Here is a 57,120-nt window from a genome sequence, read left to right as displayed (position 1 = left end):
CGGTGAAATCCTTGGACCCCACCGTGACCTGCACACCGTCCAATTCCGGAACGGGCCGGATGCTGCCGGGACCCACCGGCAGCGGCACCGAACTGCCGGATTGCAGTCCGCAGGCCGCCACCAACGCCACACCCACCCCGAGGGCCAGCGCGCGCCACGCCCGGATCATTTCAGCCCCCTCGGCCCCAGGAACGCTTCGGCGAGCGCGCCGAGCCAGTCCACCAGCAGCGCCAGCGCCACCGCGAGCACCGCGCCGACCACCAGGGTGACGTTGTCGCGCAGCTTGTAGCCGGTGTCGATCAGAATGCCGAGGCCGCCCGCGCTCACCAGGAACGACAGCGTCGCGGTGCCGACCGCGAGCACCAGGGAGGTGCGCAGCCCGGCGAGGATGTAGGGCACCGCGAGCGGGAATTCGATGCGGCGCAACACGGTGACGGCCGACATGCCCTGGCCGCGCCCCGCATCGATGAGCGTCCGGTCCACCTGCTGATAGCCCAAGATGGTGTTGCGCAGCACCGGGAGCAACGAATAGAACGCGATCGGCGCCACGCCGATCCAGAAGCCGGTGGTGCGGGTGACCAGGTAGAACAGCACGATCAGGCCGATGGCCGGTGCGGCGGCGCCGATATTCGCGATACCGACGAAAAACGGTGTCAGACGGCGGAATCCCGGCCTGGTGAGCAAGGTTCCGAGCGGAACGGCCACCGCGACGACGATCAGCACGACCGTCCCGGTGATCCGGACATGCTGCCAGGTGACGGTCGCGACGTTGCCTGCGTTCAGGCTCGCCTGCTGGGTGACGGTGAGGTCGCGGGCGAACGCCCACATCAGCACGCCCGCGGTGAGCAGGAGGACGACCAGCGGCTGCACGACCAACCGGATGCGCTCGGCCCTGCGCTGGGCGGCGGGCGACGCGGCGGTGGTCATGCCGCGCCGTCCGTCGCGGCACGGCCTGCTCCGTGCTCGGCGCGCAAGGCCGACAGGTGGCCGACCAGGGTGTCGATGGTGATCAGCCCCGCGTACTCGCCGTGCGCACCGGTCACCACCGCGGTCGCGCTCTGATGGGTCAACAAGGCTTCCAGGGCGTCCTGAAGGGTCGATCTCAGCGACAACGTCTGCGGCACCGCCGTTCCGAGGTCGCGCAGCGAATCGGCATGGGCCAATTGGTCCGCCGACACCCAGCGGCGTGGCCTGCCCTGTGCGTCCAGCACCAGCGCCCACGGCCAGTCCCGGTCCGCGAGCGCCGCGCGCAACTCGCCGACGGGATCCTCTTCGGTGGCGGTGGGGCAGTCGCCGAGATCGACGTCCCCGACTCGGGTCAGGGTGAGCTGTTTGAGCGAGGCGTCCGCACCGACGAAACCGGCGACCGTCTCGTCCGCCGGATCGGCCAGGATGGCCGCGGGCGTGTCGTATTGCAGGATCCGGGAACGGTCGCCGAGCACGGCGATGCGGTCGCCGAGCTTGACCGCCTCGCTGAAATCGTGGGTGACGAAGACGATCGTCTTGCCGAGTTCGCCTTGCAGCCGCAGCAACTCGTCCTGCAGCAACCCCCGGGTGATCGGATCGACCGCGCCGAACGGCTCGTCCATCAGCAGCACGGGCGGGTCGGCCGCCAGCGCCCTCGCCACGCCGACGCGCTGCTGCTGGCCGCCGGACAGCTGGCGGGGATAGCGGTCGCGGAAGGTGCCGGGATCTAGACCGACCAACTCGAGCATCTCGTCCACCCGTTCCGCGACCCGCCGCCGGTTCCACCCGATCAGCCCGGGCACGGTCGCGACGTTCTTCGCGACGGTCAGGTGCGGGAACAGCCCGGCCTGCTGGATCGAATAGCCGATGCCGCGGCGCAACCGGTCGGGCTGGATCGTGGCCGCGTCGCGGCCGTCGATCGTGATGGTCCCGGAACTGGGCTCGATCAGCCGGTTGATCATCCGCATGGTGGTTGTCTTGCCGCAGCCGGACGGTCCGACCAGCACCACGATCTCACCGGCCGGCATGGTCAGCGAGACGCGATCCACGGCCGGATCGCGCTGACCCGGATAGTGTTTGGTCACCGCGTCCAGCACGATCTCGACGCCGGAGACGACGGATGCCGCGCGGCCGCCACTGGTTTCGGTTTCAGTCACGAATTCCCCTGGAGGTGGTGAGCCGTCCGATCAGGACGTAGATCCCGTCGAGGACGAGTGCGAGGACGACGACGAGGATCGTGCCGACCAGCGCCTGCGGCACCGCGTTCGGGCTGCCGAGGCGCGCGAGTCCGGAGAAGATCAGGTTCCCGAGCCCCGGACCCTTGGCGTACGCGGCGAGGGCGAGAATCCCCATGATCAGCTGGGTGCTCACCCGCATGCCGGCCAGGATCGCGGGCCAGGCCAGCGGCAGTTCGATCCGGGCGAGCACCCGCAGCCGGTTCATCCCGACGCCGCGGGCCGCGTCGGTCACGGCCGGGTCCACCGAGGCGAGTCCGATGATCGTGTTTCGCATGATCGGCAGCAGCGCATACACCACCAGCGCGGTGATCGTCGGCGCGACACCGAGGCCGAGCACCGGGATGAGCAAGCCGAGCAGCGCGAACGACGGAACGGTGAGCACCGCGCCCGCCAGCGCGGAGGCGACCGACGAGCCGAACGGACTGCGGTAGACCAGGATCGCGATCAGCACCGAGATCACCGTAGCCAGCAGCACGGATTGCACCACGGCCGAGACGTGCAGGTATGAGTCGACCAGCAACTGGTGCCGCCGGTGCACGATGAATGTCCACAGCGTGTCCAGGGCCGTACCTCCCCATCGGCTGGTCTCTCCGGAGACTAGCGTGGTTTTCCCGGTGCCGTCCATGATTTCGGCTCCGCCGGGCCGGGCTGTCCGCTCAGTCGCCGAACCCGGTGACGGCGCAGGGAACCATTCGGCGTCTTCGCGCGTCGAAATCCATAAGGCGGACAACAGCATCACACGGACGAAGCGGGGGAACCATGACTCGACAGCCGGGATCGCGATCGGGGCGGTGGATCGCGCTCGCGTTGGTGGTGCTCGGTGTGGCCGCCGCGGGCATCGCCGGTGGTCTGTGGTGGCAGAACCGAGCCGACCACCGTGCGATCGCGGGCGAGCGCCTCACCGAGTTCCCCGCGCTGGATCGTTCGGCGCTGGACGCCACCCAAGCCGGAATCGTCGCGGTCGCCGAGCGCGAGTTCGCCGATCCCGGCGCGGGCCCGAAATACGCGGAAGGAGCGCAGGAGGCGTGGTGCGCCGATTTCGTCAGCTGGGTGCTGCGCGAGGCCGGTGCGCCGCTGGCCAATCCGAATTCGGGCTCCTGGCGGATTCCCGGCGTCTACACCTTGCAGGAGTACTACGAGAGCGTCGGCCGGTTCGTCCCGGTCGGCTCGGGCTATCGCCCGCGGACCGGTGACGTGCTGCTGTACCGGGAGTCCAGTCCGTTCGGGCAGCACACCAACATCGTCCTGCGGACCGATGGCGGCCGGGTGACCACGATCGGCGGCAACGAGTACGGCGAGGTCCGGATCCACCGCTTCGTGCTGGACGACATAGCGGGGGTCGTCGGTTTCGGGCGATTGTGAAGATCACCCCATCTGGCGGGATTCGGCGGATATGCGGGTGAAACGGCGTGCCGGAAAGTCCTACGATGGAGGCGGCGGCGCCCGGCAGCGCCGCCGCCGGTCCCCGCCCTGCTTCCCCCTCATCGGCAGGACGGGGATCTCGGGCGCACAGCAGTGCGTTCCGGGGTGGGACGAGATCGGTCGCGTACCGTGTCGGGTGTCCATCGAGAGGTGAGGGTTGCGGAACTAGCGATGCATCCGACCGACGAACCGAGCAGTGCGCCCGGCTGGATCGATTACGCCGAGTTCGGCGAGCGTTTCGTCACGCACGCCGTGAACGCCGCTCGTATCGAGTCCGCCATCTCCGGCATGACGGGCCGCGGCATGACCATCGGCCCCGTCTCGATCGGCCCGGCCGGACTCGCAGGCTTCGTCGCCGAGGGAAAGGTCGGCGCCCCGCGCGTCCTGCGCAGCGGCCCGAAGGTGACCTTCGAGGTGACCGTCCCCGTATCGCTCACCTTGAAGGTGCTGCTCGGCGGCCGGAAACTGCGGCTGGAGGCCAGGGTGGAAATCGATCTGATCCTGCACGCCCGCACCGCCGAACCCGTGCTCATCGTCATCGACATCCCGCCGATCACCCAGCGCGACATCAGCTTCGTCCTACGCGCCCAAGCGGTGGACTCGGCGTGGGAATGGCTGCTCGACCCGATCGCGGGTGTGGTGCAGCGCGAGGTCGCCTCCAGGGTGAACGCCATGCTGGCCGATCCGCAGACCCGCCGGGGACTGGTGTTCGACGTCGAGGCCATGGTGGCGCGCGAGCGCTCGCCGCATCGGGACCGGCTCGCGTTCGACTGGATCGGCTACGACGAGTTCGGGCATCGGTTCTTCTCCCGCATCGTGACGCGGGAACGGGTATGTGACGTGGTGGAACGGCTGGCGGGCCGGCCGATCGAGGTCGGGCCGCTACGGACGGGCCCGCGGGCAGGCGCTGTCGTGACCGTCCGGGGGCAGGTGCGGATGCCGCGGCTGGCGGATCGGTCGGCAAATCCGGTCGCGTTCGACCTGACGTTGCCGGTGGGCCTGGACATCACGGTCGACGTGCTGAAAGCCAACCGCTATCGCGCCGACCTCGAGGTGCCGTTGGTGCTCACCGCCCGCGCCGCCGATCCCTTGCGTGTGGTGATCGACGTGCCGCCGCCGGACCCGGCCGACATCCGGATAGAGTTCACCGCCCACGGCGCCCGCGCCGCCGCCCTCGGCGCGCTCGCCGGGATAAAGAAGCAGGTCGTGGCCCAGGTGGCTGCGGTTGTCCGCAAAGAACTGGCCGACCCAGCGATGCGCACCATCGATGTCGCCGCGCGCATCGACGGCATCGTGTGAGCCGGCCGCGGCACTGAGCCCATGTGGCGAAAGTGAAATGTGATTCTCCTGGGTCTAGCGGTTCCAATGTGAATGTGGTGAAATGAGTTCACGTTCGAGGCTCCCGGCGCGCGGTGGTTTGGGGAAGGTGCGCCGGGCACGCTGCCATCCATGTCGGGTTGCGCGAAGGAGTCGACGATGCGTTCCAATTCGGTATCCCGGCGTGATCTGTTCGCCTACGCGGCCGCGGCGGCCGTGGTGGGCCTGAGCGCCGCGGCTCCCGCCTCCGCTCGGCCGGCGCTCGGCACTCTCATCGACTACGCCGGTGGTGTTCCCTCCGCCGCGGCGATTCGCGACGCGGGACATATCGGCGTGATCCGCTACGTGTCCGATCGCAGGCCCGGCGCCGAATGGATGGCGGGCAAACCCTTGCGATCAGCGGAGGTCGATGACCTCAAAGCGGCCGGTCTGCAGATCGTGTCCTGTTACCAGTTCGGCAAGGGGCCGACGGCGGACTGGCGCGGCGGGCTGGAAGCGGGCAAGCGGCACGCCGAGCGCGGGCTCGCGTTGCACCGCGCCGCCGGCGGCCCGGACAACGTACCGATCTACGCGTCCATCGACGACAACCCGTCTCCGGTCGACTTCGCCACCATGATCGCCCCGTACCTGCTGGGCTGGCAGTCCGTGCTCGGCCCGCAGAACACCGGCGTCTACGCGAACACCCCGACCATCGAACTGGCCAGTGCCGCAGGCTTGGGCTCCTGGTACTGGCAGCACAACTGGGGCACGCCCAAAGGTTTCGTGCACCCTGCCGCCAACCTGCACCAGTTCGAGATCGACAAGCAATCCATCGACGGGGTGGGGATCGATGTGAACAACGTGCTCACCCCCCAATATGGGCAGTGGTGAGAACGCGCCGCATCGCTATCCTCATCCTTTTCGGCGGGCCGACCGCTCGACGCTCTGTACAGCGGCCACGCCCGCTTGTCCCGGCTAACGCCCCAGCTGTATGACCTGAGAGGTCAGGAATGCGGCTCGGTGTCTATCGCGTTCGGCTACCCGGCGGCGCCACGAAGATGGCTCCCGGTGGCTGCCCGATGGACGCCTTTGGAGCGTGTTGCTAGGCCCAGCATGCCAGCGTCCCGGAACGGTGCACCCCGATGGTGAGATCGGTGCCTAACGGCCCGGCTCACCGCAACCACGTCTTTCGAGCGAAGCGAGACCGAGCAGCCGCGAACACGCCGCGACGCAGTCGCGGCCGAACAAACACAGCTGGAAAAACGAACACAGCTACGTCTGGCAGTGGCTGATCGGGGTGACGCGCAGGTCGGGCTCGTCGTCGGGGACCACCCGCAGGGAAGGGCGGCTGTCCGGGGCCTCGTGGTCGCCGAGCCACGAGAACAGCGACCACCTGGACAGGCCGGAGAACGCGGAACCGAGGCTGGCGAAAGAGAACGAGGAGATCGCCGACCCGAACGACCCTACCGATCCGATCGACAGCACCGATCCCACGCTGCCGATGGACAGGATCGAATAGGCCGAGCCGATCGAGAGGATCGACCCCTCCGAGCGGATCGACAGAATGGAACGGTGCGAGCGCCTGCTGCGGATCGAATGACCCGGCCGGCTCGACCAGTCCGTGGGTATCGCGCAATCGGTGGTCGCCATAGATAGCGGTCTACCACAGTCCCGCCCCCTCGTGTGGCGGTGCGGCAGATCCGTAGCGGTATTCGCGGAATTCCCGAAAACGACGAAGGCGGCGACCCCGATGGAGTCGCCGCCCTCGGCCGGAGGCTCAGCCTACGGTGAAGAATCCGAGCGTCGGCAGGAACGAGCAGGTCCGCGCCTCCGCGTCAGCGGCCTTGGTGGTCAGCGAGCCGGAGACCACCGCGACGACGCGGCCGCTGCCCGTGTCGGCGATCGCGGACAGCGTGGCGGGGCCGTCCGGGTTGATCTTGGCCTCGTCGGTCAGCGGCAGGACGCCGGACTGACGGGTGTCGAGGTTCAGCCACTGCACCGTCATCGGCGGATCCTGCACGGGCGTCGGCCCCTTGGTGCCGAGCGCGGTGAAGACGAAACCGGTCTGACCCGCCTGCGGGCCGGGCGGAGGCAGCGTGGCGGGGCCCGGCACGGCCAGGGCGGTGCCCACCGAGTCGGCGGACGGGCCGATGCAGCCCTTGCCGATGCTCGGGTACAGGAACTGGGCGATCACCGGGCCGTCCTGCGGCACCTCGGGGCCTCCGCCGCCGCTGCCGTCCAGGAAGGTGATGATCCGTTCGAGCGTGGACTTGATCTGCGGGGGAAGGTTCAAGGTGGCCAGCAGCCTGCGCGCCTGATCGAGGATGGCCGACTGCGGTCCCGCGATGCCCGCGGGGCTCGCGATATCAGCGGGGCCCGCGATGGCGCCGACGATGGCTGGGGCGAGCGCGGCCAGCGCGTCCACCGGAACACCTTCGGGAACCATGGGAACGCTGTTCGTAGCCGCCGCGTGGGCGGTGGCGGGGGCCGCGATTGCTGTCGTCGGCGCGGCGAGCGTGGCACTCGCCGCGATGACGAGTGCGGACAATGCGATCCGCGATCCTCGGGTGCGAAGCACTGGTCTGGCCGTCCTTACCTCGGGTACATCAGGGTTCGATTGCTAAAAGCCATCGTTTCCGGGGTCACTCTAGGGACATTGCGGCTATGTGTACAGCCGCGGGGTCCGGAAGCCGCCGTGGACGAACAGTGTCAGCAGAAGATACCGCGCCCTGATGTTACTGGTGTGAAAGTTGATGCAAATGTTATCGGTGGTTCGAGGGGGGAACCGACCGGATTCGAGCTGCGGTTAATCTAATCGGTGCCGTCCGCGCTGTCGCCAGAACATCCAAGTCCGGGCGTGCCGAACCGACGCACCGCACTCGAGCCGAAAGCCAGCGATTTGAATCGTCATCTCCGATGGGCCGTGTCGGTGCTCGGCCTGTCCGTGCTGGCCCGGCTGCTGTGGATGCTGCTGTCCCCGAACGGGATGAACCTCGTCGACCTGCACGTCTACGTCGGCGGATCGGCCGCGCTGCTGACCGATCATCTCTACGACTTCACGTATGCGGAGAAGACCCCGGACTTCCCGTTGCCGTTCACCTATCCGCCTTTCGCGGCAGTGGTCTTCTTCCCGTTGCACTATCTGCCGTTCACCCTGGTCGCCGTCGCTTGGTTGCTGGCCATCGCCGCGGCGCTGTACGCGGTGGTGCACATCAGTCTGGAACTGCTGTTCGGGGCGCAGCGCTTGCGCACGCCGCGCTGGCGGGCCGCCACCGTCGGCTGGACCGCGCTGGGGCTGTGGCTGGAGCCGGTGCGAACCACGATGGATTACGGCCAGGTCAATGTCTTCCTGGTGCTCGGCGGGATGCTGGCGGTGCGCAGTTCCCGGTGGTGGCTCTCCGGCGGACTGGTCGGGATAGTCGCGGGCATCAAGCTGACGCCCGCGATCACGGGGTTGTATTTCGTCGCGCGCAGGCGCTGGGCGACGGTGGTGTGGTCGGCCGTGGTCTTCGGTGCGACGGTCGGGCTGAGTTTCTTGATCGCACCGGCGGAAGCGCGCCAGTATTTCGGCACACTGCTCGGCGACGCCGACCGGATCGGCCCCGTGGGGTCGGTGTGGAACCAATCGCTGCGCGGCACGCTGAGCCGGATCCTCGGCTACGACGTGCAATCGGGCCCGTGGTGGATCGCGGCCGTGCTGGTGGTCGCGGCGCTGGCGTTCCTGGCTTGGCGCGCGCTCGGCCGGGACGACCGGCTCGGCACGTTGATCGTGGTGCAACTGTTCGGGCTGATGGTCTCGCCCATCTCGTGGTCGCATCACTGGGTGTGGCTGCTGCCGACGGTGCTGTGGCTGGTGTACGGGCCGCTGCGCCGGGCGCCCGGCGCGCGGATCATCGCCGGGTACTGGCTGGTGACCATGCTCGTCGGGGCGCCGTGGGTGCTGTCGTTCTTCCAGGATTCGATCTGGACCATCTCGCGCCCTGGCGTGCTGGCCTGGCTCGGCGCCGTCGACGCGCTCGGCGTCGTGGTGCTCTACCTCTGGGTGATCCGCTTCGGAACTCGCTACGCGCGCCCGGCCGCGGACGAAGGAACTCCCGTGCCGACCGAGGGCACCGCGCGCGCCGCATAGGTGTCGCTCGCCGTGCCCGGAAAGTCACCGCCCGTGTGGATCTTCGACCGCAGGTGCACTCAAATGCCGCAGATCCCATATTGTCGCGCCCAGCTCACCCCGACCAAGTCTTTCGAGTGAAGCGAGACCGAGCATCCGCCGTTCGCGGCCCGGCTCGCGTGCGCGTGGCCACCGCGTAGGCGACGAAGGCAGCGAGCGGATGGTCGGCCCAGCCGACAATCAGCCCCTACGAACCGCGTACGCCTGATCGCGGGCATTGACACCGACGTGCCCAGCGCACCGTAACCACAGGTTTCGAGCGAAGCGAGACCGAGCATCCGCCGTTCGCGGCCCGGCTCGCGTCCGAGTGACCGCCGTGTCCGCGACGAAGGAGCAAGCGGCGGTCACTCGGACGCGAGCCACAAGGGGCCGCGAACACGCAGCGCCGCAGGCGCTGCAAATTCAACACAGTCGATCTATTTCGTGTGCCAGCGCGACGTCCAAGGCGGTGAGGCCGCCCGCGGAGTGGGTGGACAAGCTGAAGGTGACCTTGCGCCAGCGGATATCGATGTCGGGATGATGGTTGGCCTCCTCCGCGACTTCGGCGACCCGGCGCACCAGCTCGATGCCCGCGGGGAAGGTGGCCGCTTCGACGGTGCGGATCAGGGCGTCCCCTGATCTGGACCACTCCGGCAATTCGGTGAGCGCTTCGGCGATTTCGGTATCGGAGAGCAGTGTCTGCTGCGCCATAACACTCCTTACTACTCGCCTCGGGCCGCCCCGGAAAGGGTGGCGGCGGGGGTCAGGCAGCGCGCGCCTGCTTGAGTGCCTTCTTCAGATCCTTGCCGGTCACACCGGCCGCTTCGCACTTCTTCATCCGCATGATGACCACGGGGCACTTCAGGCAGCGCGTCTTCTTCCGACAGCACTTCTTCTTCGGTTTCAGGCTCGAAACCTTCTTGGCTTTGACCTTGCCCACGGCGGTTAGCATACCCTTAGTACAAAGGCTGAAACGGTGCCACGAGTGGACTGCCGGTAGGGTGTAGTTCGCCGCGATGCCTGGTGAGTTTCGATTCTCCCCTGTTCTGCAGGGAGCCCGGCGCGTGCGTCAGGCCCCGGAGGCGGCAGCCTGCGTAACCACGGAGAGTCCGTGCGCGCCGGACACCGAGCACCGTCGGCTCCAACACCGAACAGCAGGAGGATTCAGGCGTGTCGTCTGCACGCGATTTTCGCAACGTCGCCATCGTGGCCCACGTCGACCACGGCAAGACGACCCTGGTCGACGCCATGCTGCGCCAGTCGGGCGCCTTCGCCGAGCGGGCCGAGCCCGTCGATCGCGTGATGGACTCCGGCGACCTGGAACGCGAGAAGGGCATCACCATTCTCGCCAAGAACACGGCGGTGCACCGGCACCACCCGGACGGCTCGGTCACCGTGATCAACGTCATCGACACCCCCGGCCACGCCGACTTCGGTGGCGAGGTCGAGCGCGGGCTGTCCATGGTGGACGGCGTGGTGCTGCTGGTGGACGCGTCCGAGGGGCCGCTGCCGCAGACCCGGTTCGTGCTGCGCAAGGCGCTGGCCGCGTCGCTGCCGGTGATCCTGGTCGTGAACAAGACCGACCGTCCCGACGCCCGCATCGAGGAAGTCGTCGAGGAGAGCCACGACCTGCTGCTCGACCTGGCCTCCGATCTGGACGACGCCGCCGCCGAGGCCGCCGAACTCGCGCTGGATCTTCCGGTGCTGTACGCCTCCGGGCGCGAAGGCAAGGCGTCCAAGGAGCGTCCGGACAACGGCAACGCTCCGGACGCGGAGAACCTGGACGCGCTGTTCGACGTGCTGCTCGAGCACATCCCCGCGCCGAAGGGCGATCCGTCCGCGCCGCTGCAGGCGCACGTCACCAACCTCGACGCCTCGGCGTTCCTCGGCCGCCTCGCGCTGGTGCGCATCCACAACGGCGAACTGCGCAAGGGGCAGAACGTCGCGTGGATGCACGCCGACGGCGTGAAGCAGGTGAAGATCACCGAACTGCTGCAGACCGTCGGCGTGGAGCGCAAGCCGGGTGAGCTGGCCGTCGCGGGCGACATCGTCGCCATCGCGGGCATCCCGGAGATCATGATCGGCGATACGCTCGCCGATATCGACAACCCGGTCGCCTTGCCGCGCATCACCGTCGACGAGCCCGCCATCTCGGTCACCATCGGCACCAACACCTCGCCGCTGGTCGGCCGGGTGCAGGGGCACAAGCTGACCGCCCGCATGGTGAAGGCGCGCCTGGACCAGGAACTGGTCGGCAACGTGTCGCTGCGCGTGCTGGACATCGGGCGCCCCGACGCCTGGGAGGTGCAGGGCCGCGGCGAGCTGGCGCTGGCCATCCTGGTGGAGACCATGCGCCGCGAGGGCTTCGAGCTGACCGTGGGCAAGCCGCAGGTGGTCACCAAGCAGGTCGACGGCAAGGTGCACGAGCCGTACGAGGAGCTGACCATCGACTGCCCGGAGGAGTACCTCGGCGCGATCACCCAGTTGCTGGCCGCGCGCAAGGGCAAGATGGTGCAGATGAGCAACCACGCCGCGGGCTGGGTGCGGATGGAGTTCATCGTTCCCTCGCGTGGCCTGATCGGCTTCCGCACCGACTTCCTCACCGAGACCCGAGGCACCGGCATCGCCAACGCCGTGTCGCACGGTTACGCGCCGTGGGCGGGCGAGATCCGGGCCAGGCACACCGGCTCGCTGGTTTCCGACCGGGCGGGCACGGTGACGCCGTTCGCCATGATCCAGCTCGCCGACCGCGGCCAGTTCTTCGTCGAGCCGGGCGCGGACACCTACGAGGGGCACGTCGTCGGCGTCAACCCGCGCGCGGAGGACCTGGACATCAACGTCACCCGCGAGAAGAAGCTGACCAACATGCGCAGCTCCACCGCCGACGTGATCGAGACCCTGGCCAAGCCGTTGCAGCTGGATCTCGAAGGCGCCATGGAGTTCTGCGCCGCCGACGAGTGCGTCGAGGTCACCCCGGAGGTGGTGCGGGTGCGCAAGGTGATCCTCGCGCAGAACGAGCGCGCACGGGAACTGTCGCGGCGCAAGGCACGCGACCGCGCCGCGCTGTAATCGCTTTCGCCGCAGGGTATTCGGTGTCGCGGCGAGTGGCACCGAATACCGGGCGGAACCGCAGGTCGCGGCCGTGCGCGCCCGTGGTGAGCCGCGGGCTTGCTTTCGATTCGTGCGCATCCGGATGCCGCCGGAATACATCGCGATCAGGAGGCGTCGCGGTGGCGATCGGAAGAATTACGTTGCCGTGATGTGTTGCGGTGAAGCGGGGTGCGGCGTCATCGAAAAGTTCCGGTTGCTCTGTGCATATTTTTGATCAGTTCGGTGTTCCGATGCGGAATCGGCGCCTGCGCACGAATTGGTTCCCGGATACGCTCGACCGGTCGGAAATATTCTGGAATTCTTTACCGCGGCTTGCATTGATGTCTTGCGCGGTTCGATCGAGATAAAAGGGTGGGCGCTTTGCTTATCGCGCCTCGTTCGTCCCGGGTAGTCTCCGCCGCGAGCTTTCTCCGCCGACGGACGACTAGCTGTGGTCGGACCAGGTAGAAGGCGTGGTCGTCCGCCGTACCCGCCGGATGGTGTGCCGGCGAATCGCGGTCGCCTTGTGTTCAGCGTGTCGGCGTGACTGTTCACTTCCAGCTCGAAGTCCATATCGCTCGACGTCGCACGAACGAGCCCGATGCGTATCGAATTGCCGAACCGCTTGCGCACCGGCACGGCCTGCTATTGCATCGGCAAGGTATGCCCGGAATTTGCCGGGGTTCCGGACGGTACGGACGATCCATGCCGACCCCGTGGCGCTGTTGTGTTTCCGCTCCGCGATATCCGCGCGACCGCGTTGTTTCCCTGCCCGGCACAGGAATCTGGGAACGGACTCGAGCGTGCGGTAGAGTTCCCGAGCGTGAAAGTGGGCGCAGGAAAACGCGCAGCGTGGCGCACGTTGTTGCCGGCCGTGGCAGTGCTGACGTTGATCAGCAGCTGTGCGGCGAATCCGCCGCCGCCCATCGAGAGCACCGACAGCCCGAAGACCACCCCGGTCAAACCCGCGGAGACGACCGTGGTCGTCGCGTTGGACACCATCGGCACCGCGTTCAACCCCCACCTGCGCTCGGACCAGTCCGCCGCGACCTCGGCGATCGCGTCGCTGGTGCTGCCGAGCCCGTTCCGGCCGGTGCTCGATCCGGCCCGGCCGGGGGCGACGGCCTGGGTGCCGGATTCGTCGTTGCTGGTCTCCGCCGAAGTCACCGCGCAGGAACCGTTCACGATCACCTACAAGCTGCGCAACGAAGCGTCCTGGTCGGACGGTGCGCCGATCGCGGCCGAGGACTTCCGCTACCTGTGGCAGGAGATGATCTCCGAGCCCGGGGTCGTCGACCCGGCGGGCTACCGGATGATCTCGGACGTCAATTCCTCTGCGGGCGGCAAGACGGTCACCGTCGTGATGACGCAGCCCTACCCGGGCTGGCGCGAGCTGTTCACCGATCTGCTGCCGTCGCATCTGCTCAAGGACGCCCCCGGCGGGTTCGCCAGGGGAATGAACGGTCAGGTCAACGGCGTCCGAGTGTCCGGAGGGCCGTTCGGCATCCGCTCGGCGGATCCCGGCCGCGACGAGATGCTGCTGGAACGCAACGACCGCTTCTGGGGCACACCGGCGATGCCGGGTCAGATCCTGCTGCGCCGCGGCGGCACGCCCGCGCAGCTGGCGGGCTCGCTGCGCACCGGCGACGTGCAGATGGCGCTGGTGCACGGGGGCGTGGCGACCCAGGCGCAACTGGGGGCGATCCCGTCGGTGCGGACCGCGATCATGCCGCAGTCCCGGGTGCTGCACATGGCGCTCAACGGGCGCAAGGGCGATCTGAGCGACCCCAGGGTCCGCTCGGGTGTGCTCGCCCTGCTGGATCCGGCCCTGCTGGCCACGGTCGGCGCGCAGACCGGCAATTGGGTGGAACCCGCTCGCGCGCAGGTGCTCGCCCCGTCCGATCCCGGATATGCCCCGACCGCTCCGCCGCGGCCGTCGGCGGAGGAGGCGTTCGCGCTGCTCGCCGCCGCGGGGTACGGCCGGGCGCCCGAGCCGCCGCCCGTCGCATCCCCGACCTCGCCCGCCCCGCAGCCGCGCACCGTCGGCAAGGACGGCAAGCCGCTGACCATCCGCATCGGCGCGGTCGATCGGGACGCCACCGCGCTGGCCGTGGCCAATACCGCCGCCGACCAGTTGCGCAGCGCGGGCATCGACGCGACGGTGCGCAGCGTCCCCGCCGACGAGCTGTACGGCAAGGAATTGCTGGAGGGCACGGTCGACGCGATCGTCGGCTGGGAGGTGGCCGGTTCCGATCCGGCGACCGTGCTGGCGTCCCGATACGGATGCCCGCCGCCCGCGCTGCCCGGCGTCACCGGCCCGGCGCAGGCCATCGCCGAGGCGGCGCAGCGAGCGCCGAGCAACCTGTCCGGCGTATGCGATCCGACCCTGCAACCCGCGATCGATGACGCGCTGCGGGGCGGCGACGTGGGACGGGTGCTCGCCGAAGCGGAGCCCAAGCTGTGGGCCATGGCGACGGTGCTGCCGATCGTGCAGGACAACGCCGTCGCCGCGTCCGGTCCCCGGCTGGACGGCGCCTCGCTCAGCGGCGCGATCCAGGTCGGCATCTTCGGCGACGCGTCCATGTGGCGCAGGATCCCGTGACCGCGGCGACCGGTGGGCTGCTGCTGGTCCACGCCCACCCGGACGACGAGTCCATCACCACCGGCGGCACGATCGCGCACTACCGCCGTCGCGGGGTGCCGGTCACGGTGGTGACCTGCACCCTCGGTGAGGAGGGCGAGGTGATCGGCGACGAGTGGGCGCTGCTCGTCGCGGACCACGCCGACCAGCTCGGCGGGTATCGCGTTCTCGAACTGACCCGCGCACTGGCTGCGCTGGACGCCGGGCCGCCGCAGTTCCTCGGAGGCGCGGGACGCTGGCGCGACTCCGGGATGGCGGGCACGCCCGCCGCGAACAAGCCACGCACGTTCGCGCGCTCCGGCGACGAGGCGGTACGGGCGCTCACGGACGTGGTGCTTCGCCTGCGACCCCGCGTGGTGGTCGGCTACGACCCGAACGGCGGCTACGGCCACCCGGACCACATCCGGGCGCACGAGATCACCGCGGCCGCGGTGCACGCCGCCGCAGGCGAGGGCTGGGACGTCCCGAAGTACTACTGGACGGTCACCGACGCCGACATGCTGCGTCTGCACACCGCCGCGCTGGCCAGGCGCACGGCCGCAGGCCTGCCGGGCGCGTTGCCGCCCGGATGGCGGCTGCCGGCCGAAGGGGAACTCGCGAGCGTGCCCAGCGACGCGGTGACCACCACGATCGACGTTTCCGAGGTGCTGGCGGCCAAGCGCTCCGCGCTGCGGGCGCACGCCACCCAGATCACCCTCGCGCCGTCGGGCCGGGAATTCGCCCTGTCGAACAACGTCGCTCAGCCGGTGCTTCCGGAGGAGCATTTCATTCTGGTGCGGGGCCGGCGCGGTCCGCTCGGGCCGGACGGGCGGGAGCACGATCTGTTCGCCGGACTCGAGTGACGAAATCAAGCGGTGCCGACGCGGGCGCCGTGCACGATTTCGGACATTTCACATAATTCGCCCGTCTGTTCCGGAACTTGTCCGGGCAGCGTGGTCCTGTACCCCCAGGGCTGGCAGTGGGCCGCATCGAAACGGCGGGTACCGTTCGGCGTGATCTCGCGACATCGAAACGGAGGATCCGTCGGTTCATGACAGCGCCCGGCGACAACGCCCACCTCGGCATCGAGGACCACGGGTACCACAAGAGTCTGAAGCCGCGGCAACTGCAGATGATCGCGATCGGCGGCGCCATCGGCACCGGCCTGTTCCTCGGCGCCGGTGGCAGACTGGCCAGTGCCGGACCGGGATTGTTCCTGGTCTACGGCGTGTGCGGGTTCTTCGCGTTCCTCATCCTGCGCGCGCTCGGCGAACTGGTTCTGCACCGGCCGTCGTCCGGGTCGTTCGTGTCCTACGCGCGCGAGTTCTTCGGTGAGAAGGCGGCGTTCGTCGCAGGCTGGATGTACTTCCTGAACTGGTCGATGACCGGCATCGCCGACACCACCGCGATCGCGCAGTACTTCCACTACTGGTCGGGGTTCTCCGCCGTTCCGCAGTGGCTGCTGGCGCTGGCCGCGCTGGTCATCGTGCTCGGCATCAACCTGGTGTCGGTGAAGTGGTTCGGTGAGATGGAGTTCTGGGCCGCGCTGGTGAAGGTGTTCGCGCTCAGCGCGTTCCTGATCGTCGGCACGATCTTCCTGCTCGGCCGCTTCACCGTGCAGGGCGCCGCGACCGGGCCCAGCGTCGTCACCGATCACGGCGGCCTGTTCCCGACCGGCGTCATGCCGTTGGTCGTGGTGGTGTCCGGTGTCGTGTTCGCCTACGCCGCCGTGGAACTGGTCGGCACCGCCGCGGGTGAGACGGAGCGCCCGGAGAAGATCATGCCCCGGGCGATCAATTCGGTGATCCTGCGGATCGCCGTCTTCTACGTCGGCTCGCTGATTCTGCTCGGGCTGTTGCTGCCCTACACGCACTACACCGCCGACGAGAGTCCGTTCGTCACCTTCTTCACCATGCTCGGCGTCCCCGGCATCGGCAGCGTGATGAATCTGGTGGTGCTGACCGCGGCGTTCTCCAGCCTGAACGCCGGTCTGTACTCGACCGGCCGCATCCTGCGCTCGATGTCGATGAACGGCAGCGCCCCGGGATTCACCGGGGTGATGGGCGGCAACGGCGTTCCCTATGGCGGCATCCTGCTCACCAGCCTGATCGCGCTGGTCGGCATCGCGCTCAACGGCCTCGTCCCGGATCAGGCGTTCGAGATCGTGCTCAACATGGCCTCGCTCGGCATCGTCGCCTCTTGGGCCACCATCGTGTTGTGCCAGTTGCAGTTGTGGCGCTGGTCGGTGCGCGGACGCGTCCAGCGGCCCGCGTTCCGCATGTTCGGCGCGCCGTACACCGGTCTGCTCACGCTGGTGTTCCTGTTCTTCGTCGTCGTGCTGACCGGTTTCGACTATCCGGTGGGGACCTGGACGGTCGCGACCATCGCCCTGATCGTCCCCGCGCTGATCGTCGGCTGGTTCGCCGCGCGTAAGCGGGTGCTGGCCATCGCCGCGGAGCGTGGCGGCTCCACCGGCGAATCCTGCGTGGTCGCCGCCGTGCCTGCCGACCAGGAGAATTGATCATGCGCCCGGTCGAGCCGGAATAGACTCGGCAGTATGTACAACTGGGAGGTCCAGAACGCGATCGCGGCGTTCGTCGACAGCATGCGGCCGCACTGGCAGGAGCAGCACGACCTGTATATGACGGTGCTGTACGCGTTCGCCGACATGCAGAGTCACCTGTTGACCCTCCTCGGCTACCCGCCGGTGCCGTGACGACCACGGTCGACGACCCCGCAGGCGATCGCGCTTCCGTGGCATCCGGCGCCACCCGACTCACCGTCGGCTTGCTCGGCCCGCTGATCCTCGTCGTACTGATCGTGGATGCCCTGCTCACTTTGGCGCTCGAGGTGCTGTATCTGCCGACCTATCTGGGCTCGGTCGCGTTCCCGGTCTCCGCCGTGCTGGCCGGAGTGGTGAACGTCCTGCTCGTCATGGGCGCGCGATCGGTCACGCGGCGTCCCGCGCTGCTCGGCCTTCCGGTCGTCGCCTGGGCATTCGGCTTCCTGGTGTGCGCCAGCGCCGGACCGGGCGGTGACGTTCTGCTCGGCAGTGATTGGCGGACGGCGCTGTTGCTGTTCGCCGGGCTGTTGCCGCCGCTGGCCTATCTCTATATCCAGGCGAACGCGCGCGTCTTCGGCCGAAGCTGACTCACGCGAGCCGGACCGCCAGGGTCGCGATCACGGCTTCGGTGCGAACGCGCAACGCGGCGGTGAGCACCGGTCCGCGCGGATTGTGCAGCGGCCGTTGCCACCAGTGCCTGGCTTCGACGTGCGCGAGCAGCACGGTGACGCCGAGCCCGGCGTCGGTCTGCTTGCGGACGTAGCCGACGAGGGTGGCCACCAGGCTGCGATGCGGGCACGGGAGCACCGCGAGCGGCACGCCCGGGTTCCACTGTTTCCACTGGGCGCTGAGCCGTTTGGTCGTGGCGGGATCGATGTCGGCGGCCACCGCGACGATCTCCCCCCGCATGCGCAAGGCGGCTTCCACGGCGCGATAGGTCACCTCGCTCATGGTGACCACCGGGACGACGACCAGTTCCTTCGCCTCCGGCGCGGGGCGCGGCTTCGGCGGGATCTCGCGCAGCCGCAGCTGGCCGGCGACCTCGCCGTAGTAGTTCTCGATCCGAAAGAAGAGGGTTACCAGCGCGGGAACGATGAGCAGCAGCAGCCACGCGCCCTCGGTGAACTTCTCCGCCAGCAGCACGACGCCCGCGACGGCGGTTAGCGTCGCGCCGAATCCGTTCAGCAGCGCGCGCGGCAACCACCCGCGCTCACGTGCGCGCCACCAGTGCAGCACCAGGCCGCTCTGGCTGATGGTGAACCCGATGAAGACGCCGATCGCGAAAACCGGTAGCAGCCGGTGGGTTTCGGCGTCGACCGCGAGCAGCACCAGCCCCGCGAGCAAGGCAAGGGCGCTGACACCGTATCGGAAGACCGGACGTTCGGACCGCAGCGCGAACAGCGACGGCGCCCTTCGGTCCTTGGCCAGCAGTGCGAGCAGGACCGGAAGCCCGCCGAAACTGGTGTTCGCCGCGAGCAACAGCACGGCGGTGACCGCCAGGTTGGCGAGGTAGAACAGCCAGCCGGTGCCGAACGCCCCTGCCGCCAGCTGGGCCAGGATGGTCACGTCCGGGCGCGGCGTCACGTGGTGCGCGCGGATCAGCACGGCCAGCCCGAGCAGCATCGCGCCGAGCAGGATGCCCAGCGCCACCTCGGTGTGCTGCGCGCGGCGCACGGCGGGGGTGCGGAATGCGGGCACGGCGTTGGCGATCGCCTCCACACCGGTCAGCGATGAGCATCCCGCCGCGAAGGCTTTGAGCAGCAGGACGATTCCGAGCGCCTCGACCGGCTCGATCGGGCCGGGGTCGCCGCCGATCAGCGCGACCGGCTCCGGCCGCAGCAGTCCTACGACGATGACGCCGCCGATGAGGAGGACGAACAGGATCGCGGGCCCCATCAGCACCCGCGCCGATTCCGCCACCCCGATCAGGTTGATCACGGTCAGCGCCGCGAGCCCGATCAGCGTCATCGGCAGCAGTTCGTCGGCCAGGGCGGGGAACGCGCTGGCCAAGCTGGCCGCGCCCGCGGCGAGGCTGACCGCGACGGTCAGCACGTAGTCCACGACCAGGCTCGCGGCCGCGAGCAGGGCGGCGGGCCTGCCGAGCTGTTTCTTGGCGACCGCGTACGCGCCGCCGCCGTCCGGGTGCACCGCGATCACCTGCCGATAGGAGAGCACCAGCACCAGCAACAGCGCGGCGATCGCGCAGGCCACCGGTAGCGTCCAGGAGACGGCCGCCGCTCCCGCCGCCATCAGCACCAGCACGATCGCCTCCGGCCCGTAGGCCACGCTGGACAACGCGTCCAGCGAGAGCGCGGCGAGCCCGCCCACCGCGGTCAGCCGGAACTTGTCCGCCCGCTGCATCTGCCGGAGCCTGCGGTCGGCGATCCGTGGCTCCGCATGGTGCGGCTCGGTCTTGGTCACCACGGCGTCCATTGAACTCTGCCGTCGATCGGCAACCGATCAGCGACACTTGCCGGGTGGCTTCAGCGCGCGCCGGACAGTCCCGGTGTGACGGCTTCGACGAGTTCCCACGCGCGGTCGGCGGGAAGGTCGACCACCGCGTAGCGTTTCTTGCCCGCGGCGGTGGCCGCGATGACGGTGGCGACTCCGGCGCGGCGTTGGAAGAAGGTCTGGCGCACGGTCCAGCCGATCACGCCGGGGGCCTCCAGGCAGTCGCGGTCGCGGTCGAGCGATCCGGCCCGCGTGATCAGCCAGGCGGGGTTGTCGGTGGTGCGGGGCAGCACCGCGTGCCCGAGGCCGCGGTAACGATCCTCGGCGAGGGCGAGCGCGAGCGGCAGCGCCAAGCCGGGCAGCAGCCACCACCACGGCGAATAGTGCTGCCCCGCAAGCGAGATGACGGCCAGCGCGGCGGCGATGAGCACGACCGGCGCGAGTGCGCGGGTATGTCTGCGTCGCCGGGCGGCCGCGCCGTGCGCGATCAGCGGGGCGCTGCCGGGCGCAGGGACGGTGTGCGCGTCCGCCGCGCCGGCACCGGTGGGCAGCGCGTCCGGACGGACGGGAATGTCGTTGTCGCGCAATTGTTCCGGGGCGAGCAGATGGCCGAGGGTGTGCTCAACGGCGCCGCGCGGGGACTGCGGAAGGATCCGCTGCCGGGGGTTCTCGCCGGTCATGATCGCCTCGAGCTCGGCGCCGCCCGCCAAGCGCAGCAGCAGCGGCTCGGACACCGTCGCTCCGCGCAACCGGGCCCGGTCGAGGGTGATCTGGCGGGTGGTGAACAAGCCGTGGCGCAGCTGCAAGGTCTTGCCGTCGTCTCGGACGCGCAGTCCGAAATACGTGGACAGGTAGTGCGCGCACGCGGCAGCGCTGACCACGACGACGATGACGCCGAGCAGCGCGACCCCGGCGAGCGCGAGGACGAGCACGCCGCCGTCTTCCACGTCGTGCACCGCGTCGGACCGGAAGACGATCTCACCGAGCCCGTATTGCAGCGCGAAGCCGACGATCGGCGCGATGATCGCGAAGCCGGTCAGCGACAGCGGGGCGTAGCGCACCCACGCCGGACGCCAGTGCCCGATCTCGCGCGCCCGGGTGCGCGCTGCGGTGAAACCGCCGGATTCGTTGTGCTGCGGCTGTTTTCGGGCCTCCTCCGCAGCGCCGCGGTCCGCCGTATGGGCGAGCAGCGTGGCGCGCAACGGCGGGACGACGCGGGCGTCCAGCGCGTCGAGCTTGAACTTCTCACCCGAATCCGCCTGCTGGCCGGTGCCGATCGCCAGCACCGCCAGCCCGAGGGCCCGGTGCAGCAGGTCGGCTTCGATGTCCACCGAGCGGATCCGCGACCGGGGCACCGACAGTTTCTTGCGTTCCAGCAGCCCGGTGCGCAGCTCGACGTGCGTCGGCCCGACCCGATACGTGGTGGTGAACCAGCGGGTCAGCGCGAACCCGACGATCAACGCGAGCGGGATGACGCTCCACACGTGGTTGCCGCTGCTGGTCCCGAGGATCACCGAACCGATCAGCACGGGGATGAACTTCACCACCTCGGTGATCGGGTGCACCAGCAGCATCCGCTTGTCCAGCCGCTGCCAGGGCTGCCCGGCGTCGGTCGCGTCGGCGCTCATGTCGCGTCTCCGCGGTGCTGGGCGGCGATCCGGGTCAGCCGCGTCACGGTCTGTTCGGCGACCGGCAGGTCCAGCGCGCTGATCTGCACCGCGCCTGCGGAGGACGCGGTGGTCACGGTGACCGTCGCCAGCCCGAGCAGGCGTTCGAGCGGTCCGCGTTCGGTGTCGACGGTCTGCACCCGCGAGATCGGCGCCACACGGCTTTCCTGGGTGAGCCAGCCGACCCGGGTGTACACGGCTTCGTCGGTGACCTCCCAGCGGTGCACCGCGTACCGCCACCACGGCGCGACACCGATGTTCAGCGCGGCGGGCACGAGCGCGACCAGGAAGAATCCGAGCTGCCACCCGCGATGCGCGGAGTCGAGCACCGCCCACACCAGCAGGGCCGCGAACGGGATCACCCACGCGATGGCGGCCTGCACGGTCCACAGGAGCTTCGCCTTCGGACTGGGGCGCCAGGCCGGATCGGCCATGATCGTGCGCGGCTGCGACATGCTGCCAATAGTTGCACGAAGACAGGGTCGCTGTCGCAGTCGACGATGGGCGGCTCATGCTGACACCGCCGCCCGCGCAGGTGGGTGGCCGGGTGCTTCCCCTTGCTGGACGACATCGACTGCGCGCCAACCCGATCGAGCATGACTCCGTCGTCGGTTCGCGGCGCGACAGGAGACCGCGTCGTCCGGGCGGGATCGGCTCCCACCGTCGCGGACCGAGCGCGGGGCGGCGGCACGGAATAGCCTCGGCTACCGCGCAGTTGTCAACGCTCGACGGCGCTCCGCGTCCCCGCGTGGGCTCCGTGGCGAGCGGAGCCGTGGCCGGCCCGCTTCGCCGCAACCAGCACTGGAGGGAGACAGTTCCGGATGTGTAGCGCATGATCGAGGGCGTGACCGACCTACCGAACCCGAGCGTCCCATCCGCGCCGCCCAGTCCTTCGGCCATGCGCCGGGCGCTGCGCAGGGCCCGCGACGGTGTCACGTTGAACGTGGACGAGGCCGCCGTGCTGCTGCACGCCACCGGCGACGACCTGGCCGATCTCTGCCGCAGCGCCGCGCGGGTGCGCGACGCCGGGCTGGCCTCAGCCGGGCGTCCGAAGACGATCAGCTATTCCCGCAACGTCTTCATCCCGCTGACCCGGCTGTGCCGGGACAAGTGCCATTACTGCACCTTCGTGACGGTGCCCGGCAAGTTGCGCGCCGAGGGCAAAGGCATGTTCCTCGAGCCCGACGAGGTGCTCGACATCGCCCGCAAGGGCGCGGCACTGGGGTGCAAAGAGGCGCTGTTCACGCTGGGCGACCGGCCCGAGGACCGCTGGCCGGAGGCCGCGCAGTGGCTGGACGAGCGCGGATACGACTCCACGCTGGACTACCTGCGCGCCGTGTCGATCATGGTGCTGGAAGAGACCGGCCTGCTGCCGCACCTGAACCCGGGCGTGATGTCGTGGGAGGAGATCGCGCGGCTCAAGCCGGTGGCGCAGTCCATGGGCATGATGCTGGAGACCACCTCGACGCGGCTGTTCACCGAGAAGGGCAACTGCCATTACGGCAGCCCCGACAAGGACCCGGCCGTGCGGCTGCGGGCCATCACCGACGCCGGACGGCTCTCGGTGCCCTACACCACCGGCATCCTGGTCGGCATCGGTGAGACGATGGCGGAGCGGGCCGAGTCGATCATGGCGATTCGCAAGCAGCACAAGGCTTTCGGGCACATCCAGGAAGTCATCGTGCAGAACTTCCGCGCCAAGGACGACACCGCCATGCGGGACGTGCCGGACGCGGGCCTGGAGGAATTCCTCGCCACCATCGCCGTCACCCGCATCCTGCTCGGGCCGGACGTGCCGGTGCAGGCGCCGCCCAACCTGGTCTCGCACGCCGAGTGCCGCGCGCTGATCCATGCGGGCATCGACGACTGGGGCGGCGTCTCGCCGGTGACGCCCGACCACGTGAACCCCGAGCGGCCGTGGCCGAACCTGGACACTTTGCGGGAGATCACGGAGGCGGCGGGCTATCAGTTGGTCGAGCGGACCTCCGCGCACCCGAAGTACGTGCGCGCGGGCAACCCGTGGGTCGATCCGCGAATCGGCGCGCACGTCGCCGCGCTCACCGACCCCGCCACAGGGCTGGCGAATCCGGACGCGATCCCGGTCGGCCTGCCTTGGCAGGAGCCGGACGAGTCCTGGGAGTCGGCCGGACGCGTCGACCTCAACACCGCCATCGACACCGAGGGCCGCAACACCGAGGCCCGCAGCGATGCCGCGCTCGGGCAGGACATCGTCGGCGCCTTCGGTGACTGGGACACCATTCGCGAACAGGCTCGCGACCTCGCCGTCGCCCCCGCGCAGCGGCTGGACTCCGACGTGCTCGCCGCGCTGCGCGCCGCCGAACGCGATCCGGCCGGGCTCAGCGACGCCGAGTACCTCGCGCTGGCCACGGCCGACGGCGCGGAACTGGACGCGGTCGCCGCGCTGGCCGATCAGCTGCGCCGCGACACCGTTGGCGACGATGTCACCTACGTGGTGAACCGGAACATCAACTTCACCAACATCTGCTACACCGGGTGCCGGTTCTGCGCGTTCGCCCAGCGCAAGGGCGACGCGGACGCGTTCACCCTGAGCACGGAAGAGGTCGCCGACCGGGCCTGGGAGGCGCATGTCGACGGCGCCACCGAAGTCTGCATGCAGGGCGGCATCGACCCCGACCTGCCGGTCACCGGGTACGCGGACCTGGTGCGGGCGGTCAAGCAGCGGGTGCCGTCGATGCATGTGCACGCGTTCAGCCCGATGGAGATCGTGAACGGCGCCTCGCGCGGCGGTCAGAGCGTGCGGGACTGGCTGGTCGCGCTGAAGGAGGCGGGGCTGGACACCATCCCCGGCACCGCCGCGGAGATCCTGGACGACGAGGTGCGCTGGGTGCTCACCAAGGGCAAACTGCCCACCTCGGCGTGGATCGACGTGATCACCACGGCGCACCGGGTCGGCATCCGGTCCAGTTCGACCATGATGTACGGCCACGTGGACAACCCGAAGCACTGGGTCGGGCACCTGCGGGTGCTGCGCGGCATCCAGGACGAGACCGGCGGTTTCACCGAATTCGTGCTGCTGCCGTTCGTGCATCAGAGCGCGCCGCTGTATCTGGCCGGCGCCGCGCGGCCGGGGCCGACCAACCGGGACAACCGCGCCGCGCACGCCCTGGCCAGGATCATGCTGCACGGCCGGATCCACAACATCCAGACCAGCTGGGTCAAGCTCGGCATCACCGGCACCCGGGTGATGCTCAACAGCGGAGCCAACGATCTGGGCGGCACGTTGATGGAGGAGACGATCTCCCGGATGGCGGGCTCGCAGCACGGCTCGGCCAAGACGGTCGCCGAGCTGGTGGAGATCGCCTCCGGCATCGGACGGCCGGCCCGAGAGCGGACGACGACCTATGGCGTCCCGAAGCACAGGGGATCGTCCGTCTCCCCGGGGCTGCAGGCGGTACTGGTCGACTGATACGCCGATCGCTTCGGGTTCCGGCGACAACAAGAGGTTCCAGCTCGAGGGTGCGGGCGGCCGGGACCGGCGCAATTCCGGCCCCGCCGCCGCGCGCTCCGGCGCTACCTCCCGCAACGTGGTCCCCGGCGCGCACGGCGGGTGGCGGAGTCCGAATCGTGCCTCGCGTCGGCGTGCGCCGGGCCCGAAGTTAGGGCAGGCTGACCAGTAGTAACGTGGGGTGCCGGGATAGGGTTTCGCCGGGCGGACTATCCCGCAGGCGAGGACAGACTAGGAGAGCGGCAGTGCCGTACATCATCGCTGAACCGTGCGTTGACGTGAAGGACAAGGCATGCATCGAGGAATGCCCCGTGGACTGCATCTACGAGGGCGGTCGCATGCTGTACATCCATCCCGACGAGTGCGTGGACTGTGGTGCATGTGAGCCGGTGTGCCCGGTGGAGGCGATCTTCTACGAAGACGACACCCCGGACCAGTGGAGCGGATACGTGAACGCCAACGTCGATTTCTTCGACGAGCTGGGCTCGCCCGGCGGCGCGACCAAGGTCGGCAAGGTCGACTACGACCCGCCGTTCATCAAGGAACTGCCCCCGATGGCGAGTGAGTGAGATCTGACGTGTCACCGCGTGGCCGGGTCAGCAGTCTGCTGCCCGATTTTCCCTGGGACACCATCGCTTCGGTGAAGGCTCGGGCGGCCGCCCACCCCGGCGGGATCGTCGATCTGTCCGTCGGCACTCCGGTCGACCCGGTCGACCCGCTGATCCGGACGGCGCTGAACTCCGTCGCCGCGGTCCCCGGTTACCCGACCACGCACGGCACCCCCGAGCTCCGCGCGGCCGCGGTCGACGCGCTGAAGCGGCGCTACGGGATCACCGGACTGGAGCCGGCGGCCGTGCTGCCCGCGATCGGCACCAAAGAGCTGATCGCGGGGCTGCCCCGGCTGCTGGGACTCGGCGCGGGCGACTTGGTCGTCATCCCCGAGGTCGCCTATCCCACCTACGAGGTCGGCGCGCTGCTGGCGGGTGCGCAGGTGCTGCGCGCGGACGGACTCACCCGGCTCGGTCCGCAGACGCCCGCGCTGATCTACGTGAACTCGCCGTCCAATCCCACCGGCCGGGTGCTCGGCGTCGACCATCTGCGCAAGGTGGTCGCCTTCGCCAGGGAGCGCGATGTCATCGTCGCCTCCGACGAGTGCTACCTGGGCCTGACCTGGGAAGGGCGCGGCGTCTCCTTGCTCGACCCCGAGGTGTGCGACGGCGACCACACCAACCTGCTGGCCGTGCATTCGCTGTCCAAGACCTCCAATCTGGCCAGCTACCGCGCCGGATTCGTGACCGGCGACTCGGAGCTGATCGCGGAACTGCTCGAAGTGCGCAAGCACGCGGGCATGATGGTGCCGTTCCCGATCCAGGCCGCGATGACCGCCGCGCTCAGCGACGACGCGCACGAGGCGCGCCAGCGGGAGCGCTACCGCGCCCGCCGCGAAGTGTTGCGCACAGCGCTGGAGGCCGCGGGTTTCCGGATCGATCACTCCGAGGCGGGCCTGTATCTGTGGTCGACGCGCGGCGAGCCGTGCCGGACCACGCTGGAATGGCTCGCCGATCGAGGCATCCTCGCCGCTCCCGGCGACTTCTACGGCCCCGGCGCGAGCGAGCACGTGCGGATCGCGCTGACCGCGACCGACGAGCGGATCACGGCGGCGGCCGAACGGCTGGCCGCGGGCTGACGCCGGCATCGCCCGGCTCCGGCGAGCGCAGCAAACGCTCAGGGGTCTGGTCGCCGCACCACCTTGTGCAGCGGCGTGTCGGCGTCCGCGTCGGCTCTGTCCGGCGAGCTAGCCTGAGGTATGGACGCTGTCACGGTTGTCCCTACGCCCGCCAATGAACCGGTGCACTCCTACGCGCCCGGAAGTCCGGAACGGGAGCTACTGCTCGGCAAGCTCGCCGAGCTGTCCGCCGAGTCCGTCGACGTGCCGCTGGTGATCGGCGGCAAGCATCGGCCCGGTCTCGGCGAACGGCACGATATCGTCGCCCCGCACCGGCATCGGCACGTGCTGGGGACCTACACCCAGACGACGCATTCGGAAGCGCACGCGGCCATCGACGCCGCGACGGCCGCCGCCCCGGGCTGGCGAGCGCTGCCGTTCGAGGAGCGCGCCGCGGTGCTGCTGCGCGCCGCGGACCTGCTGGCCGGGCCGTGGCGGGAGACGATCGCGGCGGCCACCATGCTCGGGCAATCGAAATCCGCCCAGCAGGCCGAGATCGACGCGCCGTGTGAACTGGTCGACTTCTGGCGGTTCAACGTCGCGTTCGCGCGCGAGATCCTGGAGCAGCAGCCCCGCTCCAGCGCCGGGGTGTGGAACCGGATGGACTATCGGCCGCTGGAAGGATTCGTCTACGCCATCACGCCGTTCAACTTCACCGCCATCGCCGGGAATCTGCCGACCGCGCCGGCGCTGATGGGCAACACGGTGGTGTGGAAGCCCTCGCCGACGCAGACGTTGTCGGCCTTCCACACGATGCGGCTGCTGGAGGCGGCGGGCCTGCCGCCCGGCGTGATCAACATGGTCACCGGTGACGGGGCGCAACTGTCGGAGGTGGCCTTGGCCGATCCGCGGCTGGCCGGTATCCATTTCACCGGCTCCACCAAGACGTTCCAGTATCTCTGGCAGCAGGTCGGCGCGAATATCGGTCGCTATCACGGCTATCCGCGCCTGGTGGGGGAGACCGGAGGCAAGGACTTCATCGTCGCGCACTCCTCGGCAGACCCCGGCGCGCTGCGCACCGCTCTGATTCGGGGCGCCTACGAATACCAGGGCCAGAAATGCTCGGCGGCCTCGCGGGCCTACATCGCGCGGTCGGTCTGGCGCGCGATGGGCGATGAGTTCTTGCACGACGCCGACGGGCTCACCTACGGCGACGTGGCGGATCTGTCGAATTTCGGTGGGGCGCTGATCGATCGGCGCGCCTACGACAAGAACGTGGCGGCCGTCCGGCGCGCCGCCGACGCGGGCGTCGCCATCCCGGTCGGTGGAACCTACGACGACAGCGAAGGCTGGTTCGTGCGGCCGACGGTTTTCCTGACCGACAACCCGCGCGACGAATCGTTCGCCACCGAGTACTTCGGGCCGATCCTCTCGGTGTACGTCTACGACGACACCCAGCCCGGCGCCTACAGCGCGATACTCGCCGAAGTCGAGTCGGCGGCGCCCTACGCGCTGACCGGCGCGGTGTTCGCGCAGGACCGGTACGCGATCGAACAGGCCGACGCCGCATTGCGTTTCGCGGCGGGCAACTTCTACGTCAACGACAAGCCGACGGGCGCGGTGGTGGGGCAGCAGCCGTTCGGCGGAGCACGCGCCTCCGGCACCGACGACAAGGCGGGCTCGCCGTTGAACCTGCTGCGCTGGGTAGCGCCGCGGACGATCAAGGAGACGTTCGTGCCGCCCGTCGACTTCCGCTATCCGCACATGGACAGGTGATCAGACCAGCGGCTTTCCCTGTCGCAGGCGCCTGCGCAGGTCGAACAGATAGGCGTTGAGCGGGAACATGCGCGCCGCGCGCGGCAGCCGTCCGTGCACGGCTCCGATGACCCGCAGCAGCCGGTCCAGCCGCCGCTGGTCGCGGTCGGTCCAGGTCATGCCCATCTCGTTGCGCAGGTGCTGCGGAAGCAGGCCGGTGACGACGAAACGCTGCAACCCGGCGAAGCCCACCTGCACCGGTCGCGGCATCATCTTCAGGTCGATCAGGCCGTTGAAGTAGTCCCGCAGCTCCGGCTCGATGCCGCGCAGTTTCAGGTTCTCCTCCCAGTACCGCTGGAACTCGGCGCGATTCGCCGGCCACATCTCCGGCCGCATCTGGAGGGTGGTGCCCAGGCGCGCGGCGTAGGCGTAGAAGGCGTCGGCGGCCGCGTCGTCCATCGGGCCGTGCATCCGGGTGTAGAGGTCATCGATGCCCCAGTACAGGCACGCCGCGACCCACAGCTGGAGATTCGGGTCGAAGGCGTTGTATTTGACCGGGCTCGCGGCGGTGGAGCGCACCGACCGGTGCGACACGTTGACGGCCTCGCGGTAGGCGTCGCGTTCCTCGTCCGACCCGAGCAGCGCCACGGCGATGTAGGTCAGGGTGGTGCGCAGCCGCTTGATCGGATGCAGGGTGACCTTGCCGCTGTCGACGGTGCTCTCCAGGACGCCCCGGCCGACCGGGCGCAGGCTCAGCTGCATGATGACGTTGGCGGCGCCGCCGAGGAAGGCGGCGATGCCGTCCACGTACTGCGCGGCCGTCTCTGGGGTGAGGGTCTGGCTCGGATCCGGTTCCTGCTCGGCGGTGCGCAGCGGCGCGGTCATCGTCGACCTCGTCTTTCGTGTCCGCCCGATCCCAGCGGATCGGTCGATGAGAAGATTATGCCCTAACCATCTCATCGACTCGGAAGCCTGTCAATCGCCGCGAGGCGGTGGTGACGGTGTGCGATGCTGAAAGTGTCATCGTGTCGCCGTTGCGGATAGGGTTGAGGTATGGCCAGGCTGACCAGACTGCTGCCGTTGGTGCGCAGCGCTGCCCCCGAGGATCGCAACCAGGCGCGGGTGCTCGACGCGGCGCTGCTGGCGTTCCTCGACTTCGGCATCAAGCGGACCAGCATGGTGGAAGTGGCCCGTCGCGGCGGCCTGTCCCTGGCCACGCTCTACCGCCGCTTCGCGAGCAAGTCCGATCTGATCAGGGCCGTCGGGCTGCGGCAGACGCGCGAGTTCATCGAGGAGGTCGACGCCGCGCTCCAGCGTCAGGTCGACCGGGACGCCGGCGCGGAGGAACAGATCGTCGAACTGTTCGCCGCGTTCATCAACGGCCTGCGCGGCAATCAGCTGATCCACCGGCTGCTGGCCACCGAACCCGAACTCGTGCTGCCCTACCTCACCACCCAGGGGGCGCCGGTCATCGAACTCGGCCGGGATTACGTCGCGGAGTTCGTCACGCGTTTGCAGCGCGAAGGCAAGCTGCCCGACTACGATCCGGCGCCGTTGGCCGAGATGATCGCGCGCACCGCGCTGTCACTGGCGCTCACGCCGCAGACCGTCATCCCGCTCGGCGACGACGCGGCGATCCGGCAGTTCGCGCGCGATCACGTGGTGGTGTCCTTCCGCGTGCGCTGACTCAGCGGTGCTGCGGCAGGCCGAACAGCATGGCTCCGAGCGCGGCCATGACGTCCGCGGTCTGCTCGGCCGCGGTGCCGCGGGTGTGCGCGGTCACCGCGAAACCCGGACCGAAGGACGTCGAGGCGACCTCCGGCTCACCCAGATCCGACCAGCCCCACTTGGTGCCCTGGACGAACGGCCACCGGGCGGTGCCCCAGTCCTGTTCGGTGCCGTCTTGCGCCGTCGATCCGGCGGCGGCCATCCATTCGAAGATCGGCGATCCTGGATCGGTGCGCAGTTTCACGGCCAGGAAGTCGGACACATTCGCGACGCTGGTCGCCCCAGCGCCCCAGCCGGGGCCGGGCACGGTCTCGGTGAGTCCGTATTCGGCGGCGACGGCCGCGATGGCCTGGGGATACTTGGCCTCCATCGCGGTCGCGGCTCCGTCATCGGAGTAGCGGATCATTCGCTCACCTAGCGCACGGTCTTCGGGTGAGCCGTCGCCGTGGCGCAGGGCGTAGTCGGTGAGGAAGAGTTTGGCCAGCGACAGGCTCGAACGGGACTCGTGCTCGTTCGGTGTACCCCAGCCGATGCCGATCGCGGTGCGCACGGAGATCGCCGTGCGCGGCGGCACTGCGGCGACCTCGGTTTCGGCCGAGTCCTCCGCACCGGCGACCGGTGCGGACAGCGCCAGGAACGCGAAGGCGATCAGCCCGGTCAACGTCGTTCGGTAGCCCATCGTCTCCTCCTGGCCGGTGGCGCCGGATCGCGTCGCGGGCGCGATCAGCAGTACGAGATGCGATTGCCCAGTGATAACTGTGGTGAAACGACGGACGGTTCAGACCAGCCGGAGCCCGAGGCGGCGCCGGATGCGCATATCCAGCAGATAGGCGTTGAGCGGGAACATGCGGACCGGTCGCGGAAGCCGGGACTGGGTGGCCCCGACAGTGCGCAGGATGTGACCGAGTACGCGCTCGTCGCGGTCGGTCCAGGTCATCCCCATCTCGTCGCGCAGATGCTGAGGCAGCAAGCCGGTCACGAAGAAGCGGTGCAGGCGGCCGAGGGCCACCTGTGCGAGCCGGGGCAGCATGCGCAGGTCGATGAGGTCGTCGAAGTAGGCCCGGACCGTCGGGTCGATGCTGGTCTCGGCGAGATGCGCGGCCCAATACTCGGCGAAGGCGCGGCGGTCGGCGGGCCACATCGCCTCGGGCATCTGGAGAGTGGTGCCGAGCCGGGCGCCGAGACGGTGGAACGCGTCGGCGGTCGCCTGGTCCATCGGCCCGTGCATGCGCTCGTACAGATCCTGCGCTCCCCAGTGCAGGCAGGCCGCGACCCACAGTTGCAGCGTGGGATCGAAGGCGTTGTAGCGCACCGGACTCGCGTCGGTGGAGTGCACCGGACGATGCGAGACGTCGACCGCCTCGCGGTAGGCGGCGCGTTCCTCGTCGGTCCCGAGCGTCGCCACGGCGAGGTAGGTCAGCGTGGTGCGCAGCCGTTTGATCGGATGCAGCATCACATTCCCGCTGTCGACAGTGCTCTCCACGACGCCGTAGCCGACCGGAGGGTTGCTCAGCTGCATGACGACGTTCGCGACGCCGCCGAACAGGCCCGCCACGCCGTCGATGTATTGCCCGATGTCGAAGGAATCCGGCGGTTCGGGACGATGCGTCGCGGGAAGTGGCCTGGTCATCGTCGACCTCGCAGTGCTGAGAAAGCTGTACGACAACGTTCTCACCACGTCAGCGTGAGTGTCAACCGTCACGTTCGACGTCGGTTCAGGCGGGATGCCGCGACGCCGGCGTGCATTCGGCGAAGTAGCGTGAGCGAATGCCGTTCGGTCCGCCGCTGCTCAGCTCCCTGAACCCGCTCGCCGTCGCAGGCGGAGCGGACATCCCCGACGCCGTCACCATCGACGGGACCACCCTCTCACGCAGTGATCTGCTCGGCGCGGCCACATCGGTGGCCGAGCGCGTCGCGCGCGCGGAACGGGTGGCGGTGCTGGCCGAACCGACCGTGCAGACCGTGCTCGCGGTGGTGGGTTGCCTCATCGCGGGCGTCACGGTGGTGCCGGTGCCCCCGGACTCGGGAACCGCCGAGCGGGCGCACATCCTCGCCGATTCGGGTGCTCAGGCGTGGTTGGGGAAAGCGCCCGATGGCGCCGAGCTGCCCGTGGTGCCGGTGCGGCGGCACGCCAGGTCCTGGCACACCTATCCCGAACCCGATGCGGGCGCCACGGCTTTCGTCCTCTACACATCGGGGACCACCGGGCTGCCCAAAGGGGTGATACTCAGCCGCGGCGCGATCGCCGCTGGTCTGGACGCCCTCGCCGAAGCATGGGCGTGGACCGCGAACGACACGCTGGTGCACGGGCTTCCGTTGTTCCATGTGCACGGGTTGATCCTCGGCCTGCTCGGACCGCTGCGGGTGGGCAGCCCGCTGATCCACACCGGCAAGCCGACGCCGCAGGCGTACGCGGCGGCCGAGGGTTCGCTGTATTTCGGGGTGCCCACCGTGTGGTCGCGCGTGGTGGAGGATCCCGACGCGGCGAAGCGATTGGCCGGCGCGCGGCTGCTGGTCTCCGGTAGCGCGCCGCTGCCGGTGCCGGTGTTCGAGCGGCTGCGCGAGCTGACCGGGCACGCGCCGGTCGAGCGCTACGGCATGAGCGAAACCATGATCACGCTGTCCACCCGGGCCGACGGTGAGCGCAGGCCGGGCTGGGTCGGCACGCCGGTGCGCGGCGTGCGCACCAGGATCAGGGACGAGTCCGGGTCTCCGGTGCCGCACGACGGCGAGAGCATCGGCGGTCTGGAAGTCTCCGGGCCCATGCTGTTCGACGGCTACCTCAACCGCCCGGAGGCGACCGCGCAGAGCTGGACCGAGGACGGCTGGTTCCGGACCGGCGACGTCGCCGCCATCGACCCGGATGGCTTTCATCGCATCGTCGGCCGGGAATCGGTGGATTTGATCAAGTCCGGCGGTTACCGGGTCGGCGCGGGCGAGGTGGAGACGGTGCTGCTCGGCCATCCCTCGGTGGCGGAGGCCGCGGTGGTCGGCCTGCCCGACGACGACCTCGGCCAGCGCATCACCGCGTTCGTCGTGCTGCGCGACGCCGCGACCGAACGCGAGCTGATCGACCATGTGGCCGGGGAACTTTCGGTGCACAAACGCCCGCGTGAGATCCGCGTGGTCGACGCGCTGCCGCGCAATGCCATGGGAAAGGTGCAGAAGAAGCAGCTGGGCTGACCGCGAACGATTGACCTCGAGCTAGGTAGAGGTTCTACGGTCGGCGCATGACTGCGACCCTGACTCCCGAACAGATCGAATACCTGAGCACCCAGCGGCTGGGCCGCCTGGCCACCGTCCGCCCCGACGGCTCCCCGCAGAACAACCCGGTCGGCTTCCGCTACAACGCCGACCTCGGCACCATCGACATCGCGGGCTGGAACATGGGCGCCTCGTGGAAGTTCCGCAACCTCGCCACCAACGACCGCGTCGCGTTCGTCGTCGACGACGTGGCGTCGGTCCAACCATGGCGAGTCCGCTGCCTCGAGATCCGCGGCACCGCCGAACCCCTCACCGACGTCGACCCCTACATCCCCGGCGTCTCCCGCGAAATGATCCGCATCCACCCGCACCGGATCATCGCCTTCGGCCTCCCGGCCCAGGCTCCCGCCTGATGAGAGCTTCGTGAGTGGCACACGGTTGCGAGAAGACCTCTCCACCATGTGCCACTCGCGGAAGTGGTTCAGTCGTTGGCGTGGAGGTCGGCGTTGAGTTCGATGCCGGTGCCCTTGCGGGGGACCACTTCGACGGCGCCGGTGGTGGAGTTGCGGCGGAACAGGAGGTTGTCGCGGCCGGCCAGTTCGGCGGCCTTGATCAGGGTGCCGTCGGGGGTGGTGACCTTGGTGCCCGCGGTGAGGTAGAGGCCCGCCTCCACGACGCAGTCGTTGCCGAGGGGGATGCCGAGGCCGGAGTTCGCGCCGAGCAGGGACCGTTCGCCGATGGAGATGACCGTGGTCCCGCCGCCGGACAGGGTGCCCATGGTGGACGCGCCGCCGCCGATGTCGGAGCCGTCGCCGACCACGACGCCTGCGGAGATGCGGCCCTCGACCATGGACGCGCCGAGGGTGCCCGCGTTGAAGTTCACGAAGCCCTCGTGCATGACAGTGGTGCCGGAGGCCAGGTGCGCGCCGAGGCGGACCCGGTCGGCGTCGCCGATGCGGACGCCGGAAGGCAGCACGTAGTCGACCATGCGCGGGAACTTGTCCACGCTGTACACCGTGACCGGCCCGCGGGCGCGCAGCTTCGCGCGGGTGGCCTCGAAGCCATCGACCGCCGCAGGGCCGTGGTTGGTCCACACCACGTTGGTCAGCAGGCCGAACTGGCCGTCCAAGCTCACCTCGTGCGGCTTGACCAGGCGGTGCGAGAGCAGGTGCAGGCGCAGGTAGACGTCGTGCGCGTCGACCGGGGCCGCGGACAGGTCGGCGATCGTGGTGCGCACCGCGATCACGTCCACCCCGCGCGCGTCGTCGAAGCCGAGCAGCGCCGCGTACTCGGCGGGCGCCTCGTCCAGCCGCTTGGTGCCGGTCTCGGCGAACTCGCCCAGCTGCGGGTTCGGGTACCACGTGTCCAGCACGGTCCCGTCCGCGGTCACGTTGGCGATACCGATGGCTGCTGCTCCCTGGATACTCACGGCCTAGAGGTTACCGACCCGTGCCGGGCAATGGTGCGGCTGCTCCGGCGACCCCGATCACCAGGCTCGATACACGTCCGGCTGCCGGACCGGTGGGCCGAGTGTCCTGGTGGGGACCTGCTGCTGCGCACGTGTCGGTCCGCCCACCGGGCCGCGCCGTCCGCGTAGCGGCAGATTCCGACCATGCCGCTGATATATCGCCGACCCGGTGGTTGCCGACGTCGTCCGCGCGGACGGCTATCCCGGGCGAGGGGCGGCACACCGGCCGGTACCGGCGGCCGTGGTGGGGGACCGGTCGTAGGGTGAAGCGCGTGACCATCGACCTGCATGCCGACCCGATCACCTTGACCGCCGCGCTCGTAGACATCCCGAGCGTCTCGCGCGACGAGGCGGCCGTCACCGATGTGGTGGAGCGCGCGCTGCGGGAGCAGACCACGGGGTTCGAGATCCTCCGGCACGGGAACGTGGTGCTGGCGCGCACCCATCGCGGGCTGCCCACCCGGGTGATCCTGGCCGGGCACCTGGACACCGTGCCGATCGCCGACAACGTGCCAGGCCGGTTCGCGGTGAACGAGGCGGGCGAGCGAGTCCTCTACGGCTGCGGCTCGGTGGACATGAAATCCGGCGACGCGGTCTTCCTGCACCTGGCCGCCACCGTCGCCGACCCGGTACACGACCTGACCCTGATCTTCTACGACGGCGAGGAGATCGCCGCCGAGTTCAACGGCCTGGGCCACATCGAACGCGACCTGCCCGAGTGGCTCACCGGCGACCTCGCCGTGCTCGGCGAACCGTCCGGCGGCTGGATCGAGGCCGGTTGCCAGGGCGCGATGCGTATCGGGCTGCGCACCTCCGGCGTGCGCGCGCACGCGGCGCGGGCCTGGCTGGGCGACAACGCGATTCATCGGCTGGCTCCGATACTGGGGCGGCTGGCCGACTACCGCGCCAGGGAAGTGGACATCGACGGCTGCGTCTATCGCGAGGGCCTGTCCGCGGTGCGGGTCGAGGCCGGAGTAGCGGGCAACGTCGTGCCGGATGCCGCCGAGCTGGAGGTCAACTTCCGTTTCGCGCCCGACCGCACCATCGACCAAGCCGTCGAGCACGTGCGCGAGGTCTTCGCCGGGCTCGAGCTGTCCTTCGAGGTGATCGACGCGGCGCCGGGCGCGCTGCCGGGGCTGACGGCCACGGCCGCCAAGGACCTCATCGCCTCGGTGCAGCGCCACGGCGGTGGCGGTGTGCGCGCGAAGTACGGCTGGACCGACGTCTCGCGTTTCGCGGCCCGCGGCATCCCCGCCGTCAACTTCGGCCCCGGCGATCCCAACCTCGCGCACAAGCGCGACGAGCACGTGCCGGTCGACCAGATCACCGCCGTCACCGCGATGCTGCGCAGCTACCTGAGCGGCACACCGGACTGACCCGCTGCGGCGTCGTTCGTGGTTGGCGCCCCCGCACTCCGACGCGGCTCGGACCGGTGTCCGTCGCGTGGCACCGACGACACCCCCGAGATCGCGCGCGACCGCGCGGCACGGTCACCGCAACCGGTGATCAGCGCAATGACATGCGCACCGAGCGATGAGATTGCGACCGCGTCTCACCCCGCCTGCGTCCGGCTGAACATCGGACGACTTCTCCCGTCCAGCCCGGGAGACCCCCTTGCCGGGCGGTAGCGTGGAACGCATGTCCACCGACGCCGCGGACCGTGAGGTCACCAACAAACCGAAGTCGACACCGAAGTTCCGCGGGCCGATCATGTTCCGCCGCGACCGGGCCGACGGTGTCAGCACCGCCGACCGGAACTTGCTGGACAAGCGCGGCGATACGGACTGGGTGCACACCGATCCCTGGCGGGTGCTGCGTATCCAAGCCGAGTTCGTCGAGGGCTTCGGCGCTCTCGCCGAGGTCCCCCGAGCGGTGACCGTCTTCGGCTCCGCGCGCACCTCCGCCGACCATCCGGAGTACCAGGCCGGGCTGGCCATCGGCGCCGCGCTGGCGCGTGCGGGTTTCGCGGTGATCACCGGCGGCGGTCCCGGCGCGATGGAGGCCGCCAACCGCGGCGCCTGCGAGGCGGGCGGCTACTCGATCGGCCTCGGCATCGAGCTGCCGTTCGAGCAGAGCCTCAACGACTGGGTCGATCTGGGCATCAATTTCCGGTACTTCTTCGTCCGCAAGACGATGTTCGTGAAGTACTCGCAGGCGTTCATCTGCCTGCCCGGCGGCTTCGGCACGCTCGACGAGTTGTTCGAGGCGCTGACGCTGGTGCAGACCCACAAGATCACCCGGTTCCCGATCATCCTGTTCGGCACCAGGTATTGGTCCGGGCTGGTCGATTGGTTGCGCGATTCGCTGGGCGGCTCAGGCAAGATCTCCCCGGGCGACCTCGGACTGCTGCACGTGACCGACAGCGTCGACGAGGTCGTGGACATCATTCAGGCCGCCGCGATAGCAGGCGGCGCCGAGGACGCGATCGGGACGGAGGATCAGTGGTGAGCGAGCGGCCTTTCGCCGTCTGTGTCTATTGCTCGGCGAGCACGACCGACCAGGACCACCTGTCGCTTGCCGCCCGGGTGGGCACCGAGATCGCCCGGCGCGGTTGGCAATTGGTGTCCGGTGGCGGGCACGTCTCGATGATGGGCGCGGTCGCCACCGCGGCGCGCGCCGGCGGGGCGAACACGATCGGCGTGATCCCCAAGCACCTGGTGCATCGTGAGGTCGCCGATGTCGACGCCGACGAACTCGTCGTCACCGACACCATGCGCCAGCGCAAGCAGGTGATGGAGGACCGCGCCGACGCCTTCCTCACCCTGCCCGGCGGGATCGGCACGCTGGAGGAGTTCTTCGAGACCTGGACCGGCGGCTATCTGGGACAGCACGGGAAACCCGTTGTTGTGCTTAATCCCAATGGATTCTTCGACGGTTTGTTCTCCTGGCTGGACGAGCTGTACGAGCGGAAGTTCGTGCCCCAGACAGCACTGTCCCGGATTACCGTGGTGACCGATCTCCCGTCCGCCTTCGCGGCGCTGGAGGCGCGCCTACCCCGTGAGGAGAACTGAAGACGTGAGCACCGCTGCCCGCTCGACGGTGAGTTTGGCCGACCTCGCCCGGCATCTCCCCGCGATGGCCATGGACGCGCCTGGCATGCTGCGCAACGCGCTCAACATGCTCGTGACACCGGATTCCAAGTCGTCGGTGGGCCTGTACTTCCAGCGCAACGCCCACCGGCATCCCGACCGCCCGTTCCTGCGGTTCGAGGGCGCGGTCTACACCTACGGCGCGGCCAACGCGGAGGTCAACCGGTATGCGAGCGTGCTCGCTGCGCGAGGGGTGCGGCGCGGCGACGTGGTGGGCGTGCTGATGACCAACCGGCCGGAGACGCTGTTCGTCGTGCTGGCCACGGTCAAGCTCGGGGCCACCGTGGGACTGCTCAACCATCACCAGCGTGACCAGGTGCTGGCGCACAGCATCGGCCTGCTCGACAGCGTGCTGAACGTGGTCGGCGCGGAATGTGCCGATGCGATCGACTCGCTGCCCGAACCGCCCGCCAACGTCCTCGCGGCCGACGAACTCCGCGCGGCCGCCCGCGACGCCGACGACGGCGACCCGCCGAGCTGTGCGGAAGTCACCGCGCGCGAGCGGGCGTTCCTCATCTTCACCTCCGGTACCACCGGACTGCCGAAGGCCAGCGTGATGACCCATCTGCGCTGGACCAAGAGCATGGCCGGACTGGGTGGCCTCGGTATCCGCCTGCACGGCAACGACACCATGTACTGCTGCCTGCCGCTGTACCACAACAACGCCCTCACCGTCGCGTTGTCCGCGGTGCTCGCCTCCGGCGGCACGTTCGCGCTCGGCCGGAGTTTCTCCGCGTCCCGGTTCTGGGACGAGGTGATCCGCGAACAGGCCACGGCGTTCATCTACATCGGCGAGCTGTGCCGCTACCTGGTCAATCAGCCCGCCAAGCCGACCGACCGGCAGCATTCGATCCGGCTCGCCGTCGGCAACGGATTGCGTCCGGAATTGTGGGACGAGTTCAAGTCCCGGTTCGGCATCGACCGCATCGTGGAGTTCTACGGCGCCAGCGAGGCGAACATCGCCTTCGTCAACGCCTTCGGCGTGGACCGAACGGCGGGTTTCGGCCCGCTGCCGTATGCGGTCGTCGAATACGACGAGGAGACCGGAAAGCCCAAGCGCGACAAGAAGGGCCGCCTGCGCCGTGTCGGCGCCGGTGGCGTCGGCCTGCTGCTGGCGAAGGTGACCGACCGCTCCCCGTTCGACGGTTACACCGACAAGGACGCCTCCGAGGCCAAGCTGGTGCGCGACGGCTTCGAAGCGGGGGACGTCTGGTTCGACACCGGCGATCTGGTGCGCGACCAGGGCTGGCACCACATCGCGTTCGTGGACCGGCTCGGCGACACGTTCCGCTGGAAGGGGGAGAACGTGGCGACCACCGAGGTGGAGGGCGCGCTGAGCAAGGCGGAGTCGATCGAGCAGGCGGTGGTCTACGGCGTGGACATCCCCGGCGCCGACGGTAAGGCGGGCATGGCCGCGGTGACGCTGCGGCCCGGCGCCGAATTCGACGGCGCGGCGGTGGCGAAGCTGGCCTACGAGCGATTGCCCGGGTATGCCGTTCCGCTGTTCGTCCGGATCGTGCACGAGCTGGAGCAGACCTCGACGTTCAAGAGCCGCAAGGTAGAACTGCGCAAGCAGGGCTACGCCGATGACCCCGACAGCACGCTGTACGTCCTCGCTGGCCGCACCGAGGGCTACATCCCCGCCTACGCCGATTACGCCGCCGATGTAGCGGCGGGGCGCGTCCCGAAGAGCTGACGGTCACCCGCGGAAACAGCCTGGTGGCGGTGGTCGCCACCGCGGTGCCGCAGGACTGCGCGCTGATCTTGTGGCACTCGACTGGTACGGTCTGGGAATTAGGAGACGACCGGTTTCGCGAACACTTGGTCACCCGTCGGGTACCCCCGGACCCGCCGCACGACTCGACCGCGATCCTGTTTCCTGATTTGTACGGCCTGATTCGCGGAGAGGCGGGACAGCGACATGTTCAGCTCGACCGCGGCGCCGCTTCCCACGCTGTGCGGACGGCCGGTGGCGACGGATCGAGCGCTGGTGATGGCGATCGTGAACCGCACCCCGGACTCGTTCTACGACCGCGGCGCCACCTTCACCGACGCGGCGGCCATGGATGCCGTGGCACGCGCGGTGGACGAGGGCGCCGACCTCGTCGACATCGGCGGAGTGAAAGCCGGGCCGGGTGATTCGGTGGACGCCGCCGAGGAAACGCGCCGGGTGGTGCCGTTCGTGGCGGCCATCCGCGCGAAGTACCCCGAGCTGCTGATCAGCGTCGACACCTGGCGCGCCGAGGTGGCGGCGGCCGCGGTGGGCGAGGGAGCGGACCTGATCAACGACACCTGGGCCGGTGCCGATCCCGACCTGATTCCGGTGGCCGCCGCGCACGGCGCGGGTGTGGTGTGCAGTCATACCGGTGGCGCGGTGCCGCGCACCAGGCCGCACCGGGTGCGCTACGCCGACGTGGTGGGCGAGGTCACCGACACGGTGGTGCGGGCCGCGGAGAACGCGCTCGCGGCGGGGGTGCGCCGGGATTCGATCCTGATCGATCCGACGCACGATTTCGGCAAGAACACCTACCACGGTCTCGAACTGTTGCGCCGAGTCGACGTTCTTGTAAAAACCGGATGGCCAGTCTTGATGGCGCTGAGCAACAAGGATTTCATCGGGGAGACTCTAGGTGTCGGTCTTTCCGAACGGCTGGAGGGCACATTGGCGGCGACAGCGTGGTCGGCGGCGGCAGGCGCCAGAGTCTTTCGTGTCCACGAAGTCGCCGCGACCCGGCGGGTCGTGGACATGATCGCCGCTATCCAGGGCATCCGGCCCCCCGCACGAACCTTGCGAGGTCTGGCATGACATTTCAACACCGTGAGCCCGCTTGGGCGACGACCAATACCTGGGACACCCCGAACTGGCGCGTGGACGAGCTCGTCTGCGCGAAGGCCGGGCGCACCGTGTCGGTGGTGCTGCCCGCGCTGAACGAAGAACGCACCGTGGCCGACGTGGTGGCCAGCATCCGGCCGCTGCTCGGCACGCTGGTGGACGAGCTGATCGTGCTCGACTCCGGTTCGACCGACGCCACCGCAGAGCGGGCCCGCGCCGCGGGCGCCGAGGTGATCAGCCGCGAGCAGGCGGTGCCGGAGCTGGAGCCGGTCGCGGGCAAGGGCGAGGTGCTGTGGCGCTCCCTGGCGGTGACCAGCGGCGATCTGATCGCCTTCGTCGACTCCGACCTCATCGATCCCGATCCCGCCTTCGTGCCGAAACTGCTCGGCCCGCTGCTCACGGTCGATGACCTGCACCTGGCCAAGGCGTATTACCGCAGGCCGTTGCGGCAGGGCGGCGCGGTGGACGCGCACGGCGGCGGCCGCGTCACCGAGCTGGTCGCCCGGCCCCTGCTCGCGGCGCTGCGACCGGAGCTCTCGCAGGTATTGCAGCCGCTCGGCGGTGAATACGCGGGCACGCGCGAACTGCTCACCTCGGTGCCGTTCGCACCGGGCTACGGGGTGGAGATCGGGCTGCTGCTCGACACTTACGACCGGCTGGGCATGTCCGCGATCGGCCAGGTCAACCTCGGTGTGCGCACGCATCGCAACCGGCCGCTGGCCGACCTGGGCGTGATGAGCCGCCAGATCCTCGGCACCGTGCTCGGTCGCAGCGGCATCCAGGACTCCGGCGCCGCGCTGACCCAGTTCCCGCTGATCGGGGACGAGTTCACCGCGCATCGCACCGAGGTCTCCCTGCTGGACCGGCCGCCGATGAACACCCTCCGGCCCGCCTGCGCCGCGGCCTGACTCGTTCTCACGCCGTACGTGGGTGCGGTCAGACCCCTTCCGCATGCGGATCGCGCATGTATCCGGCCTCGATCAGGGTGCGGAAGGCCGCGTACTTGTAGACGCACGCGGCGGGTTCACAGATCCGGTGGCGCTGCATGATCTCGTGAGCTTCCGCCACGGTCAACGGCTCGACCAGTGCTCGCTGCGGCCTGCCGATCGGACAGGTCGGCAAGGCGGGGACGGGCAGTTGTTCCGCGATCGCGTGCTCGGCGACGCCGACCCGGCGCCTTCGAGTCGCCGGTCCGTGCAGCAACACAATGGTGGCGACCAGGCTCGCTGCGCCGACGAGCGAGCAGAGGACGGCGATCTGGGTGGCGGTCACGGCGCATTCTCCTCTCGGTGGGGCGGGCCGGGCAGAACGTGGCGGGGCCGAAGCGCAACGCACCGTCACCTACATGCAGTTAACTTGTAGCAAATCAAGTGTGGGCCGAGCGGGCTCGCCATGCAAGTGGAATCGGGAGGCGCGGGGGGCCGGTCTCGGCTCTGTCGCGGGTATGCCCGTCGGCTGGCGGACCAATCCGCCGCGTGGGCGCAACTTTGGCGATGGTCGGCGTTCTCCGCAGCTGAAGCGGGGTGAAGTCGCTGTCACCGGCTTCGCTTAGCCGGGGGGTGAGCAGATGTCCGAGTGTTGCGGGCGCGGAAACGGCCCGTCCGGGAGGTGGGCTGGCCGCGGTGCGTCGGGCTTGGTGTGATCGTCGCATCTTCCGCAGCGCCGCGCGTACGGTTAACCTCAGGCTACTTGTCGTGGCGAAGGTGATCCGGCAGCAGCACCTGGTCCGCCGCTTCGCCGTGGGCCGGATCCGCGGTCGCGTCGCGGGGTTCATCAGCGGCAGGCGATTGCTCGCGTTCCTCGAGCCCGGCATCGGCCGACTCGGCGTCGGCCGACTCGGCGTCGGCGGATCGCGGTTCGTCGGATCGCGGTTCGTCGTCCACCGGGCCCTCCGTCTCGGGCGGCATGGCCGACTGCTCCCGCTCGAGCCGGGCCTGGAGATCGGCGACGGTGACGCGCGCCTTCGACCCGGCCGGCCGCAGCAGCACGCTGATGATCAGGCCGACCATGCCCACCGCCAGGACGGCCCCGCCGATCAGCAATAGCGGATTCACGATTTCCTCCTAGCCGGACGCTCACATGTCCGTTTCGCGGAGAGTGGTTATCGTCCAGCTATTCAATCATCCGTGTATAAACTCGGTGGGGGCAGGGCTGGTGACCGGCGCCACATCGAGTAGGTCGGGCTTGTGGAGGCTGTCAGAGTTGCATCTGCCAGGTAGCGAACGGGTGCGCTGCGTTTGTTGGTGGATTGGGGACTTCGACCGTTGGTGCGGTCCTGCGCTCGCATGCGGTGACCAGATATTTGCTGAAAGTTATTGCGTCAGTGGGTCGGACACGCGCGGGAAATCTCGACACGCGGACTCGGTCTCTTCCACTTGCCGATAACGAGATCGAACATCCGGCGGTCGGTGCAAGGGGACGCGAGATGCGGCGCCGCAGCGTCCGGCCGGACGGGAACGTCGATTGTTCGGCTGGCGCACCCGTGCTCCGCGCGAAGCCGAGCCGATCGCGGATCGGCGGGTTTCCGCCCGGGTCGCGGCTCAGCGGCGCAGACCCGTTGCGGGCGATCTGTTCTCCGGATCGTGGCGGTAGACCGGCGTGAGCAGTTCGGCCTCCAGCGGTTCGCCGGTGGCGCGGTCGAAACGGCAGGCGATCAGCACCGAGAACAGGTGGTTGCCCGCCCGCTCGTGCAGGGTGGCCAGCCGGGTGGCGAGCAGCCGGATCGCGCCGAGCGAACCGGGCGGATGCATGCCATCGATCATGAGCACGCTGCCCCGCCCATCGGGCCTGGGAAGCCTGCCCAGGTAGGCGATGTCGTGCGGTTCGGGTCCACCCGGCCGGTACACCCGCCGCGCCGCCCGATCCTCGATGCCCCGGCGCGCGTCGCCCATTCTGGCCACCGCGCGGCGCAATCGCGGGTCGGCGGCGACCAACTGACGCAGACTCGGGGAAAGCTCCGGCCCGCCCAGCACGATCAGGCCGTCGCGCCGCAGGTCGATCGGACGGCCCGGTAGGAAATGCTCGACCGCCACGTTGAACCCGAGTTCGCGTAGCAGCTCGGCCAACCGTTGCGGCGCCGCGGGATCCGGCGCGCCGATCACCCGCCCGGCCCGCACCTCGGGGACGAGCACGGTGAGCGAACCGTGCCCGAAGAACAGCCCTTCCGGCGCGGGCCCCTGCGTACTCACCTGGTGGATGCGGGCCCGGGAAAGTCCGGCCGCCGCACCGATTCTGGCGAACGTCCAGCCTTCGGCATGGAGCTCCCGGATCACGGCACGCCGAATCCTGGTCAGTTCGTTGATGGTCTGCTGGGCCGCCGCCACCCCGTCGGTGGCCGCCTTCAGTCGCTCGACCTTGTCCTCGATCGCGAACACGCGCGCCACGTCATCGGCCGACATGTGCGAAGTCTAGACAGCTGAACAGCTCAATGCGTCTAGTCTGCTTGACGACTCAGGTGGCGTCGGTGTCGATCGGGGGACGCTCGTTGCGCTCCAGAGGCTTATCCAACTTGGGCATCGGATAGTCCGGCATCCCGCTGTTCGTGCTGTAGAGGTCCTTGGGATCGGGCAGCGCGCTGTCGAAATCCCGGAACAGTGAATCGTCGCCGTTGAGAAGATGTTTGGTCACCATCGCCCGCGGCGTCATACCGCGCAGCTGATTCAGGTCGGCCAGCGGCTTGCGCAGATCCTCGAACTCCGGCCCCAGCTCCTCTTTCAGTTGCGAGGTGGCGCCGCTCGCGTAATCGCGCACCTGCCGCAAGCTGCGCGTGGTCCAGCGCACGGCGCCGGGCAAACGCTCCGGGCCGAGAATCACGAGGGCGGCGACGAGCAGGATGACCATCTCGCTCCAGCCGATGTTGCTGAACACGTATCCAGGCTACCTGGCCAGCTCGGCAGGCCGTCCATTGATAGCCGACCGGGAAATGAACGGTGGGTGTTGTTCGGGCTTTTCCAGGCCCCGCAAACACCCACCGCGCACACCAGACAATGATCTATGTGGGGTAGATCACAATCTTGCCGTTGTGTATTCCGCCGTAGCAGTACTCCACGCCGTCCGTCGCCACCGCGGTATGTCCCCCACCGGGGCGGCAGTCGAACCAGTCGACGTACGTGTCGTTCGTGGTAGCGCCGGCCGAGGCTCCGGAAAGCCCCATGGTGGTGACCGCCGCCATAGTGGATCCGAGAACGAAAATGGCGAGATGACGCATTGAACCCCCCATGCTGCTCGATTTCGACAGCGTGACTCTATCCGATGCGGTTTTACGGGATCCAGCGAAAATCAGGGGGTTCGGCGATATTCGCTGCCGCGGCGAACGGCTAGTCGGATTCCAGGGTCACCGGGACGTCGACACGGCGGCCTTCGCGGATGAGCTGGACCACCACGGTCTGTCCGATCTTGTTGGACTGTTCGGCCACCGTGAACTCATCGGAACTGGTGACCTCCCGATCGCCGACCCGCACGATGACATCGCCTTCCACGATGCCCGCCCGCGCGGCCGGACCGTTCGGTGAGACGTCGGCCACGGCGGCTCCGCTCATGACGTCGTTGGCGACCGTCTTGCTGCGAGCGGACAGGCCCATGGTCGGGTGGTGCACCACGCCGTCGCGGATCAAGGTCTGCGCGACCTCGGTCATCTTGTCCACCGGGATCGCGAAGCCGAGGCCGACCGAGCCGCCGGTCTCGCTGCGGATGGCGGTGTTGATGCCGATGACCCGGCCGTCCATGTCCACCAGCGCGCCACCGGAGTTACCCGGGTTGATCGACGCGTCGGTCTGCACGGCGTCGATCACGGCCTTCGTGTCGCTGCCCTCGCCCTCCAGCTTCACGGGCCGGTGCAGCGCGCTGACGATGCCCGAGGTCACCGTCTTGCTCAGGCCGAGCGGCGAACCGATGGCCAGCACATCGTCGCCGACCTGGACGTTGCCGGACTTGCCGAGCTGGGCGACGGTGAGATTCTTCACATCGACCTTCAGCACGGCCAGGTCCGTCTTCGGGTCGCGGCCGACGATCTGGGCGGGCACCCGGGTGCCGTCGGAGAACTGCACCTGGATCGCGGAGCGGTTGGTCTTGTCCTGCGCGGCCATCGAAACGACGTGGTTGTTGGTGACCACGTAGCCGCCGCCGTCGATCACCACGCCGGAACCGGTGGCGCCGTTCTCGCCGACGGTCACCCGGATGGACACGACCGACGGCAGCACGGCGTTGGCGACCTGGGCGATCAGCCCGTGCGGACGGTTGCCGTCGCCGCCCTGCTCGAGCGTCACCTTGCGCGAGGTGAGGGTCGATGCGGTGTCCGCGGTCAGGCGCCCGACCAGCCCGCCGAGCAGGCCGATGACGAGCGCGACCAGGGCGAGCAGCGCCAGCGCCTTCGGCGCGACCCTGGAGCCGAACAGCACTTCGCGGGCGCTGAGCTTCTCGGCCCGCGGCAGCGCCTCCGGCTTCGGCGTCGGCACCGCGGGAGCGCCGAGGCGCGCGACGGCCTCCGGATCACGCCACGGATCGGCCGGTCCCGCGACGGGAGCCTGGCCACCGGCCGCGTCGGGATCGCGCTGCAGGAGTTCGGTGGAGCCTTCGGGGCGGCCGAAGGCCTCGGCCAGCACCGCGTCGGGCGGCCGGTTCTGCGGTTCGGGACCCGACTGCGGCGCGGGCCCCGCCTTGCGCAGCGGCAGTGGATCGGCGAACGAACCGGACAGGCCGGACGGTCTGCGGAAGGCCCGCGCGGTGTGCGTGTCGACATGGGGCCGGTAGACCGGGCGCGGACCGAGCACGGGTGCGTCCGGCGGACGGAGATTCCCGCGGTTGGCCGCCGAATCCGAGGTATCGGCCGATCCGGAATTCGTCGATTCGGTGGTCACTCGGGAAACTCTACTTGCGCCACCATGTGGTCCACCGGGTCGCGGTGAACGAATCGGTCAGAAAACCGAAAACCGCGTCGTTGCGCCCGGACTGACCGGATGCCGAGGACGGCGTGCGGCCACTGGACGCGCCGCCTGGCAGCTCCGCGAGGGGGATCCTGGTCAAGCTGTCGTGCAGCCCGGTCGGGATCGCGACCTGACCCGCGTGCCGCAGCGCGATGCGCGCCTGCTGCTGGGCGTCGACCTCCGCCGCGCACTCCGGACACAGCGAGAGGTGCTGAGCGGCGCGCAGGTAGGCGTTCATCCGCAACTCACCGTCCACGTACGCCGCGATCGCCTCACTCGCCAGATGCTCGGTGGGGCGAAAACGGGGCGGACGACGACCGGACGTGCTGAAGTCGCCACTCATTCGGTGCTCACCCTTCCAACCGACATCGACCGATGTTCGGGCGATGCCGGCTTCCGACGAATCACCCTATGTTCGCTTCAGCGGCGAACCGCTGCTCACTTCCATTATGCGCAAGGTAGTCGCGCAGGGCCTGGCGTCCACGGTGGATCCGACTGCGCACGGTGCCCAGTTTCACGCCGAGCGTAGCGCCGATCTCCTCGTAGGACAGCCCCTCGATGTCACACAGGACCACCGCGGCGCGGAACTCCGGCGCGAGCGAATCCAGGGCCGATTGCAGGTCGGGATCCAGTCGGGCGTCGTGGTAGGCCTGCTCCGGCCCGGGGCCGTCGGCGGGCACCCGGTCGTAGTCCTCCGGCAGCGCTTCCATCCTGATCCGGTTGCGGCGGCGCACCATGTCCAGGAACAGGTTGGTGGTGATGCGGTGCAGCCATCCCTCGAAGGTGCCGGGTTGATAGTTCGACAGCGAACGGAACACCCGGATGAACGTCTCCTGGGTGAGGTCCTCCGCGTCCTGTGCGTCGCCGGAGAGACGGTAGGCCAGGCGATAGACCCGGTCCGCGTGCTCGCGGACGAGTTCGTCCCACGTGGGCATCGCCGACCGGTCACCGGTGGCATCGAAGGCAGCAGTCCCGCTCAGCTCGACCGCGTCCTCGGCGGACTCGGCCTCGACCGGCAGGATCTGCTCGGGCAGGGTGGCGTATTCGCGCGCCGCATCGACCATGTGGATGGGGCTACCTCCTACTAGGGACCGCAAACGTAGGGAACTCGCTCCGGACCGGGTCTACGGTCCGTCACGTACGGATACAACCGACAACCGGTATGTCGTTGTTCCCGCGTCCCGTGTAAACACGGTCGGTGGTCTTGCGTTGCCCATACTCTTTCTGGTCCTGATATGGCCGGGTTATGGAGATCCTGAGGGTCGCCTGAGAAAACCGGCGGCGGAAATGGCGGGCGGCGCGTGTTGTCCGGAACGCCGAGATCACCCGCCCGGCGTTAGCCTCATACCCGTGGCATCGAATCTGGAGCGGAATCTCGCCTATGTGGAGGAATCCGTCGTGGAAGACGAAATCCTCGTCAGCGCGCGGGAACGGGCCACCGAACTCGGCGCGGTGCCGGTGCCGCCCTCGGTGGGCGCGCTGCTGAGCATGTACGCGCAGTTGCTCGGTGCGCGGGCGGTGGTCGAGGTCGGTACCGGCGCGGGGATCAGCGGGCTGTGGCTGCTCGACGGCATGCGCGAGGACGGCACGCTGACCACGATCGATTCCGAGCCGGAGCATCAGCGCGCGGCCAAGGAGGCGTTCCGCGCCGCCGACATCCCGCCCGCGCGCACCCGCATGATCAACGGGCGCGCGCTGGACGTGCTGCCCCGGCTGGCCGACGGCGCCTACGACCTGGTCTTCATCGACGCCGCGCCGCTGGAGCATCCGGAGTACGTCGCCCAAGCGGTGCGTCTGCTGCGCGAGGGCGGCGCCATCCTGCTGCACAACGCGCTGCTGGGTGGGCGCGTCCCCGATCCGGCGCAACGCGATCCGGCCACGCAGGCGGTGCGCGCCGCGACCCGCGCCATCGCGGAGAATCCGGAACTCACCTGTGTGCTGATCCCGGTCGGCGACGGGTTGCTCTGCGCCGCACGAGGATAGCGGTTCGCGGGCGTTCTGATTTCATCCCGGAATCCGGGGTATGCGCTGAGAAAGAACTCAGTGAGGAAAACTGTTATGCGTGAACTAACTCCCCTCGAAGTAGCGGCGATGGGGGACGTCGTGACCGAACGGCGAACGAGTTGGCTGCGGCCGACGATGTTGGCCCTGCTGCTCGTGATTCTGGGAGCGGTGGCGGTCATGATCGTGGTGAGCAACACCGATTTCGACACCGGCCCCGAGAAAACCACTCCGCCCCCCGGATCGTGCGAGCCGTTCTGCACCCAGAACGTCGCCCCGCCCGCACAGTAATCCCGCCGTCGGCAGCGCCCCTCCGGCCGAATAGGCCCGCCGCCGAAGTATTTCCGGACTTCCGGGCCGCGCGCCAGCTTCTCATCGCGATGGCGCCACCCGCCGGTGACCGGCGGCGTTCGCGAAAAGCCCACCCTGGCGCCACGGTTCGGCGCATGATGCCGCGAAATCCGAAAGATCGCCGATACTGGTAAAGGTCACGTTCCGAATGGATCGGGAAGCGGGTGCGGCATGGTCATGATGATGTTTCTCTGGGATGAAGACGAGCGTCGTCCCAAGCCCATCCATTGGGGCCGGACCATGATCGCGTTCGCCGGGGTGCTGCTGTTCGCCGTGCTGGTGGTCTATTTGGTGAGTACCGCCGATTTCGGCGGCGCTTCGAAATCCACCGTGCCGCGCACGCCGGGCCCTTGCGCGCCGTTCTGCATCAATTCGCCCGCGCCGCAGCCGGGCACGCCCTAGGAACGGTCCGGGACTGTCACACCCAGACGCCCTTGCCCACCGTGACGACGCCCCCGTTGCTGACGGCGAAGCGGCTGCGATCACGCGCAAGGTCCACCCCGATGATCTCGCCCTCGCCCACGACGACATTCTTGTCCAGGATGGCGCGCCGCACCACCGCGCCGCGCCCGATCCGCACGCCCGGCATGAGCACGCACCCTTCGACGGTGGCGCCGTCGTCGACCATGACGTTGGCGCTGAGCACCGAGTTGCGGACGGTGGCGGCCGACAGGATGCTGCCCGCGCCGACGATGCATTCCTGCGCCAGGCCGCCCTGGGCGAACTTCGCGGGAGGCAGGTTCTCGGCCGCCCCGCGGATCGGCCAGTGGCGGTTGTAGAGGTTGAACACCGGATGCACCGAGACCAGGTCCATATGCGCGTCGTAGAACGCGTCGATGGTGCCGACATCGCGCCAATAGCCGCGGTCGCGATCGGTGGCTCCTGGCACGTCGTTGTCGGCGAAGTCGTAGACACCCGCCTGCCCCGCCGCCACCAGGGCCGGGATGATGTCACCGCCCATGTCGTGGTCGGAATCGGAGTCGTCCGCGTCCGCCCGGATCGAGTCGACGAGCACTTTGGTCGTGAAAACGTAGTTGCCCATCGACGCGAACGTGACATTGGGGTCGTCCGGGGTGCCGGGCGGATGCGCGGGCTTCTCCAGGAACTGGGTGATGCGGCCGGACTCGTCGCTGTCGATGCATCCGAACGCGCTCGCCTGGCTGCGCGGCACCCGGATGCCGGCCACGGTCACGCCTGCGCCGGATTCGATGTGATGGCGCACCATCTGCTCCGGGTCCATCCGGTAGACGTGATCGGCGCCGAAAACCGCGATGTATTCCGGGTCCTCGTCGTAGATCAGGTTCAGCGATTGCAGGATCGCGTCCGCGCTGCCGGTGTACCAGCGCGGTCCGAGCCGCTGCTGTGCGGGCACGGGGGTGATGTACTCGCCCGCGAAACCGGACAACCGCCAGGTCTGGGAGATGTGCCGGTCCAGCGAATGCGACTTGTACTGGGTGAGCACGCACAGCCGCAGGAAACCCGCGTTGACCAGGTTGCTGAGGACGAAATCGATGAGACGGTAGGCGCCGCCGAACGGGACGGCGGGCTTGGCGCGGTCGGCCGTGAGTGGAAAGAGTCGCTTGCCCTCACCACCGGCGAGCACGATTCCGAGTACGTGCGGCTGGCTCCTCACACCTGCCAAACTACCGGGTGAAGCGTCTGTGAGTGGCCGCCGCGGAGCCGAACGTCTAGTTTGGATCGGTGAGTTTCGGCACGAACGGCGGGCACTCGGCGGTGGATTCCGGCGAGCGGGACCGGCTTCGCGTCGCGATGCTGACCCGCGAGTATCCCCCCGAGGTGTACGGCGGAGCGGGCGTGCACGTCACCCAACTGACGGCGCATTTGCGTCACCTGTGCGAGGTGACCGTGCACTGCATGGGAGTCGAGCGCGCCGACGCCGTGGTCCATCAACCGGATTCCGCGCTCTACGCCGCCAACGCCGCGCTGCAGATGATGTCGGCCCAGCTGCGGATGGCCGACGCGGTGGGTGAGGTGGACGTGGTGCACTCGCACACCTGGTACAGCGGCTTGGCCGGTCATCTGGCCGCGGCCCTCTACGGCGTCCCGCACGTGCTGACCGCTCATTCCCTGGAACCGCGCAGGCCGTGGAAGGCCGAGCAGCTCGGCGGCGGCTACCGGCTCTCGTCCTGGTCGGAGCGCAACGCCGTGGAACACGCCGACGCCGTCATCGCGGTGAGCGAAGGCATGCGCCACGACGTGCTCGACGCCTATCCCTCGGTGGACCCGGACCGCGTGCACGTGGTGCACAACGGCATCGACGGCGCGGTCTGGCATCCCGGCCCACCGGCAGGTGACGAACCGCCGGTGCTGGCTGAACTCGGTGTGCGGACCGACCTTCCCATCGTCGCCTTCGTCGGCCGCATCACGCGCCAGAAGGGCGTCGGCCATCTGCTGGCCGCGGCCCGCGACTTCGACCCCGACATCCAGCTCGTGTTGTGCGCGGGCGCGCCGGACACGCCCGAGCTGGCGCAGGAGGTGGCCGCGGCGGTCCAGGAGCTGCGACGCCGGCGCGGCGGCGTGTTCTGGGTGCGCGAGATGCTGCCCACCGAGCGGATCAGGCAGATCCTCGCCGCCGCGTCGCTGTTCGTGTGCCCGTCGGTGTACGAACCGCTGGGCATCGTGAACCTGGAGGCGATGGCCTGCGCGACCGCGGTGGTCGCCTCCGACGTCGGCGGCATCCCCGAGGTGGTCGACGACCGCAACGGACGACTGGTGCACTACGACGCGGGCGCCGCCGCCGACTACGAGCGCGGGCTCGCCGCCGCCGTGAACGAGGTGGCCGGTAACCCGGAGCTGGCCGCCCGGCTGGGCGCAGCGGGGCGCGAGCGCGCCGTCTCCGAGTTCGACTGGGCGCGCATCGCGGCCCGCACCGTCGCGGTCTACGACGAGGTCAGGAAGGGCTGAGCCGCGCGATCACGCCGCCCGGCGGTAGGTGCCGACGACGACCGACGCGGTCACCTCGACCGTCTCCGGCAGCAGCGCCAGCCGCTGCGCTCCGGCGGCGGCGTGATGCGCGGACGGACCCATGCCGACCACATGGCCGACGTCGGTCCTGGCGAGCGTCATCGGATACTCGACCAGCGTCCGGTCGACGGGCTCGAGATGTCCCGCCATCGCCGCGTCGAGCCTGCTGTTCTTGTCGGGGTCGACGCGCACCATGTCCAGCGGCTCGATCAGCTCGCGCAAGTGGCCCGCGGTGGGTGTGGCGACCACGAAGCGACCGTCCTCGGCGAGCACCCGGGCGATCTCGCCGGGGTTGCGCGGGGCGAAGACGGAAAGTACGCAGGCCAGCGCGCCGTCGCGGATCGGTAACCCGCGCCATGCGTCGGCGAGCACGGCCGCGGCGCGCGGGTGCGCGCGGGCGCACCGGCGGACGGCGGGTTTGGCCACGTCCAGCCCGATGCCGACGGCCGGGGGAGCGGCGTCGAGTGTCCGGGCGAGGTAGTAGCCGGTGCCCGCGCCGATCTCCAGTACCGGGCCGTCGGTCCCGCGCGCGGTGGCGGCGCGCGTCACCGCGTCGGCGATCGGCGCGAAGTGGCCTTCGCTCTGAAAAGCGGCGCGGGCGTCGAGCATGGCCGCGGTGTCCCCGGTCATCTTGGTCGACGCACCGGTCAGCAGGCTGACGTAGCCCTGTCTGGCGACGTCGAAGCTGTGCCCGCGACCGCAGCGCAGTGCTCGATCCCGCGGCTCGAGCGCGAGCGGCGCGGCGTCCCGGTGCGCCCGCGAACATTCCGGGCAGGCCAGGACGCCGGCCGCGGCGGCGAGCGCCGAGGGGTCAGCCGGGGCCACTCAGCTCGTGACGCTCTTCAGTTCGTCACCGAGCGCCGCTGCTTCGTCCGGCGTGAGTTCGACGACCAGACGCCCGCCACCCTCGAGTGGAACCCGCATGACGATTCCACGCCCTTCTTTGGTTGCCTCGAGGGGACCGTCCCCGGTGCGGGGCTTCATGGCCGCCATCCTCTGCTCCCTCCAGATCTGCGCGGTCCTTTGCGCACTTTCTTGGAACTCCAGTTGTCACCAACCAGTGAGCTCGCCGGCGTTTGGCGAGCTACACCCGTCCCATTCTTCCCTATCGCCGATGTGGACGGATAGCTGAGTTCAAAAAGTGACCGGTCGGCTCGTGTCGGGCCGGGCGCTGCCCACCCAGCAGTCGGCCACATGATCATCGACCATTCCGGTCGCCTGCATCAGGGCGTAGGCCGTGGTCGGCCCGACGAACCGGAAGCCACGGCGCTTCAATTCTTTTGCCATAGCGATGGATTCGGGTGTGGTGGCCGGTACCTCGGCGCCGGAGCGCGGGCGCGGGCGCGGCGGCGGGGCGAACGACCAGAGCAACTCGTCCAGGCCGACGTCGAGGTCACGGGCGACGCGGGCGTTGGCGATGGCCGCGTCGATCTTGCTGCGGTTGCGGACGATGCCCGCGTCGGCCATCAGCCGGGCGACGTCGTCGTCATCGAACTCCGCGACTCGCGCGATCGAGAAATCGGCGAACGCGGCGCGGAAGGCGGGGCGTTTGCGCAGGATGGTCAGCCAGGACAGCCCGGATTGGAACGCCTCCAGGCAGAGTCGCTCGAACAAGGCGTCGTCGCCGTGCAGGGGCTTGCCCCACTCGTTGTCGTGATAGTCGCGGTAGAGCTGAGAATCCAGCGGCCACGCGCAGCGGACCAGCCCGTCGTCGGCGATGGCGCTCACTTCGACTCCGGCGCGATCGGCGTCTGCCAGTGGGCCGCGCGAGCCTCGGCCAGCTGGTGCTGGAGCTCATCGATCCGCGCGGCCAGCCGGGCCAGCGCCCAATCCACTTCCCCGGCTTTGTAGCCGCGCACCACCTGCTGGAATCGCAACGCGCGCACGTCCGCCCCGGTGATCCCTTCCACCGGCAACACGGTGGCCGTCGTGCCCTCCGGCAGCGGCCCCAACTCCTCCGACCGCCCGAACACCGCACTGGCCAGTAGGAACAGGACCGCGGCGACCAAGCCGACGATCAGCACGTACAACAGCATGGTGAGCATGGCACGAGCTTATTAGTGCGTGCTGTGTTTGTTTTCCAGCGCCTGCGGCGCTGGGTGTTCGCGGCCCCCTTATGGCTCGCGTCCGAGCGACCGCCGCTAGCGACTTCGTCGCGGACGCGGCGGCCACTCGGACGCGAGCCGGGCCGCGAACGGCGGATGCTCGGTCTCGCTTCGCTCGAAAGACGGGGTTGAGGTGAGCTGGGCGCGTCGGCGTTGGACGGCGGCACTTCGATGTGGGTGACTTACCCGACTTGGGTCCGGTGCGGCCTCTACTTGGTTCCGGTGCGGCGTTACAAGTGCCGGGTGGTGTCGATGCCGAGTGACATGCCGGCGAGGCCGCGGCGGCGGACGGCGAGTTTGTCGGCGACCTCGGCCAAAGCCTTGGCGGCGGGGTTCTCGGGGTCGCGCAGCACGATCGGGGTGCCCTCGTCGCCCGCTTCGCGCAGCGCCTGTTCGATGGGGATCTGGCCGAGCAGCGGCACGGTCGCGCCCACCGCGCGGGTGAGCCGGTCGGCGACGGCCTGCCCGCCGCCGGAGCCGTACAGGTCCATCCTGGTGCCGTCCGGCAGGTCCAGCCAGGACATGTTCTCCACCACGCCCGCGATGCGCTGCCGGGTCTGCAGCGCGATCGCGCCCGCCCGCTCGGCCACCTCGGCGGCGGCGGGCTGCGGTGTGGTGACGACCAGGATCTCGGCGTTCGGGATCAGCTGGGCGATGGAGATCGCGACGTCGCCGGTGCCGGGCGGCAGATCGAGCAGCAGGATGTCCAGGTCACCCCAGAACACGTCGGCGAGGAACTGTTGCAGCGCCCGGTGCAGCATCGGGCCGCGCCAGACCACGGGGGTGTTGCCCTGGGTGAACTGCGCGATCGAGATCATCTTCACGTCGTGCGCGATCGGCGGCATGATCATCCGCTCCACCTGCGTCGGCCTGGCGTCGGTGCCGAGCATGCGGGGGATGGAATGACCGTAGATGTCCGCGTCCAGCACTCCGACGGACAGGCCGCGCGCGGCCATGGCGGCGGCCAGGTTCACCGTGACGCTGGACTTGCCGACACCGCCCTTTCCGGAGGCGACGGCGTAGACGCGGGTGAGCGAGCCGGGCTGGGCGAAGGGGATGACCGGATCGGCGGAGTCGCCGCGCAGCTGCTTGCGCAGTGCGGTGCGTTGCTCGTCGTCCATCACGTCGAGGTCGACGGTGATCGCGCCCACACCGGGCACGTCGGCGATGGCCTTGCTCACCCGCTGCGTGATCTCGGTGCGCAGGGGGCAGCCCGCCGTCGTCAGATAGATCTCCACGTGGACATCGCTGTCGGCGCCGATGACGACGCTTTTCACCATGCCCAGCTCGGTGATCGGCTTGCGGATCTCCGGGTCGTCGACCTTCGCGAGGGCACCCCGCACATCCGATTCCGTAACCACTGGCATGGCAGGAATTTTAGGCGTGTCAGATTTTCGGCAGGTCTCCGGCCCGGGGTGCGACCCCCGTGCTGTAGGAGGTCTCCCATGCCATGACGTTCGCGACGTAGGCCATCGAGTGGTTGTAGCGGAGGATCGCCTTGGACTGTTGGGCCAGGTCACGCATGTTCAGGCCGCCGTCGCAGAGGTAGCGTCCCGCCGTCAGCGCGGCGTCGAAGAGGTTCTGCGGATCGGCGATGCCGTCGCCGTTGCCGTCGGCCGCGTAGCGCTTCCAGGTGTCGGGCAGGAACTGCATCGGGCCGATCGCGCGGTCGTAGCCGTCCAGGCCGTCCAGCGCGCCGTCGTCGGAATCGCGGACGACGTGGTTGCCCGTGAGCGAGCCGTCCAGCACGGGGCCGTAGACGGGGCTGAGCGGGTTGCCGTCGGCGTCGGCTTTGCCGCCGTACGCGTGGGTGGACTCGACCCGGCCGATACCGGCCAGCAGCGACCACGGCATGCCGCACACCGGATTCTCGGCCGCGAGGATCCGTTCGGCGTTCTCGTACGCCGCGACGGCGACGCCGGGGATGCCGAGCGGCCCGGCCGGCATCGCGGCGGCCTGCCGGCCGCTCGGCAGGGCAACGGTTTTCACCACGGGCGTCGCCGTGGGCGCGGCCTTGGCCATGGCGTGCGCGGCGAATTCTGCCCCGGCGACGGGCTCGGCGAGCGCTTGCGCGGCGCCTTGGACGTCGTCCTCCGGGATGTGTACGGCGGTCGCGAGCGGCGCGGTGTCGCCCACCTCGGAGGCGGCCGTGACGGATACCAGCCCTGCGGGAACCAATCCGGTCAACGCGATGACGGAACTCCGTCGGACGGTGGCAGGCGGTTGTTTTCGATGACGCCCCACGGTGTGGTGACCCTCCCATGACTCGCTGTGAGCCCTTTGTTATGGAACCAAGGGAAGGGTACCGCATCCGAGATCTTTTTGTTACTGCTTCGTGATCTGATGCAAGGTTTGAATCACTGCTGGGGCGCGGCCGGTGGCGCGGGAAGGGGGATGACGATGCCGAAGGGCAAGGTGATGCCGGGCGGCGGCGTGGGTGTGGGCTCGGCGGCGGGGGCCGTTTCGGGCTCGGGTGCGGGCGGTGTGGTGGTAGCGACTTCGGATTCGGGGCGGGATTCGTCGCCGGGGGCAGGTAGGTCCGCCGGGAGGGGAGTGGGCTCCGCGGTGGCGAGCGTGGTGTCGGGCTGTCCGCATCCGGCGGCGAGCTGGTCTTGGGTGCCCGGCTGTCCGGCGGCGCCGGGTTGTGCCGCGACGCCGGGCTCCGCGGGCTTGCCCGCCAGGGCGGGATCGGAGTTACGCGGCTCGGCCGGCGCCGCGCCGTAGGACTGCTGTGGCGCCAGCGGTACGCGGGCGGTCCCGGGTAGGTCCGGGAACGGCATCGGTGCTGGAACAGATTGCCCCGCACACGGATTCACCTGCGGCGGAGCCGGGCAGAAGATCCCGCACGGGATCGGCGGCAGACCGGGCAGCGTGATCATCACCTGCGTGGGCTGCGGTCGCGGCCGCGGCGCCCGGTACTGTTCGGCCGGCTCGGTGGCCGGGGTGGTGGTGCGCACCGCGGTCATGTCGGCGCCAGGCCCCACCGGCGGCAACGACCCCGGCGCCACCAGATCCGGCGACACCCGCACCGGCGTCGGCGAACCACCCGTCCGATACGCCCGCGCCC

Annotated in this window: 56 protein-coding genes and 1 pseudogene (1 of these 57 only partly in view); 27 read left to right on the top strand and 30 right to left on the bottom strand. The window is 69.3% G+C overall.

Going from position 1 to position 57,120, the window contains the following annotated elements:
* The 4 genes in view from ACH49X_RS28700 to ACH49X_RS28685 are tightly spaced (each overlapping or abutting the next) and all read right to left on the bottom strand, a layout consistent with a single transcriptional unit that may run on beyond the window.
* A protein-coding gene (locus ACH49X_RS28700) for a glycine betaine ABC transporter substrate-binding protein (RefSeq protein ID WP_195082599.1) crosses the window boundary here: on the bottom strand, positions 1–169 show its 5' portion. Its footprint begins 806 nt before the window's first position; 169 of the gene's 975 nt are visible here — the first part of the coding sequence; the start codon lies at positions 167–169; its stop codon lies beyond the left edge, outside the window.
* The gene (locus ACH49X_RS28695; RefSeq protein WP_357110741.1) at positions 166–927 is read right to left on the bottom strand and encodes an ABC transporter permease; all 762 of its coding nucleotides are present in this window, start codon (positions 925–927) and stop codon (positions 166–168) included. The genes ACH49X_RS28700 and ACH49X_RS28695 overlap by 4 nt, the downstream gene beginning before the upstream one ends.
* Positions 924–2,123, bottom strand: coding sequence for an ATP-binding cassette domain-containing protein (locus ACH49X_RS28690; RefSeq protein WP_357208316.1), 1,200 nt, complete (start codon positions 2,121–2,123; stop codon positions 924–926). The genes ACH49X_RS28695 and ACH49X_RS28690 overlap by 4 nt, the downstream gene beginning before the upstream one ends.
* On the bottom strand, positions 2,116–2,766 hold the full coding sequence (locus tag ACH49X_RS28685) for an ABC transporter permease (protein ID WP_195082662.1): 651 nt from the start codon (positions 2,764–2,766) through the stop codon (positions 2,116–2,118). Before ACH49X_RS28685 ends, ACH49X_RS28690 begins: the two co-directional genes overlap by 8 nt.
* A 197-nt stretch (positions 2,767–2,963) precedes the next feature.
* Here ACH49X_RS28685 and ACH49X_RS28680 point away from each other — a divergent pair, with 197 nt between their 5' ends.
* From ACH49X_RS28680 to ACH49X_RS28670, 3 genes are all read left to right on the top strand, one after another.
* Entirely contained in the window at positions 2,964–3,566 is a 603-nt protein-coding gene (locus ACH49X_RS28680; protein WP_357110737.1) for a CHAP domain-containing protein, read from the top strand.
* Positions 3,567–3,797: 231 nt separating this feature from the next.
* Positions 3,798–4,925: a hypothetical protein gene (locus tag ACH49X_RS28675; RefSeq protein WP_357208319.1), complete on the top strand. Its 1,128-nt coding sequence runs from the start codon at positions 3,798–3,800 to the stop codon at positions 4,923–4,925.
* Positions 4,926–5,102: 177 nt separating this feature from the next.
* Complete coding sequence (locus tag ACH49X_RS28670) at positions 5,103–5,813, top strand: DUF1906 domain-containing protein (RefSeq protein WP_195082604.1); 711 nt, start codon at positions 5,103–5,105, stop codon at positions 5,811–5,813.
* Between the two features lie 381 nt (positions 5,814–6,194).
* On the opposite strand, the gene ACH49X_RS28665 is transcribed toward ACH49X_RS28670, so the two are convergent.
* A complete protein-coding gene (locus ACH49X_RS28665; RefSeq protein ID WP_195082605.1) occupies positions 6,195–6,572 on the bottom strand; it encodes a hypothetical protein in 378 nt (125 codons plus the stop codon).
* Positions 6,573–6,699: 127 nt separating this feature from the next.
* Positions 6,700–7,500, bottom strand: coding sequence for a hypothetical protein (locus ACH49X_RS28660; protein WP_195082606.1), 801 nt, complete (start codon positions 7,498–7,500; stop codon positions 6,700–6,702).
* A gap of 252 nt (positions 7,501–7,752) precedes the next feature.
* Between ACH49X_RS28660 and ACH49X_RS28655 the strand changes: the two genes are divergently transcribed.
* On the top strand, positions 7,753–9,051 hold the full coding sequence (locus tag ACH49X_RS28655; protein WP_397071405.1) for a mannosyltransferase: 1,299 nt from the start codon (positions 7,753–7,755) through the stop codon (positions 9,049–9,051).
* Between the two features lie 441 nt (positions 9,052–9,492).
* Here the strand turns inward: ACH49X_RS28655 and ACH49X_RS28650 are convergent, their stop codons facing one another.
* Complete coding sequence (locus ACH49X_RS28650) at positions 9,493–9,780, bottom strand: 4a-hydroxytetrahydrobiopterin dehydratase (RefSeq protein ID WP_357209290.1); 288 nt, start codon at positions 9,778–9,780, stop codon at positions 9,493–9,495.
* Positions 9,781–9,832: 52 nt separating this feature from the next.
* A complete protein-coding gene (locus ACH49X_RS28645) occupies positions 9,833–10,009 on the bottom strand; it encodes a hypothetical protein (protein WP_085994939.1) in 177 nt (58 codons plus the stop codon).
* 230 nt (positions 10,010–10,239) lie between these two features.
* Between ACH49X_RS28645 and typA the strand changes: the two genes are divergently transcribed.
* From typA to ACH49X_RS28615, 6 genes are all read left to right on the top strand, one after another.
* Entirely contained in the window at positions 10,240–12,138 is a 1,899-nt protein-coding gene (gene typA, locus ACH49X_RS28640; protein ID WP_195082609.1) for a translational GTPase TypA, read from the top strand.
* Positions 12,139–13,033: 895 nt separating this feature from the next.
* Positions 13,034–14,761: an ABC transporter family substrate-binding protein gene (locus ACH49X_RS28635; RefSeq protein WP_323124755.1), complete on the top strand. Its 1,728-nt coding sequence runs from the start codon at positions 13,034–13,036 to the stop codon at positions 14,759–14,761.
* A complete protein-coding gene (gene mshB, locus ACH49X_RS28630) occupies positions 14,758–15,642 on the top strand; it encodes an N-acetyl-1-D-myo-inositol-2-amino-2-deoxy-alpha-D-glucopyranoside deacetylase (protein WP_195082611.1) in 885 nt (294 codons plus the stop codon). The genes ACH49X_RS28635 and mshB overlap by 4 nt, the downstream gene beginning before the upstream one ends.
* A 188-nt stretch (positions 15,643–15,830) precedes the next feature.
* On the top strand, positions 15,831–17,300 hold the full coding sequence (locus tag ACH49X_RS28625) for an amino acid permease (protein ID WP_195082612.1): 1,470 nt from the start codon (positions 15,831–15,833) through the stop codon (positions 17,298–17,300).
* 36 nt (positions 17,301–17,336) lie between these two features.
* Entirely contained in the window at positions 17,337–17,495 is a 159-nt protein-coding gene (locus ACH49X_RS28620; RefSeq protein ID WP_169332723.1) for a hypothetical protein, read from the top strand.
* A complete protein-coding gene (locus tag ACH49X_RS28615) occupies positions 17,492–17,929 on the top strand; it encodes a hypothetical protein (protein WP_323124754.1) in 438 nt (145 codons plus the stop codon). Before ACH49X_RS28620 ends, ACH49X_RS28615 begins: the two co-directional genes overlap by 4 nt.
* A gap of 1 nt (position 17,930) precedes the next feature.
* On the opposite strand, the gene ACH49X_RS28610 is transcribed toward ACH49X_RS28615, so the two are convergent.
* The 3 genes from ACH49X_RS28610 to ACH49X_RS28600 form a co-directional block, all read right to left on the bottom strand.
* Positions 17,931–19,763 carry an APC family permease gene (locus tag ACH49X_RS28610; RefSeq protein WP_397071347.1) on the bottom strand — a complete coding sequence of 611 codons (1,833 nt, stop codon included), beginning with the start codon at positions 19,761–19,763 and terminating at the stop codon, positions 17,931–17,933.
* Between the two features lie 62 nt (positions 19,764–19,825).
* Positions 19,826–21,421 (bottom strand): PH domain-containing protein, encoded by a 1,596-nt coding sequence (locus ACH49X_RS28605; RefSeq protein ID WP_357209293.1) that lies wholly within the window; start codon positions 21,419–21,421, stop codon positions 19,826–19,828.
* Positions 21,418–21,915 (bottom strand): PH domain-containing protein, encoded by a 498-nt coding sequence (locus ACH49X_RS28600; RefSeq protein WP_357112442.1) that lies wholly within the window; start codon positions 21,913–21,915, stop codon positions 21,418–21,420. Before ACH49X_RS28600 ends, ACH49X_RS28605 begins: the two co-directional genes overlap by 4 nt.
* Positions 21,916–22,292: 377 nt before the next feature.
* Here ACH49X_RS28600 and ACH49X_RS28595 point away from each other — a divergent pair, with 377 nt between their 5' ends.
* From ACH49X_RS28595 to pruA, 4 genes are all read left to right on the top strand, one after another.
* On the top strand, positions 22,293–24,908 hold the full coding sequence (locus tag ACH49X_RS28595) for a bifunctional FO biosynthesis protein CofGH (protein ID WP_357209295.1): 2,616 nt from the start codon (positions 22,293–22,295) through the stop codon (positions 24,906–24,908).
* A gap of 284 nt (positions 24,909–25,192) precedes the next feature.
* The gene (fdxA, locus tag ACH49X_RS28590) at positions 25,193–25,516 is read left to right on the top strand and encodes a ferredoxin (protein ID WP_014987978.1); all 324 of its coding nucleotides are present in this window, start codon (positions 25,193–25,195) and stop codon (positions 25,514–25,516) included.
* Positions 25,517–25,524: 8 nt separating this feature from the next.
* A complete protein-coding gene (gene dapC, locus ACH49X_RS28585) occupies positions 25,525–26,634 on the top strand; it encodes a succinyldiaminopimelate transaminase (protein ID WP_357209302.1) in 1,110 nt (369 codons plus the stop codon).
* Positions 26,635–26,754: 120 nt separating this feature from the next.
* Entirely contained in the window at positions 26,755–28,389 is a 1,635-nt protein-coding gene (gene pruA / locus ACH49X_RS28580) for an L-glutamate gamma-semialdehyde dehydrogenase (protein ID WP_195082617.1), read from the top strand.
* Here the strand turns inward: pruA and ACH49X_RS28575 are convergent, their stop codons facing one another.
* Positions 28,390–29,253, bottom strand: a complete 864-nt coding sequence (locus tag ACH49X_RS28575) for an oxygenase MpaB family protein (RefSeq protein WP_357209297.1) — start codon at positions 29,251–29,253, stop codon at positions 28,390–28,392.
* A gap of 168 nt (positions 29,254–29,421) precedes the next feature.
* Here ACH49X_RS28575 and ACH49X_RS28570 point away from each other — a divergent pair, with 168 nt between their 5' ends.
* Complete coding sequence (locus ACH49X_RS28570; RefSeq protein WP_195082619.1) at positions 29,422–30,054, top strand: TetR/AcrR family transcriptional regulator; 633 nt, start codon at positions 29,422–29,424, stop codon at positions 30,052–30,054.
* A gap of 1 nt (position 30,055) precedes the next feature.
* Here ACH49X_RS28570 and ACH49X_RS28565 read toward each other — a convergent pair whose 3' ends face one another.
* Together ACH49X_RS28565 and ACH49X_RS28560 are read right to left on the bottom strand one after the other, a co-directional pair.
* Complete coding sequence (locus ACH49X_RS28565; RefSeq protein WP_195082620.1) at positions 30,056–30,775, bottom strand: hypothetical protein; 720 nt, start codon at positions 30,773–30,775, stop codon at positions 30,056–30,058.
* Positions 30,776–30,874: 99 nt separating this feature from the next.
* Entirely contained in the window at positions 30,875–31,726 is an 852-nt protein-coding gene (locus ACH49X_RS28560) for an oxygenase MpaB family protein (protein ID WP_195082621.1), read from the bottom strand.
* 137 nt (positions 31,727–31,863) lie between these two features.
* Here ACH49X_RS28560 and ACH49X_RS28555 point away from each other — a divergent pair, with 137 nt between their 5' ends.
* A complete protein-coding gene (locus ACH49X_RS28555) occupies positions 31,864–33,279 on the top strand; it encodes an acyl-CoA synthetase (RefSeq protein WP_195082622.1) in 1,416 nt (471 codons plus the stop codon).
* 47 nt (positions 33,280–33,326) lie between these two features.
* Entirely contained in the window at positions 33,327–33,713 is a 387-nt protein-coding gene (locus tag ACH49X_RS28550) for a PPOX class F420-dependent oxidoreductase (protein WP_357209299.1), read from the top strand.
* A gap of 68 nt (positions 33,714–33,781) precedes the next feature.
* Here the strand turns inward: ACH49X_RS28550 and dapD are convergent, their stop codons facing one another.
* Positions 33,782–34,729, bottom strand: a complete 948-nt coding sequence (dapD, locus tag ACH49X_RS28545) for a 2,3,4,5-tetrahydropyridine-2,6-dicarboxylate N-succinyltransferase (protein WP_357112430.1) — start codon at positions 34,727–34,729, stop codon at positions 33,782–33,784.
* Positions 34,730–35,040: 311 nt separating this feature from the next.
* Here dapD and dapE point away from each other — a divergent pair, with 311 nt between their 5' ends.
* The 6 genes from dapE (at position 35,041) to ACH49X_RS28515 (ending at position 41,598) form a co-directional block, all read left to right on the top strand.
* Positions 35,041–36,144, top strand: a complete 1,104-nt coding sequence (dapE, locus tag ACH49X_RS28540) for a succinyl-diaminopimelate desuccinylase (protein ID WP_195082625.1) — start codon at positions 35,041–35,043, stop codon at positions 36,142–36,144.
* 262 nt (positions 36,145–36,406) lie between these two features.
* On the top strand, positions 36,407–37,216 hold the full coding sequence (locus ACH49X_RS28535; protein WP_195082626.1) for a TIGR00730 family Rossman fold protein: 810 nt from the start codon (positions 36,407–36,409) through the stop codon (positions 37,214–37,216).
* A complete protein-coding gene (locus tag ACH49X_RS28530; RefSeq protein ID WP_397071339.1) occupies positions 37,210–37,779 on the top strand; it encodes a TIGR00730 family Rossman fold protein in 570 nt (189 codons plus the stop codon). The genes ACH49X_RS28535 and ACH49X_RS28530 overlap by 7 nt, the downstream gene beginning before the upstream one ends.
* A gap of 4 nt (positions 37,780–37,783) precedes the next feature.
* Positions 37,784–39,553, top strand: a complete 1,770-nt coding sequence (locus ACH49X_RS28525) for a long-chain-acyl-CoA synthetase (RefSeq protein ID WP_357209300.1) — start codon at positions 37,784–37,786, stop codon at positions 39,551–39,553.
* 225 nt (positions 39,554–39,778) lie between these two features.
* Positions 39,779–40,663: a dihydropteroate synthase gene (gene folP / locus ACH49X_RS28520; RefSeq protein WP_195082629.1), complete on the top strand. Its 885-nt coding sequence runs from the start codon at positions 39,779–39,781 to the stop codon at positions 40,661–40,663.
* Positions 40,660–41,598: a glucosyl-3-phosphoglycerate synthase gene (locus tag ACH49X_RS28515; RefSeq protein WP_195082630.1), complete on the top strand. Its 939-nt coding sequence runs from the start codon at positions 40,660–40,662 to the stop codon at positions 41,596–41,598. The genes folP and ACH49X_RS28515 overlap by 4 nt, the downstream gene beginning before the upstream one ends.
* 28 nt (positions 41,599–41,626) lie before the next feature.
* Here the strand turns inward: ACH49X_RS28515 and ACH49X_RS28510 are convergent, their stop codons facing one another.
* From ACH49X_RS28510 to sigE, 7 genes are all read right to left on the bottom strand, one after another.
* The gene (locus ACH49X_RS28510) at positions 41,627–41,962 is read right to left on the bottom strand and encodes a hypothetical protein (RefSeq protein WP_195082631.1); all 336 of its coding nucleotides are present in this window, start codon (positions 41,960–41,962) and stop codon (positions 41,627–41,629) included.
* A 413-nt stretch (positions 41,963–42,375) separates the two neighbouring features.
* Entirely contained in the window at positions 42,376–42,744 is a 369-nt protein-coding gene (locus ACH49X_RS28505) for a hypothetical protein (protein ID WP_195082632.1), read from the bottom strand.
* A 486-nt stretch (positions 42,745–43,230) separates the two neighbouring features.
* Positions 43,231–44,088 carry a hypothetical protein gene (locus tag ACH49X_RS28500; protein WP_195082633.1) on the bottom strand — a complete coding sequence of 286 codons (858 nt, stop codon included), beginning with the start codon at positions 44,086–44,088 and terminating at the stop codon, positions 43,231–43,233.
* A gap of 52 nt (positions 44,089–44,140) precedes the next feature.
* Complete coding sequence (gene tatB, locus ACH49X_RS28495; protein WP_067804157.1) at positions 44,141–44,557, bottom strand: Sec-independent protein translocase protein TatB; 417 nt, start codon at positions 44,555–44,557, stop codon at positions 44,141–44,143.
* A gap of 449 nt (positions 44,558–45,006) precedes the next feature.
* Positions 45,007–46,545, bottom strand: coding sequence for a S1C family serine protease (locus ACH49X_RS28490; RefSeq protein WP_195082634.1), 1,539 nt, complete (start codon positions 46,543–46,545; stop codon positions 45,007–45,009).
* A 10-nt stretch (positions 46,546–46,555) separates the two neighbouring features.
* Positions 46,556–46,954: a hypothetical protein gene (locus tag ACH49X_RS28485; protein WP_195046890.1), complete on the bottom strand. Its 399-nt coding sequence runs from the start codon at positions 46,952–46,954 to the stop codon at positions 46,556–46,558.
* 61 nt (positions 46,955–47,015) lie between these two features.
* A complete protein-coding gene (gene sigE / locus ACH49X_RS28480) occupies positions 47,016–47,675 on the bottom strand; it encodes an RNA polymerase sigma factor SigE (RefSeq protein ID WP_323124753.1) in 660 nt (219 codons plus the stop codon).
* 286 nt (positions 47,676–47,961) lie between these two features.
* Here sigE and ACH49X_RS28475 point away from each other — a divergent pair, with 286 nt between their 5' ends.
* From ACH49X_RS28475 to ACH49X_RS28465, 3 genes are all read left to right on the top strand, one after another.
* Positions 47,962–48,594 (top strand): O-methyltransferase, encoded by a 633-nt coding sequence (locus ACH49X_RS28475; RefSeq protein WP_371855915.1) that lies wholly within the window; start codon positions 47,962–47,964, stop codon positions 48,592–48,594.
* 75 nt (positions 48,595–48,669) lie between these two features.
* The gene (locus tag ACH49X_RS28470) at positions 48,670–48,903 is read left to right on the top strand and encodes a hypothetical protein (RefSeq protein WP_195082635.1); all 234 of its coding nucleotides are present in this window, start codon (positions 48,670–48,672) and stop codon (positions 48,901–48,903) included.
* Between the two features lie 231 nt (positions 48,904–49,134).
* Positions 49,135–49,365 (top strand): hypothetical protein, encoded by a 231-nt coding sequence (locus ACH49X_RS28465; protein WP_195082636.1) that lies wholly within the window; start codon positions 49,135–49,137, stop codon positions 49,363–49,365.
* Between the two features lie 16 nt (positions 49,366–49,381).
* On the opposite strand, the gene glgC is transcribed toward ACH49X_RS28465, so the two are convergent.
* Positions 49,382–50,596 (bottom strand): glucose-1-phosphate adenylyltransferase, encoded by a 1,215-nt coding sequence (gene glgC, locus ACH49X_RS28460; RefSeq protein ID WP_357112413.1) that lies wholly within the window; start codon positions 50,594–50,596, stop codon positions 49,382–49,384.
* Positions 50,597–50,733: 137 nt separating this feature from the next.
* Between glgC and glgA the strand changes: the two genes are divergently transcribed.
* On the top strand, positions 50,734–51,888 hold the full coding sequence (gene glgA / locus ACH49X_RS28455; RefSeq protein ID WP_195082666.1) for a glycogen synthase: 1,155 nt from the start codon (positions 50,734–50,736) through the stop codon (positions 51,886–51,888).
* 9 nt (positions 51,889–51,897) lie between these two features.
* Here the strand turns inward: glgA and ACH49X_RS28450 are convergent, their stop codons facing one another.
* From ACH49X_RS28450 to ACH49X_RS28420, 7 genes and pseudogenes are all read right to left on the bottom strand, one after another.
* A complete protein-coding gene (locus ACH49X_RS28450) occupies positions 51,898–52,773 on the bottom strand; it encodes a putative RNA methyltransferase (RefSeq protein ID WP_195082638.1) in 876 nt (291 codons plus the stop codon).
* On the bottom strand, positions 52,774–52,941 hold the full coding sequence (locus ACH49X_RS28445; protein WP_011211259.1) for a DUF3117 domain-containing protein: 168 nt from the start codon (positions 52,939–52,941) through the stop codon (positions 52,774–52,776). It lies immediately after the preceding gene.
* A 141-nt stretch (positions 52,942–53,082) separates the two neighbouring features.
* Positions 53,083–53,667 (bottom strand): DNA-3-methyladenine glycosylase I, encoded by a 585-nt coding sequence (locus tag ACH49X_RS28440; RefSeq protein ID WP_323124756.1) that lies wholly within the window; start codon positions 53,665–53,667, stop codon positions 53,083–53,085.
* A gap of 5 nt (positions 53,668–53,672) precedes the next feature.
* Complete coding sequence (locus ACH49X_RS28435) at positions 53,673–53,993, bottom strand: DivIVA domain-containing protein (RefSeq protein ID WP_195082640.1); 321 nt, start codon at positions 53,991–53,993, stop codon at positions 53,673–53,675.
* A gap of 290 nt (positions 53,994–54,283) precedes the next feature.
* Positions 54,284–55,420: an Mrp/NBP35 family ATP-binding protein gene (locus tag ACH49X_RS28430; protein ID WP_195082641.1), complete on the bottom strand. Its 1,137-nt coding sequence runs from the start codon at positions 55,418–55,420 to the stop codon at positions 54,284–54,286.
* 19 nt (positions 55,421–55,439) lie between these two features.
* The gene (locus ACH49X_RS28425; RefSeq protein WP_195082642.1) at positions 55,440–56,297 is read right to left on the bottom strand and encodes a lytic transglycosylase domain-containing protein; all 858 of its coding nucleotides are present in this window, start codon (positions 56,295–56,297) and stop codon (positions 55,440–55,442) included.
* 113 nt (positions 56,298–56,410) lie between these two features.
* Positions 56,411–57,120, bottom strand: a pseudogene (locus ACH49X_RS28420) (lytic transglycosylase); the annotation flags it as partial.

This window comes from Nocardia sp. NPDC019323 (assembly GCF_044389845.1).
Taxonomy (GTDB): Bacteria; Actinomycetota; Actinomycetes; order Mycobacteriales; family Mycobacteriaceae; genus Nocardia; species Nocardia implantans.
Note: the sequence above shows the minus strand (reverse complement) of the source record. Positions and strands in the feature narration are given on the sequence as shown.

Coding starts and splice junctions, on each gene's coding strand:
- ACH49X_RS28695 (WP_357110741.1), bottom strand. CDS start 927: ATGACCACCGCCGCGTCGCCCGCCGCCCAGCGCAGGGCCGAGCGCATC.
- ACH49X_RS28680 (WP_357110737.1), top strand. CDS start 2,964: ATGACTCGACAGCCGGGATCGCGATCGGGGCGGTGGATCGCGCTCGCG.
- ACH49X_RS28675 (WP_357208319.1), top strand. CDS start 3,798: ATGCATCCGACCGACGAACCGAGCAGTGCGCCCGGCTGGATCGATTAC.
- ACH49X_RS28670 (WP_195082604.1), top strand. CDS start 5,103: ATGCGTTCCAATTCGGTATCCCGGCGTGATCTGTTCGCCTACGCGGCC.
- ACH49X_RS28665 (WP_195082605.1), bottom strand. CDS start 6,572: ATGGCGACCACCGATTGCGCGATACCCACGGACTGGTCGAGCCGGCCG.
- ACH49X_RS28650 (WP_357209290.1), bottom strand. CDS start 9,780: ATGGCGCAGCAGACACTGCTCTCCGATACCGAAATCGCCGAAGCGCTC.
- ACH49X_RS28625 (WP_195082612.1), top strand. CDS start 15,831: ATGACAGCGCCCGGCGACAACGCCCACCTCGGCATCGAGGACCACGGG.
- ACH49X_RS28620 (WP_169332723.1), top strand. CDS start 17,337: ATGTACAACTGGGAGGTCCAGAACGCGATCGCGGCGTTCGTCGACAGC.
- ACH49X_RS28605 (WP_357209293.1), bottom strand. CDS start 21,421: ATGAGCGCCGACGCGACCGACGCCGGGCAGCCCTGGCAGCGGCTGGAC.
- ACH49X_RS28600 (WP_357112442.1), bottom strand. CDS start 21,915: ATGTCGCAGCCGCGCACGATCATGGCCGATCCGGCCTGGCGCCCCAGT.
- ACH49X_RS28595 (WP_357209295.1), top strand. CDS start 22,293: ATGATCGAGGGCGTGACCGACCTACCGAACCCGAGCGTCCCATCCGCG.
- pruA (WP_195082617.1), top strand. CDS start 26,755: ATGGACGCTGTCACGGTTGTCCCTACGCCCGCCAATGAACCGGTGCAC.
- ACH49X_RS28575 (WP_357209297.1), bottom strand. CDS start 29,253: ATGACCGCGCCGCTGCGCACCGCCGAGCAGGAACCGGATCCGAGCCAG.
- ACH49X_RS28570 (WP_195082619.1), top strand. CDS start 29,422: ATGGCCAGGCTGACCAGACTGCTGCCGTTGGTGCGCAGCGCTGCCCCC.
- ACH49X_RS28565 (WP_195082620.1), bottom strand. CDS start 30,775: ATGGGCTACCGAACGACGTTGACCGGGCTGATCGCCTTCGCGTTCCTG.
- ACH49X_RS28560 (WP_195082621.1), bottom strand. CDS start 31,726: ATGACCAGGCCACTTCCCGCGACGCATCGTCCCGAACCGCCGGATTCC.
- ACH49X_RS28555 (WP_195082622.1), top strand. CDS start 31,864: ATGCCGTTCGGTCCGCCGCTGCTCAGCTCCCTGAACCCGCTCGCCGTC.
- ACH49X_RS28550 (WP_357209299.1), top strand. CDS start 33,327: ATGACTGCGACCCTGACTCCCGAACAGATCGAATACCTGAGCACCCAG.
- ACH49X_RS28535 (WP_195082626.1), top strand. CDS start 36,407: ATGTCCACCGACGCCGCGGACCGTGAGGTCACCAACAAACCGAAGTCG.
- folP (WP_195082629.1), top strand. CDS start 39,779: ATGTTCAGCTCGACCGCGGCGCCGCTTCCCACGCTGTGCGGACGGCCG.
- ACH49X_RS28515 (WP_195082630.1), top strand. CDS start 40,660: ATGACATTTCAACACCGTGAGCCCGCTTGGGCGACGACCAATACCTGG.
- ACH49X_RS28500 (WP_195082633.1), bottom strand. CDS start 44,088: ATGTCGGCCGATGACGTGGCGCGCGTGTTCGCGATCGAGGACAAGGTC.
- ACH49X_RS28485 (WP_195046890.1), bottom strand. CDS start 46,954: ATGAGTGGCGACTTCAGCACGTCCGGTCGTCGTCCGCCCCGTTTTCGC.
- sigE (WP_323124753.1), bottom strand. CDS start 47,675: ATGGTCGATGCGGCGCGCGAATACGCCACCCTGCCCGAGCAGATCCTG.
- ACH49X_RS28470 (WP_195082635.1), top strand. CDS start 48,670: ATGCGTGAACTAACTCCCCTCGAAGTAGCGGCGATGGGGGACGTCGTG.
- ACH49X_RS28465 (WP_195082636.1), top strand. CDS start 49,135: ATGGTCATGATGATGTTTCTCTGGGATGAAGACGAGCGTCGTCCCAAG.
- glgA (WP_195082666.1), top strand. CDS start 50,734: ATGCTGACCCGCGAGTATCCCCCCGAGGTGTACGGCGGAGCGGGCGTG.
- ACH49X_RS28445 (WP_011211259.1), bottom strand. CDS start 52,941: ATGGCGGCCATGAAGCCCCGCACCGGGGACGGTCCCCTCGAGGCAACC.
- ACH49X_RS28435 (WP_195082640.1), bottom strand. CDS start 53,993: ATGCTCACCATGCTGTTGTACGTGCTGATCGTCGGCTTGGTCGCCGCG.
- ACH49X_RS28430 (WP_195082641.1), bottom strand. CDS start 55,420: ATGCCAGTGGTTACGGAATCGGATGTGCGGGGTGCCCTCGCGAAGGTC.